Annotated in this window: 47 protein-coding genes (1 of these 47 only partly in view); 25 read left to right on the forward strand and 22 right to left on the reverse strand. The window is 36.2% G+C overall.

The features are described 5' to 3' along the window. From ACZIX2_RS01810 to uvrC, 9 genes are all read right to left on the reverse strand, one after another. Positions 1–2196, reverse strand: the 5' portion of a protein-coding gene (locus ACZIX2_RS01810; RefSeq protein WP_463338363.1) for a TonB-dependent receptor. The gene continues 594 nt to the left of window position 1, outside the view; 2196 of the gene's 2790 nt are visible here — the first part of the coding sequence; the start codon lies at positions 2194–2196; the stop codon falls past the left edge of the window. A 400-nt stretch (positions 2197–2596) separates the two neighbouring features. Then, the gene (gene pgi / locus ACZIX2_RS01815; RefSeq protein WP_463338364.1) at positions 2597–4246 is read right to left on the reverse strand and encodes a glucose-6-phosphate isomerase; all 1650 of its coding nucleotides are present in this window, start codon (positions 4244–4246) and stop codon (positions 2597–2599) included. 122 nt (positions 4247–4368) lie between these two features. Continuing rightward, a complete protein-coding gene (locus ACZIX2_RS01820; RefSeq protein WP_463338365.1) occupies positions 4369–5589 on the reverse strand; it encodes a peptidoglycan DD-metalloendopeptidase family protein in 1221 nt (406 codons plus the stop codon). A 21-nt stretch (positions 5590–5610) separates the two neighbouring features. Next, positions 5611–6546 (reverse strand): tryptophan 2,3-dioxygenase family protein, encoded by a 936-nt coding sequence (locus ACZIX2_RS01825; protein WP_463338366.1) that lies wholly within the window; start codon positions 6544–6546, stop codon positions 5611–5613. A 3-nt stretch (positions 6547–6549) separates the two neighbouring features. Further along, the gene (locus ACZIX2_RS01830) at positions 6550–7317 is read right to left on the reverse strand and encodes a DUF3108 domain-containing protein (RefSeq protein WP_463338367.1); all 768 of its coding nucleotides are present in this window, start codon (positions 7315–7317) and stop codon (positions 6550–6552) included. A 295-nt stretch (positions 7318–7612) separates the two neighbouring features. Continuing rightward, positions 7613–8773, reverse strand: a complete 1161-nt coding sequence (gene hppD / locus ACZIX2_RS01835; RefSeq protein ID WP_463338368.1) for a 4-hydroxyphenylpyruvate dioxygenase — start codon at positions 8771–8773, stop codon at positions 7613–7615. A gap of 115 nt (positions 8774–8888) precedes the next feature. Then, entirely contained in the window at positions 8889–10052 is a 1164-nt protein-coding gene (locus ACZIX2_RS01840) for a homogentisate 1,2-dioxygenase (protein WP_463338369.1), read from the reverse strand. Positions 10053–10209: 157 nt separating this feature from the next. Continuing rightward, positions 10210–12417, reverse strand: a complete 2208-nt coding sequence (locus tag ACZIX2_RS01845) for a patatin-like phospholipase family protein (RefSeq protein ID WP_463338370.1) — start codon at positions 12415–12417, stop codon at positions 10210–10212. 21 nt (positions 12418–12438) lie between these two features. Further along, a complete protein-coding gene (gene uvrC, locus ACZIX2_RS01850) occupies positions 12439–14229 on the reverse strand; it encodes an excinuclease ABC subunit UvrC (RefSeq protein ID WP_463338371.1) in 1791 nt (596 codons plus the stop codon). Between the two features lie 228 nt (positions 14230–14457). Between uvrC and ACZIX2_RS01855 the strand changes: the two genes are divergently transcribed. From ACZIX2_RS01855 to ACZIX2_RS01875, 5 genes are all read left to right on the forward strand, one after another. Next, a complete protein-coding gene (locus ACZIX2_RS01855; RefSeq protein ID WP_463338372.1) occupies positions 14458–15714 on the forward strand; it encodes a pyridoxal-dependent decarboxylase in 1257 nt (418 codons plus the stop codon). Next, the gene (locus tag ACZIX2_RS01860; protein WP_463338373.1) at positions 15689–16264 is read left to right on the forward strand and encodes a 5-formyltetrahydrofolate cyclo-ligase; all 576 of its coding nucleotides are present in this window, start codon (positions 15689–15691) and stop codon (positions 16262–16264) included. The genes ACZIX2_RS01855 and ACZIX2_RS01860 overlap by 26 nt, the downstream gene beginning before the upstream one ends. 103 nt (positions 16265–16367) lie before the next feature. Beyond that, entirely contained in the window at positions 16368–16568 is a 201-nt protein-coding gene (locus ACZIX2_RS01865) for a dodecin family protein (RefSeq protein ID WP_463338374.1), read from the forward strand. A gap of 146 nt (positions 16569–16714) precedes the next feature. Beyond that, entirely contained in the window at positions 16715–18685 is a 1971-nt protein-coding gene (locus ACZIX2_RS01870; RefSeq protein ID WP_463338375.1) for a transglycosylase domain-containing protein, read from the forward strand. Positions 18686–18747: 62 nt separating this feature from the next. Further along, positions 18748–19287, forward strand: coding sequence for a DMP19 family protein (locus ACZIX2_RS01875; RefSeq protein ID WP_463338376.1), 540 nt, complete (start codon positions 18748–18750; stop codon positions 19285–19287). Positions 19288–19357: 70 nt separating this feature from the next. Here ACZIX2_RS01875 and ACZIX2_RS01880 read toward each other — a convergent pair whose 3' ends face one another. Then, positions 19358–19861, reverse strand: a complete 504-nt coding sequence (locus ACZIX2_RS01880) for an outer membrane beta-barrel protein (protein ID WP_463338377.1) — start codon at positions 19859–19861, stop codon at positions 19358–19360. A gap of 308 nt (positions 19862–20169) precedes the next feature. Between ACZIX2_RS01880 and ACZIX2_RS01885 the strand changes: the two genes are divergently transcribed. The 7 genes from ACZIX2_RS01885 to proC all read left to right on the forward strand — a co-directional run bounded on the left by ACZIX2_RS01885 (position 20170) and on the right by proC (position 28202). After that, positions 20170–21294 (forward strand): DinB family protein, encoded by a 1125-nt coding sequence (locus ACZIX2_RS01885; protein ID WP_463338378.1) that lies wholly within the window; start codon positions 20170–20172, stop codon positions 21292–21294. Between the two features lie 170 nt (positions 21295–21464). Beyond that, positions 21465–22736, forward strand: coding sequence for a serine--tRNA ligase (serS, locus tag ACZIX2_RS01890; RefSeq protein WP_463338379.1), 1272 nt, complete (start codon positions 21465–21467; stop codon positions 22734–22736). Between the two features lie 145 nt (positions 22737–22881). Then, a complete protein-coding gene (locus ACZIX2_RS01895; RefSeq protein ID WP_463338380.1) occupies positions 22882–24663 on the forward strand; it encodes a tetratricopeptide repeat protein in 1782 nt (593 codons plus the stop codon). A gap of 139 nt (positions 24664–24802) precedes the next feature. Then, positions 24803–25114 carry a DUF4286 family protein gene (locus ACZIX2_RS01900; RefSeq protein ID WP_463338381.1) on the forward strand — a complete coding sequence of 104 codons (312 nt, stop codon included), beginning with the start codon at positions 24803–24805 and terminating at the stop codon, positions 25112–25114. 143 nt (positions 25115–25257) lie between these two features. Continuing rightward, entirely contained in the window at positions 25258–26037 is a 780-nt protein-coding gene (gene rsmA / locus ACZIX2_RS01905; protein WP_463338382.1) for a 16S rRNA (adenine(1518)-N(6)/adenine(1519)-N(6))-dimethyltransferase RsmA, read from the forward strand. Beyond that, positions 26027–27379, forward strand: coding sequence for a magnesium transporter (gene mgtE / locus ACZIX2_RS01910; protein WP_463338383.1), 1353 nt, complete (start codon positions 26027–26029; stop codon positions 27377–27379). The genes rsmA and mgtE overlap by 11 nt, the downstream gene beginning before the upstream one ends. A gap of 46 nt (positions 27380–27425) precedes the next feature. Then, the gene (gene proC, locus ACZIX2_RS01915; protein ID WP_438061311.1) at positions 27426–28202 is read left to right on the forward strand and encodes a pyrroline-5-carboxylate reductase; all 777 of its coding nucleotides are present in this window, start codon (positions 27426–27428) and stop codon (positions 28200–28202) included. Between the two features lie 142 nt (positions 28203–28344). Here proC and ACZIX2_RS01920 read toward each other — a convergent pair whose 3' ends face one another. The 4 genes from ACZIX2_RS01920 to ACZIX2_RS01935 all read right to left on the reverse strand — a co-directional run bounded on the left by ACZIX2_RS01920 (position 28345) and on the right by ACZIX2_RS01935 (position 32088). Beyond that, the gene (locus tag ACZIX2_RS01920) at positions 28345–29121 is read right to left on the reverse strand and encodes a DUF4349 domain-containing protein (RefSeq protein WP_463338384.1); all 777 of its coding nucleotides are present in this window, start codon (positions 29119–29121) and stop codon (positions 28345–28347) included. A gap of 148 nt (positions 29122–29269) precedes the next feature. Beyond that, on the reverse strand, positions 29270–30424 hold the full coding sequence (gene nhaA, locus ACZIX2_RS01925) for a Na+/H+ antiporter NhaA (protein WP_463338385.1): 1155 nt from the start codon (positions 30422–30424) through the stop codon (positions 29270–29272). Between the two features lie 206 nt (positions 30425–30630). Beyond that, positions 30631–31176 carry a hypothetical protein gene (locus ACZIX2_RS01930; protein ID WP_463338386.1) on the reverse strand — a complete coding sequence of 182 codons (546 nt, stop codon included), beginning with the start codon at positions 31174–31176 and terminating at the stop codon, positions 30631–30633. Positions 31177–31194: 18 nt separating this feature from the next. Further along, a complete protein-coding gene (locus ACZIX2_RS01935; RefSeq protein ID WP_463338387.1) occupies positions 31195–32088 on the reverse strand; it encodes an OmpA family protein in 894 nt (297 codons plus the stop codon). A 247-nt stretch (positions 32089–32335) separates the two neighbouring features. On the opposite strand from ACZIX2_RS01935, the gene ACZIX2_RS01940 reads away from it, so the two are divergent. Together ACZIX2_RS01940 and ACZIX2_RS01945 are read left to right on the forward strand one after the other, a co-directional pair. After that, positions 32336–33283 (forward strand): 2-hydroxyacid dehydrogenase, encoded by a 948-nt coding sequence (locus ACZIX2_RS01940; RefSeq protein WP_463338388.1) that lies wholly within the window; start codon positions 32336–32338, stop codon positions 33281–33283. A 69-nt stretch (positions 33284–33352) separates the two neighbouring features. Further along, complete coding sequence (locus ACZIX2_RS01945; RefSeq protein ID WP_463338389.1) at positions 33353–33634, forward strand: TM2 domain-containing protein; 282 nt, start codon at positions 33353–33355, stop codon at positions 33632–33634. Positions 33635–33701: 67 nt separating this feature from the next. Here ACZIX2_RS01945 and ACZIX2_RS01950 read toward each other — a convergent pair whose 3' ends face one another. Both ACZIX2_RS01950 and ACZIX2_RS01955 read right to left on the reverse strand, forming a co-directional pair. Beyond that, positions 33702–34310, reverse strand: a complete 609-nt coding sequence (locus ACZIX2_RS01950; RefSeq protein WP_463338390.1) for a superoxide dismutase — start codon at positions 34308–34310, stop codon at positions 33702–33704. A gap of 243 nt (positions 34311–34553) precedes the next feature. Beyond that, complete coding sequence (locus ACZIX2_RS01955) at positions 34554–35237, reverse strand: ComF family protein (RefSeq protein WP_463338391.1); 684 nt, start codon at positions 35235–35237, stop codon at positions 34554–34556. A 97-nt stretch (positions 35238–35334) separates the two neighbouring features. Between ACZIX2_RS01955 and ACZIX2_RS01960 the strand changes: the two genes are divergently transcribed. Beyond that, entirely contained in the window at positions 35335–36876 is a 1542-nt protein-coding gene (locus ACZIX2_RS01960) for a glycine--tRNA ligase (protein WP_463338392.1), read from the forward strand. Positions 36877–36936: 60 nt separating this feature from the next. On the opposite strand, the gene ACZIX2_RS01965 is transcribed toward ACZIX2_RS01960, so the two are convergent. Together ACZIX2_RS01965 and ACZIX2_RS01970 are read right to left on the reverse strand one after the other, a co-directional pair. Then, complete coding sequence (locus ACZIX2_RS01965) at positions 36937–37470, reverse strand: DUF3575 domain-containing protein (protein ID WP_463338393.1); 534 nt, start codon at positions 37468–37470, stop codon at positions 36937–36939. Between the two features lie 78 nt (positions 37471–37548). Further along, positions 37549–39351: a GNAT family N-acyltransferase gene (locus ACZIX2_RS01970; protein ID WP_463338394.1), complete on the reverse strand. Its 1803-nt coding sequence runs from the start codon at positions 39349–39351 to the stop codon at positions 37549–37551. 316 nt (positions 39352–39667) lie between these two features. On the opposite strand from ACZIX2_RS01970, the gene ACZIX2_RS01975 reads away from it, so the two are divergent. The 5 genes from ACZIX2_RS01975 (at position 39668) to ACZIX2_RS01995 (ending at position 45419) form a co-directional block, all read left to right on the forward strand. Continuing rightward, entirely contained in the window at positions 39668–40429 is a 762-nt protein-coding gene (locus tag ACZIX2_RS01975) for an exodeoxyribonuclease III (protein ID WP_463338395.1), read from the forward strand. A gap of 164 nt (positions 40430–40593) precedes the next feature. After that, a complete protein-coding gene (locus ACZIX2_RS01980) occupies positions 40594–41532 on the forward strand; it encodes an OmpA family protein (protein WP_463338396.1) in 939 nt (312 codons plus the stop codon). Between the two features lie 152 nt (positions 41533–41684). After that, positions 41685–42722 carry an NADP(H)-dependent aldo-keto reductase gene (locus tag ACZIX2_RS01985; RefSeq protein WP_463338397.1) on the forward strand — a complete coding sequence of 346 codons (1038 nt, stop codon included), beginning with the start codon at positions 41685–41687 and terminating at the stop codon, positions 42720–42722. Between the two features lie 101 nt (positions 42723–42823). Continuing rightward, positions 42824–44911, forward strand: coding sequence for a methionine--tRNA ligase (gene metG / locus ACZIX2_RS01990; RefSeq protein WP_463338398.1), 2088 nt, complete (start codon positions 42824–42826; stop codon positions 44909–44911). 97 nt (positions 44912–45008) lie between these two features. Beyond that, the gene (locus ACZIX2_RS01995; RefSeq protein ID WP_463338399.1) at positions 45009–45419 is read left to right on the forward strand and encodes a BrxA/BrxB family bacilliredoxin; all 411 of its coding nucleotides are present in this window, start codon (positions 45009–45011) and stop codon (positions 45417–45419) included. 67 nt (positions 45420–45486) lie between these two features. Here ACZIX2_RS01995 and ACZIX2_RS02000 read toward each other — a convergent pair whose 3' ends face one another. Genes ACZIX2_RS02000 through ACZIX2_RS02010 form a run of 3 tightly spaced genes read right to left on the reverse strand, consistent with a single transcriptional unit; the run spans position 45487 to position 51147 of the window. Beyond that, a complete protein-coding gene (locus tag ACZIX2_RS02000) occupies positions 45487–46860 on the reverse strand; it encodes a TolC family protein (RefSeq protein ID WP_463338400.1) in 1374 nt (457 codons plus the stop codon). Further along, complete coding sequence (locus ACZIX2_RS02005; RefSeq protein ID WP_463338401.1) at positions 46850–50008, reverse strand: efflux RND transporter permease subunit; 3159 nt, start codon at positions 50006–50008, stop codon at positions 46850–46852. The genes ACZIX2_RS02000 and ACZIX2_RS02005 overlap by 11 nt, the downstream gene beginning before the upstream one ends. Positions 50009–50010: 2 nt before the next feature. Then, on the reverse strand, positions 50011–51147 hold the full coding sequence (locus tag ACZIX2_RS02010) for an efflux RND transporter periplasmic adaptor subunit (RefSeq protein ID WP_463338402.1): 1137 nt from the start codon (positions 51145–51147) through the stop codon (positions 50011–50013). A gap of 502 nt (positions 51148–51649) precedes the next feature. On the opposite strand from ACZIX2_RS02010, the gene trhO reads away from it, so the two are divergent. The 5 genes from trhO (at position 51650) to ACZIX2_RS02035 (ending at position 56850) form a co-directional block, all read left to right on the forward strand. Continuing rightward, positions 51650–53008: an oxygen-dependent tRNA uridine(34) hydroxylase TrhO gene (trhO, locus tag ACZIX2_RS02015; RefSeq protein ID WP_463338403.1), complete on the forward strand. Its 1359-nt coding sequence runs from the start codon at positions 51650–51652 to the stop codon at positions 53006–53008. A 143-nt stretch (positions 53009–53151) separates the two neighbouring features. Continuing rightward, positions 53152–54393 (forward strand): U32 family peptidase, encoded by a 1242-nt coding sequence (locus ACZIX2_RS02020; RefSeq protein ID WP_463338404.1) that lies wholly within the window; start codon positions 53152–53154, stop codon positions 54391–54393. Then, the gene (locus tag ACZIX2_RS02025; RefSeq protein ID WP_024980634.1) at positions 54393–54623 is read left to right on the forward strand and encodes a ferredoxin; all 231 of its coding nucleotides are present in this window, start codon (positions 54393–54395) and stop codon (positions 54621–54623) included. The genes ACZIX2_RS02020 and ACZIX2_RS02025 overlap by 1 nt, the downstream gene beginning before the upstream one ends. 335 nt (positions 54624–54958) lie before the next feature. Then, entirely contained in the window at positions 54959–55441 is a 483-nt protein-coding gene (locus ACZIX2_RS02030; RefSeq protein WP_463338405.1) for an RDD family protein, read from the forward strand. Between the two features lie 275 nt (positions 55442–55716). Beyond that, positions 55717–56850 carry an ATP-binding protein gene (locus ACZIX2_RS02035; protein WP_463338406.1) on the forward strand — a complete coding sequence of 378 codons (1134 nt, stop codon included), beginning with the start codon at positions 55717–55719 and terminating at the stop codon, positions 56848–56850. A 127-nt stretch (positions 56851–56977) separates the two neighbouring features. Here the strand turns inward: ACZIX2_RS02035 and ACZIX2_RS02040 are convergent, their stop codons facing one another. Next, positions 56978–57313, reverse strand: coding sequence for an FmdB family zinc ribbon protein (locus ACZIX2_RS02040; RefSeq protein WP_463338407.1), 336 nt, complete (start codon positions 57311–57313; stop codon positions 56978–56980). Between the last annotated feature and the right edge of the window lie 358 nt (positions 57314–57671).

The following is a 57671-nucleotide window of genomic DNA, read 5'->3' on the forward strand; positions in this document are numbered from 1 at the left end:
CTCTAATTCAAACCCAGTGTGGATTTGAGTAATTCCAGAAAAATCATAATATCCTCCAGGATTATCCACTGCTTGATCTGAGGCTCTTTGATATCTATCTTTCCATGAAGTACGATACACGTTTACATTGGCATTAAAGTATTGCGAACGGAAACCATACCCAGCTTCTAAACCTAGAATTTTTTCGTTGGTCAAGTTATCATTCACTAAAGAGGCATTATTTGGATATACCGCATTAAAGAAAGGTTGTTTCGAGTAATAACCTGCATTGACAAACACATTATGCTTTTCGTTAATATTATAGTTGGCTCCCCCTTTGATGTTTCCACCTAAAATATTTTTATAATCGGTTGATGCCAAATTATCCGTTGAAGCATATTTGAAGAAATCGTCTCTTCTAAACCCTTGTTGAGACACTGCTCCTTGAACAAAAGCGGTTAAATTATCTTTACTATATTCTAATTGTGTAAAGGCACCATACCATCGTACCAAGCCATCATTGTTGTAGGTGATTCTAGGCTGTTCATTAGCGCTATAAAAAGGATTCCAGTTGGGTCTTGCTGCAGTAGTATTCGAGATTAAATTTGGTACTTTTACCCCAGAAGCATTTACATTATTAACATTAGAACCATCAGAATAACGATCTGACCCCATTAAATCTATCAAAGTCTGATAATGCATTCCTCGATAAGCTCTAGCATCTATTCCAAAATCAAAGGTGAAGTTTTGGTTTAATTTTTTGTTCAAATTCATTACCCCACCGTACCAATCATGAGAATTTACTGAGGCAATTTGGCTAATACCATTTGTAGTATTGTTAGCCGAAGAAGACGTACTTTCAAAAGCTCCGTTTACTTGTGTTCTTGTGTAAGTTTTTCCACCTATAGTAACTGGCTGACCTGAATTGTAGGCACGAATCAAATCAACATCAATCAAACCATCAGCAGTTCTAAGTGCATCTGAGAAAAATCTGTTACCAGCAATAGCACCCGTACCATTAGCTCCTCCTCCACGACCCCAAGAGCCATAAATAACTGTAGATAATTTAGTCGTTTCATTTATATCGTACTCCCAGTTTACAGACATAATAGGTTTGTGGTAATAATTTGTTCTGAATCCAAATTCTTCCCCATTCGCATATCCCCAATCCGAATTGTATTTGATATTAGGTTCTCCATTTGAACCATACTTTAAATAACTGCTAATCGTTGGTGCATTACTTCTTTGGTTGTGCCATTGCGGTGCACCAGTAAATGTAAATTGAAAATTATGTTTTTTATTTTTCGTTTGATAACCTAAACCAACAAAATAGTTGTACCCTTCAAACTTAGTTCCGTCTACATATCCGTCTCCTGTAGTACGACTAAAAAGTACAGAAGCAGATAGCCCATTATCTAACACACCGGTTGAATAAGTAGCTAAGGTTTTTAAATAACTGTCATTTCCAAAACCTGTAAATACAGAACCTCCTTCTTTCATATCTGACGTTCTAGTCACTACATTTATAGTACCTCCTACCGATGAAATGGCTAATTTGGAAGATCCTAAACCTCTTTGCACTTGCATGGCCGATGTCACATCAGACAATCCCGCCCAGTTACTCCAATATACTGCACCATTTTCCATATCGTTAATTGGCATTCCGTTTACCATTACGGCAATATTTTTTTGATCAAAACCACGAATGTTGATTCTAGAATCACCAAATCCACCCCCTGATTTTGTAGCATACACCGAAGGAGTGTTGGCCAAAATTTCTGGAAACTCTTGAGATCCTAACTTTTCTTGAATTTCAGCAGCTTTAATGGTCGATACTGCAACTGGTGTTTTTCGGTCTTTGGCCACATCAATTACCGTACTTTTAATAACAATTTCTTTTAATTCATTAGAATTAGAACTCAATACAATTGTTCCAATATTTTTTGTAGTACCATTGGCCACAGTAAACCGCACCGTTTTTGTTTCAAATCCAAGAAAAGATATTACCAATTCTCCAGAATTTGTAGTTGTGGTTAAAGTAAAATTTCCATCAAAATCAGTTGTAGTTCCAATTGAAGATCCTTTTATCACAATGTTTGCACCTGGTAATGATCCTTCGTTATCACTAATTTTCCCTGTAATTTTTCCTTGTGAAAATGCTGTAGAAAAAGCAAAAAACATCATGCAGAAAAGCACCCAATTCTTAATTTTCTTCATTTTTTTTGTGTTGTTTTTGTTTAAAAATTAATTTTTTGCAAAATTCAACCATTAAAAAAGGTTCGGTGTTAATTTAATATTAAGTAGAGTTAACGCTATCTTAAAACAGAAACTATTAGTAAATTGCTAGTGATTTAAGTTAATTTAACAACTTGAGTGGAATAAATTTAAGAGTATATTACATCCATTGCTTTTTATCAATACTGATTTTGTGCATTGTAAAAAAAGATAGCTACCCCTTTCTTAATTATTACTTAATTTCAAACGATGTAACAAAAAATATTGTTAAAACCAATGTTGAGTCAAAAAAAAATAAAACTAACACAGAATCAGTTTTGTTCCAAAAAAAAAGCCTCGAATAGAAAGACCATTCGAGACTTTTAAGTAGTTTATTTATAGATTACTTTTTCTTATTTTTAAGAAAATGTTGTAACAATAAGGTAGTCGAACTGTCGTGTGTTTTTACAGTCTCAGTTTCAATTTCGTCTAAAATAGAATTAGCTAATTGTTTTCCTAATTCCACTCCCCACTGATCAAAACTGAAAATATTCCAAATAACACCTTGCACAAAAATTTTGTGCTCATACATGGCAATTAAAGCCCCTAAAGAAGCAGGTGTTAATTTTTGGATTAAAAGGGTATTGGTTGGTTTGTTACCAGTAAACACTTTAAAAGGCAACAAATAAGCTGCTTTTTCAGCAGAAAGCCCTTGTTTATCAAACTCTGCTTGTACTTGTGCTGCTGTTTTCCCGTTCAACAAAGCCTCCGTTTGCGCGAAGAAATTAGACATTAACTTATCGTGGTGATTCCAATCGCCATACAAAGGTTCTACAAAACCAATAAAATCCGTAGGGATTAACTTGGTTCCTTGATGCATCAATTGAAAAAAGGCATGTTGTGCATTGGTTCCTGGTTCTCCCCAGATTATAGTGCCCGTTTGATAATCCACTGCTTTCCCATCACGACCTATGCTTTTTCCATTACTTTCCATCGTTCCTTGTTGTAAATAAGGAGCCAATTTTTGTAAATATTGAGTATATGGAATGAGCGCTTCGCTTTCGGCCCCATAGAAGTTATTGTACCAAACGCTTAGCATTGCTAAAATTACAGGGATATTATTTTCAAAAGAAGTGTTTTTAAAATGTTCGTCCATTTCATTGGCTCCCCCTAACAACGCTTCGTAATTGTCATAGCCAACAGCCAAACTTATGGATAAACCTACGGCACTCCAAAGAGAGAAACGACCTCCTACCCAGTCCCACATTGGGAAAACATTATCTGGATTAATCCCAAACTCAGTCACTTTTTGAAGATTGGTTGATACGGCCACAAAATGTTTCGCAACATCTTCTTGACTAGCCGATTGTAAAAACCATTTTCTTATGGTCTCGGAATTGGTCAAGGTTTCTTGTGTAGTAAAAGTCTTAGAAACTATTACGAATAAAGTAGTTTCGGGATTTAATTTTTTGATGATTTCATTGGCATGGTCTCCATCTACATTGGAAACAAAATGAACATTCAAATGATTTTTATAAAATTGTAACGCTTCAACCGCCATTACTGGACCTAAATCTGAACCTCCAATTCCAATGTTTACAATGTCTGTAAATGCTTTTCCGGTATATCCTTTACGTGTACCAGCTACTACCTCTTCAGTAAAAGCTTTGATTTTTGCTTTCACTTCATATACTTCAGGAATTACGTTGACACCTTCTACATTTATAACCGCATCTGCTTTGGCTCTTAAGGCTGTATGCAAAACTGCGCGGTTTTCGGTTTGATTAATCAATTCTCCTTGAAAATAGCTAGCAATAGCAGATTCCAAACCACATTCTTTGGCTAATTCAATTAAAAGCTGTACCGTTTCTTGATTGATGTTGTTTTTTGAAAAATCAACTAAAAAATCATTCCAGTTAATAGAAAATTGAGCCGCTCGATGGGTCTCTTTTTCAAACAATTCTTGTAAGGTAACCGATTGAATAGTAGAGAAGTGAGCTTGTAATTTTTTCCACGCTGCAGTTTGCGTCGGATTGATAGTATGTAAGGCCATATGCTTAAGTTTTGTATGTTTATATAAGGAATACAAAATTAAGCAATTAACTTCTAAATGCTAAAAAAGCCAGGCTAAAACCACTAAAAAATCTACGAAAACGATAGATATTTAACAATTCTTTAAAGATTAGCTACACTATCCAATTCCCATTTCAACGGTTTGATTTGCTTAAAATAACGCTCTTTAGTGGCGCCTGTGAGCGGTTCGCCATTGGGCAATTTCAAACGTAGCGGATCAACTTGCACTCCATTTTTCCAAAAACGATAACACACATGTGGTCCAGTAGCCAGACCGGTACTCCCAACCAAACCAATAGGTTGTCCTTGTGTTACACGCTGTCCTCGTCTCACTAATATCCTAGACATATGCAAGTATTGGGTTGCATAAGTCCCGTTATGCTTTACTTTCACAAAATTACCATTTCCTGCTGTGTAGCCCGTTTGTTCAACCACCCCCGAAGCCGTGGTTGTGATAGGTGTACCATGTGGCGCAGCGTAATCCGTTCCTTTATGTGCTTTCCATCGTTGTTGCACGGGATGAAAACGATTCGCAGAAAATCGAGAGGTTAAGCGACTAAACTTAATGGGGGTTTTCAGAAAAAAGTTTTTCAATCCTTTTCCTTCTTCGTTATAATATTCAATCTTGTTTGACTTGGAATTGGCTACAAAAGGAAAGGCATAAATAATTTTCCCTTTGTACTCAAAAAAAGAAGCCTGCAAACTATCCACACCATCATAGATAGAATCATTAATATAGCGTTCGGTGAAAGACAATGCAAAACGATCGCCTCTTTTTAGTTTGAAAAAATCGATAGACCAGGCATAGATTTTAGCAATTTTGCTAGCCAAACCGGGATCAATATTTTCACTTTCTAGCGTTTCCGAGAGCGAACTTTTGAGTACCCCTCCAATGGTTCTTTTTCGAATCGTGATGGGTTTGGTACGCATATAAGCTTTTGCCACTGTATCGCGCAAATCCACAACATAATATCGAAGCGCATCGGGTTGGTAGATAAAAACTTGAAGTGCTTTAGTTTTATTTTTAGATCGAAGTAAAGTATAAGGTTTATTATTGCGGATGCTTCTTACATTAAACGAATCTTTAATTTGAGCTACTAACTCAAAAACTTTTCTGTCCCCAATGTTTTGGTGTTGAAGAATGGTTCCAAAAGTATCTCCACTTTGTATGGTATCATGAACCACATTAAACTCAGCATACGTAAAGCCAAATTCTTTCTTTTTTGAAATGGGTTTTGTTTTGATTTCACTCCATACTTCTTCTTTTTTCGTGCACGAAAAACCAAAAATCACAACAATAACTAGAATAACAAAACGTTTCAAGGTAATAAACAATTTAATCGATTAATTTTCAACTCCCCAATTGGCCAACTCTTCTTCACTCCATAATTCTGGAAAAAAAATACGTCTTTGGTACATTGGATGCATGTACTTTTTCCAATCACTTCCACCAGTTGCTGCTCCATCACCAATTCCACTGCCCTCTATATATTTTTTGGCTGTATTTAAATGTTGCATTACCCAAGTAATATTAACGGTGTAATCATACTCCCGCATCGCATTTCTTAGTTCAGGATTTTTTTGATCTTCTTCGGGTAATTGTTTGAACTTCTGCCAAAGATTGATGGTATTGTATTCCTTCATCTGAGCAATAAAAAGAGACTTGTATTTTCGTTCAAATTCTAACAAGAGATACGATTTCTCACCAGTTGCATGATCTTTGCCCGCAGCTTGCCAATACAAATGTTCAAAAGCATGCTCATATGGGGTGTTGCGATCTATAGTCGCTCTAAATCTTGCATCGATCAAATTGATTAAATCTGTTGAAGCAAATTCAATAAGCCGATACTGTGCACTTTGAAATCCACTGGCTGGGGTCAGGGTATTTCTAAACTTCATGTACTGTTCCACTTCCATGCCTTCGCCCATAATATCAAATGAGGTAGTTAGCATGGTGAAATACCGACTAATTCTCATGAGACGTTCGGTAAAAAAAGCGGTTTCAATAGGAGTAGTATGAGAAATTTGCTGCATTTCCCATAAAATCATTTTAAACAATAATTCATTGACTTGGTGGTACATAATAAATACCATTTCGTCGGGCAATGTCGTACGTTGTGTTTGTAAATTCAATAACGCATCGGTTTGAATATAATCCCAATAAGTAATAGGTTTAGCCCAAAGCAACCCTTCTAAATGAGTCGCTGTTTTTTGATTTATGGATTGATATTTTTGGTCAATCTCTTCTAAAATGGAAGTTATATTTTCTGAAAAAATCATTTGTTATTTTACTTTTAAAGGGTATTTAATTCCTTTGTAGGCCTCCAAATCTGCCTTTATGGCTCCTACAACCAAATCTGCTTGAATACGTAATGGAACTTTATTTTGGTCATTAGAAATCCAAACGGTCATGCTTTCTTTTTCCTTAAAAACACGTCCGGATTGCACAATAGGTCGAAAAATCATGGCCGATACTTTGCCAAATTTAGTTGTAATATTCTCAATGCCGAGGAATTTTAACTTAAACTTTGTAGTTTCATTATCAAAGAACATGTCTATCGCTACAGATTCTCCAATTTTCATTTTATCAATCGTGGGGTAATTACGGAGGTAATAAAAAGTTGAAACAATGTCTTGCGTTCCTTTGGGAAAGGTAAAAGTGCTTTCTTTTTTGTGTTTGTAGTCTTTCACAAGCACTTTGAGTGTGGATTGATTGAAAAATCCTTCTTGATTTTTGGTGTAGCCCCCTTCATCAATTTTTCTTACGAATTGATAGGGATAACCCGTGATTTTATCAAAATAGCTCTCATATAAGTCATCGACTTTAAAAAAAAATCGCGACATCCCAGTGGTATAGCCCCTTCCTACAACATGGTATACCGGTTTTTGATTCATGACGGTTTCTTTTACTTCTAGGGTAGCAAAACCGGCAGTTACAAAACCATAATGTATTCTAAATTTAAACCACTCCCCATTTTCAAAAGCCCCTTGGTCTTGAGAACCAAAACTAACGGTGACTAGAAATAAGAACAGTATTATTAGTTTTCTCATCGGTTGAACGGACTCTCTATAATCGATCTGACAAAGTAAAAAACCCCAAATGTATTAAAACAAAAAAACCCAGTCAAATTAATGACCGGGTTTTTATGCTATTAACTAACCAAAAAACTATAAATTATGAAATTTATAATACTCATGAAAGGAAACCACCCCTTTCATTTGCGAGTACAAAGATAGAGCAAAAATCCATTTTATCCAGCAACAAAAACAGAGTTTAACACATCGTTTGCAAATTTTTAGTATTTGATTTGATTATTATTTTTGATTATGCAATAAAAACTTAAAATTATAACGTACCTCGCAATTGCTGCTCTCTTTCTATCGATTCAAATAAAGCTTTGAAGTTTCCTGCTCCAAAACCTTTGGCTCCCATTCGTTGAATAATCTCAAAAAACAAGGTAGGACGGTCTTCAACTGGCTTGGTAAAGATTTGTAATAAATACCCATCTTCATCAGCATCCACCATAATGGCTAACTTTTCGATAACGGCTAAATCCTCTTTCATCATATTCATGTGCTCGCCCAAACGCTCAGGAATGGCTTCGTAATACGCATGAGGCGGTGGTGATAAGAACTCTACACCACGAGCTCTAAGCTCAGTTACTGTAGTAATAATATCATCAGTAGCAATGGCAATGTGCTGCACGCCTGCTCCTTCATAAAAATCTAAATACTCTTCAATTTGTGAACGCTTGTTTCCTTTGGCGGGTTCGTTGATTGGGAATTTAATTCGTCCGTTACCATTACTCATTACTTTACTCATCAAAGCAGAATACTCGGTATGGATTTGTTTGTCATCAAAAGAAAGGAAATTCACAAATCCCATCACGTCTTCGTACCATTTTACCCAAACGTTCATTTGGTTCCAACCCACATTTCCTACCATGTGGTCGATGTATTTTAGTCCAACAGGAGTAGGATTATAATCCGATTTCCATTCTACAAAACCTGGAAGAAAAGGACCTGTGTAGTTTTTACGCTCTACAAACATATGTACGGTTTCGCCATAAGTATAAATTCCAGCGCGAACTACTTCTCCAAATTCGTCTTTTTCTACGGTAGGTTCCATGTATACTTTTGCGCCACGTTTGGTAGTTTCTTCAAAAGATTTACGAGCGTCTTCTACCCAAAGCGCCACGATTTTTACGCCATCGCCGTGTTTTTTTACGTGCTCTCCAATTGGAGATTCACTAGTAAGAGCGGTAGTCAATACCAAACGGATTTTGTCTTGTTTTAGCACATAAGAAACTTTGTCTCTTGAGCCTGTTTCTAAACCGCAATACGCGTGCGATTGAAATCCGAAAGCGGTTTTATAAAAATGAGCGGCTTGTTTAGCGTTACCCACATAAAATTCTACGTAGTCGGTTCCCATTAATGGAAGGAAATCTTGTGCTCCTTCAAATATTTTCTCTAATCCGTATTCTACTGATTGTACTTCTTTTGCCATAATTAAGCCCCCTAACCCCCAAAGGGGGAATTCCTATTAGGGGTAAATAGGATTTATAGTTAAATTGATTTAAAAATTTTATTTTGGAATAATTGATATTATTCCCCTTTGGGGGCTAGGGGGCTTCCACCCAAGATTTGTAGTACTGTCCGTCATCAAGCCCCATCGCTTCTTCGGTAACCATTAAAGGACGAAACGTATCGACCATTACGGCTAATTCTTGTGTGATGGTTTGACCAATGCTTCGTTCCATAGCTCCTGGTGCTGGCCCGTGAGGAATTCCTTTTGGATGTAAAGTGATGTGACCTTGTTCGATATTATTACGACTCATAAAATCACCATCTACATAATACAATACCTCATCGCTATCAATATTGCTATGATTGTATGGTGCAGGAATCGCTTTTGGATGATAATCGTACAAACGAGGCACGAAAGAACATACTACAAAAGTAGATGTTTCAAAGGTTTGGTGTACTGGTGGTGGTTGGTGCACGCGACCAGTTATAGGCTCGAAGTTGTGGATGCTAAAGCCATAAGGAAAGTTATAACCATCCCAACCCACAACATCAAAAGGATGCGTGGCATAGACCACCTCGTGCATCATCCCTTCTTTTTTTATTTTGATTAAGAAATCCCCTTTTTCGTCATGCGTTTCTAACGCTGTTGGCAATTTGAAATCGCGTTCGCAAAAAGGAGCGTGCTCTAAATGCTGACCTGATTCGTTTTTGTATCGTTTTGGAGTATAGAAAGGCGCGAAAGATTCTACATAAAACAAGCGATTTTCTGTAGTATCAAAATCGATTTGATAAATCATTCCGCGAGGGATTATAAGATAATCTCCATATTCAAAAGGAATATTACCCATCATTGTTCTTAGCGTTCCGCTTCCTTTGTGGATGAAAATCATTTCATCGGCATCGGCATTTTTATAAAAAAAAGAGCGCAAGGATGCTGTTGGAGCAGCTAAACCAATGGTGCAATCTTTATTGACCAACATAGGTTTGCGGCTTTCTAAGAAATCGATTTCGGGTTGTAGTTCAAATCCTTTTAACAATAGCGATTTGATATTCTTACCGATAGCAATTTTGGGTTCTACCGAATAAGACTTTAATATTTCTTTGACCTGAGTCGGTCGGTGTACATGATATAATAGTGACGAATGGCCATGAAAACCCTCGGTCCCGAATAATTGTTCGTAATACAATCCCCCATCAGGTTTCTCGAATTGTACGTGGCGTTTTTGAGGAAAATCTCCTAGTTTATGATATATTGGCATTTTTTAAAAAATTTAGATTCAACCTAATTGTATTCCTTAAAAAATAGTATACTCATTCTGGATTCCTTTTAATCAGAAATTGCAGATAATCTAATAAACCTGGCCATTTTGTTTTCATGAAAGCAAATATCGTAATTTATTTTGATATTTTTTAAGATTAAAACACATAACCTAAACAAAACCACAAATACCCTTTCGATTGTTCTGGAGACCAGGAATATTTGAGCTCTATAGGACCGAAAACGGTTTCTAATCCGTAGCCAAAAGCATATCCAGAATAAGTAGGCCATTGAACCCAACTTTCTAATGAATTAAAAATTCGATCGCCTAAATTGGCATAATTAGCTGCAAAATTGATATGATTTTTCTTGTAAAACTCATAATCAATGGCAACGGAACTTTTAATATAACTATCGCCCCCGATGTTTAAAAAATCATACCCATAAAAAGGTCTAAAATTAGCGATAGGATTAAAACCATAGCCTCCTAATAAAAAATGTAAAAACGGCACACTTGGTTTGCCAACACTAAGTCCTGCATCGGTTTGAAATTTTAAAGTAAACTTAGGCAAGAGCGTCGCAGCAATGGTAAAGTCCGCTTTAAAAATGGAAAATCGATTAAATGTTTTTGAATAATCCGAGGAGTTTAGATACGAATGTACATCGCCCATAAATGCCCAACCTTTGCTGGGAAAATATTTTCGATTTAAAGCATCAAACTTCAGGTAACCAAAAGCGCTTAAATAACTACTGTTGTCATAGTTTAAGGCATTGATAGCGGTTGTAACAGGTATAATTTTAAGATGTTTGTATTCAAATCCGCCTCCAATTAGATATTTTTGTACAAAAACAGATTGAAAATATATTTGATTATTCCATTCATTATATTCGAGATTCACCAAAGGTAATTCTCCATTCTTAGTGCTTGCGCCAGTGATTGCGTCGGCAATCCTTCGGTTGAATTGATTAAAATTGGATTTGATTCCAAGACTAATGTTGAAACCGTTGTCTACATAATAATCTAGATTGTACCTCAAATTATCTCCCACAATAACATCTAGCGAGGTAACATCATTCTTGAAAAACAGCTTGCGTTGTGTAATGTTGGCCAAAACGGCACTTTTGTATAATCCATCATAATGAAGTCCAAATTTCAACAAGGTCTTGGTTTCGTTTTCTTTGACCTCTAATGCTAAGGTTTCGCCATAACCATTGGGTTTTAAAGAATAGGTTATTGTATTGAAATTTTCGGTAGCACTCAAAGAATTTATACCACTATGCAGTTTATCATAAGTAATTACGGTACCGGGTTTGAAAAGCAATTTCCCTTTCACATAAGCTGGAGTGTAATTTTTTAATTCATTAACTTCTACTTCTGTTACAAAAATACTATCCGAGATAATCTTGAGTTTGGGTTTTCGGTAAAAGGTTTCGGGAGTGACTAATTTTTTTAATTCTTCAAAGACCACAAAAGCGGCTTCTTCCCCTTTGTTGATGATTTCTTTGCCTTTATCAAAAGAGATTACCCCATAATCGCGTATATCGGGTTTGATATAAACAGTAGTGTTTTTGACATTTTCTTTCATCTTTTCGATCATGCTCAAATTGCTAATCTGCACTAAGATTTTGGTAGCATCCCGAAGCACTGTTCGATCTTTGAGTCCTTCTTGCACATCTATTCCAATGATAATATCGGCACCTAAGGCTTTTACTTCATTCAAAGGGTAATTGTTGAGTACCCCACCATCAATAAGTAATTTTCCGTCAATTTCTACTGGAGCGAATAAAGAGGGAAATGCGGCACTAGCTAACATGGCCTTGGCCAAATCTCCTTTATTTAGTACCACTTGTTCTCCTTTTTCGATATCAGTACCAATACACAAAAAAGGAGTAGGTAACTCATTAAAATCTTTGATGTCTTTTACATTTCTTGTAAGTCTACTCATCAAATTAAAACTATAAATCCCTTTGGATAAGGCCTCGGGAATCATAATTTTGAAATTGGTAAAAGGCAAAACGAAGGCATACCATTCGTCATTGTGTTTTTCATTGAAGTTTTTATACCTTCTCGGTACATAATCATTGATTAACTCATCAAAATTGGTATTGTGAAAAACCGAATCAATTTGAGCCGCATTGTATCCCGAAGCATACAATCCTCCAACAACTGCTCCCATGCTTGTCCCTCCTATGTAATCAATTTTAATACCCGCTTCCTCAATTACTTTTAAGGCTCCAATATGTGCAAATCCTTTGGCCCCTCCTCCACTTAATACTAAACCAATTTTTGGGCGCTTTACGGGTTCCTGCGCCCATAATGAATGTAGACTAACAACTAATAACAATAAATAGGTTAGTTTATTCATAACGTGTATTTTAGTAGGACTTTATTTCTTGTAAAAGTCGTAAATTTTTTTGGCTTTTGAAACCCCAATTACCTCAGAAATTTCTTTTTCGGTAGCCAATTGCAATCTTTTAACACTTTTAAAGTGCTGAATAAGAGTTGTCATCGTTTTTTCGCCTATTCCTGGAATGCTTTCTATGGAAGAATTCAAGGCTGCTTTGCTTCGTTTGTCACGATGATGCGTGATCCCAAATCGATGAGCTTCGTTGCGCAATTGCTGAATCACCTTTAGTGTTTCTGATTTTTTATCCAAATACAAAGGAATGGAATCCCCAGGAAAAAAGAGTTCCTCTAATCGTTTGGCAATGCCAATAATGGTAATTTTTCCTCTCAATCCTAGCTCATCAATGCTTTTCAAGGCAGCAGATAATTGTCCTTTTCCTCCATCAATGATTATCAATTGTGGTAAAGGTTCGTTTTCTTCCAATAATCGTTTGTATCGGCGGTACACAACCTCCATCATCGAAGCAAAATCATCGGGTCCTTCGACGGTCTTGATATTAAAATGACGGTAATCTTTCTTGCTGGGTTTCCCATCTTTAAAAACCACACAAGCCGAAACCGGATTTGTACCTTGAATATTCGAATTATCAAAACATTCTATATGTCTTGGCTCGACAGGCATTCGCAAGTCTTTTTGCATTTGCGCCATTATGCGATTGGTGTGGCGATCTGGGTCAACAATCTGCAATTGCTTGAGTTGCTCTATGCGATAAAACTTGGCATTACGAATAGACAAATCCAATATCTGTTTCTTGTCGCCCAATTGTGGCACTGTAACTTTGATGCGCTCACCCAAATCAATAGCAAATGGTACAATCACTTCTCTAGACAACAAGTGGAATCGTTCTCTAAGTTCTACAATAGCTAATTCCAACAACTCTTCGTCGGTTTCTTCCAATTTTTTCTTGATTTCCATAGTATGCGAACGAATAATCGAACCGTGAGAAATTTGCAAGAAATTCACAAAAGCAGCGCTTTCATCCGAAACAATCGAAAACACATCCACATTAGTAATCTTTGGATTGATAATAGTAGAACGGGATTGATAATTTTCTAAAACTTCAATTTTTTCTTTTATTTTTTGTGCTTCTTCAAACCGCATTTCGCTGGCCAATTCCATCATCATTCGTTTAAAGTCTTTTAAACTTTCTTTGAAATTCCCTTTAAGGATTTCGCGAATCGCATCTACTTGCTTTTGATAATGTTCCAAGCTTTCGAAGCCTTCGCACGGACCTTTGCAATTGCCAATATGGTATTCTAAACACACTTTAAATTTACCGCTATTGATGTTGTTTTGGCTCAAATCGAAATTACAAGTCCGGAGCGGATACAACTCTTTGATTAATTCCAAAATCGTATTTACGGTCTTGAAACTCGTATAAGGGCCAAAATATTCCGATCCATCTTTGATCATTCTTCGAGTAGAAAAAATACGCGAAAAAGGTTCTTTTTTGATGCACAACCAAGGGTAACTTTTGTCATCGCGAAGCAAGACATTATAACGAGGCTGAAGTGTTTTGATTAAGTTATTTTCTAACAACAACGCATCGGATTCTGTAGGAACCACAATGTGCTTTATAGTCACAATTTTTTTGACCAGCACATTGGTTTTGGCCGTGTCATGCACTTTATTAAAATAGGAAGACACCCTTTTTTTTAAGTTTTTGGCTTTGCCTACATACAAAATTTTACCTTCTTTATCATAATATTGGTATACCCCTGGATTATCCGGAAGCGTTTGTATTTGTAGTGCAATAGAAGGAGACGTCATGTTGATGGGAAAATAGTTTTTTTCAAAACAAATTTACTAATTAGGAATTGGAATCGAAAAGAAAGAAGCTTGAATTCCTTTCAATCGCTGGAACGAAAACCAAGAGCTAATCAACTTTTTTGTTGCATCCTAAAACAAAACTCAACCACAAGCACTTAATCCTCTAAAACCTAACAAAAATCATTTTATGAAACCCTCATGGCCTTTACCTTTGTAACAAAAAAGAATATGCAATTCTGGAAAAAACTTGATCAAAAAGAACGCAAAACACGTATTCAACAAGCCTTAGATGAAAATGTAAATTTTGCCAAAGACATTTCCTTAGGTTATCCAGCCTCTAAACTCGATGGAAAAGTATTTTATGACGACGCCCCGTTTTTAAAAGAGGCTCCTACCTTGCAAACCTATGTGGCCAACCCAAACCACATTGGATGTCACACGCTTGGAACTTCAGAAAAAGCATTTAAAGGCACTCAAGAAATTGAAAGAGAGGTTTTAAATGTCATTGCAGTAGACATATTTAAAGCAACTCCTAATGACTTTGACGGTTATATTTCTCCAGGTGGAACCGAAGCTAATATTCAGGCTATCTGGATGTACCGCAATTTTTTTATGTATCAAAAAGGAGCCCAATTGCACGAAATTGCCATTGTAGCCTCAGAGGATACACATTACTCCATTGCTAAAGGATCCAATGTTTTAATGTTAGATTGGATTAAAGTTCCCGTTTCTTTTCATCAAAGAGAAATTGACACAACTGCTTTAGAACAAAGCATTGTTGAGGCCAAAAACAAAGGCAAAAAATATTTTATTGCGGTTTCCAATATGGGTACTACTATGTTTGGATCAGTAGATAATCCAGAAGTATATTGTTCCGTTTTTGAAAAATATGGTTTAGAATACAAACTGCACGTTGATGGCGCCTACGGCGGATTTGTATATCCGTTTAGCAATCCAAACTCAACGCTTAACTTTAGCAATCCAAAAATTAGTTCTATTACTATCGATGCGCATAAAATGCTGCAATCGCCTTATGGAACTGGAATTTTCATTAGTCGAAAAGGACTGATAGAAAACGTTTTGACCAAAGAAGCTGAATATGTTGAAGGTATGGACCTGACGCTTTGCGGAAGCCGTTCTGGTTCAAATGCTGTAGCGGTTTGGATGATTTTGTTTGCTTATGGCCCTCATGGATGGTTCGAAAAAATTAGTATTCTGCAAATGCGTACTCAATTTTTATGTCAACAGTTGGATGCACTCAATATTTCTTACTTCCGTGAACCACATATGAATATTGTAACACTCGAAGCACAAAACATCGATCCAAAATTGGCTGAAAAATATGATTTGGTCCCTCAGCAACATCAAGGAGACAACCATTGGTATAAAATTGTACTTATGGACCACGTAGAAGTGGATCATTTGAGTACTTTTATTGCCGAATTAAAAGTGTCATTGCATGCAGAAAAAAGAGTTACGGCTTAAATACAAAACACTCCGTCAAGAATTGACTGAAGATGCTATTGAGCAAATGAGTTTGGCCATTGCCAATAGTTCCCTAAAGTTGCCCATTTGGAACAAAACGTATTTTCATGTTTTTTTACCCATAGCCTCTCAAAAAGAGGTCAATACCGAGTATTTGTTGCATATTTTGGCCGGAAAAGACAAAGAAGTATTGATTTCAAAATCGGATTTCGATACCCGAAAAATGACGCATTTTTTGTTGACTGAAAACACGAAAATCGTAAAAAACGCTTATGGCATTCCAGAACCAATCTCTGGAATAGAAGTGCAATCCAAACAAATCGAAGTGGTTTTTATACCGTTATTAGCTTATGACATAATGGGCAATCGTGTAGGATACGGCAAAGGGTTTTACGATCAATTCCTTGCCGAATGCAGCCCAGAAACCTTAAAAATTGGACTTTCCTTTTTTGAAGCCGAAGATTCAATAGACGACATTCATCCCAATGATATTCAACTCGATTATTGTATTACGCCAAAAAAAATTTGGGAATTTAGCACCCCACAATAAAATCGTAACTATTTGATTTTTTGATTATTAAAACAAAAAAAATTTGTAATTTTAGGTTGAAATTTATTTTTCCAATCCAGTTTCTAATTTTAAATTCAAAATCATGGCAGTTTTAAAAGTAATCGAAGTCCTTTCTGGTTCAGAGAAAAGCTGGGAAGATGCAACAAAAAAAGCGGTTGAAAAAGCTTCAAAAACGGTAAAAAACATTCGTTCAGTGTATGTACAAGACCAAAGCGCAACAGTAAAAGATGGAAGTGTTTCTGAATTTAGAGTTAATCTGAAAATTACTTTTGAGTTAGACTAATAACCTATCATCTTGTTAAAATTTAGCCAGTGAAAAAATCACTGGTTTTTTTATGACTTCATTTTCAGGCACAACACCATAATTTTTAAATTTAACTTAACATAAAAAAAAGGTAATTTTGCACCTCAAAATTGAACCCTTTTCAAATGCATTTTAATAAAAAGAAACTTCTTTTAGTTACCAAAATAGTTGCTACTTGTATTATCCTATTGATTGCAGGTTTTATAGTTTTCCGAGACACTTTACTAGACCAAGCTTTAGATAAGGCGTCCACCACTATGGCACAACAATACAACAGCACCTTTAGCATCAAAAAAGCTGCTTTTGACGGATTAAATGGTGTAGAATTAGATCAAGTAATCCTAGCTCCAAAAGATGCGGATACCCTTCTAAAAATCAAAAAATTAAAAACCCACATTAGTTTTTTTAATTTATTTATAGGAAACATTCAATTGGAATCATTAGAGATTCAAGATGGCTATCTTCAACTCACCAAAAAAGGAAAGAAAAGAAATTTTGACGCCTTTTTAAAAAAGGAAGAAGAAATTAATCTTGAAAATTCAGACCGTAAAACCGATTATGCAGCTACAACCTATCGAATGATTAATCGTTTGCTCAATTTAGTACCTACAACCATGAAGGTTGATAAAATTGCGCTTAAAATTGATGACAATGGCAAAAAAACAACGCTAAATTTTGATAAGCTTTCCCTAAACCAGCAACAACTCAACGCCGCTATTGAGGTTAAAACAGGAACGTTTAATCAAAATCTATTGATAAAAGGTATAGCAAATCCAAGGCAAAAAACTACCGATTTCAGAATTTTTAACAAAGATACTGGCGCGATCCGTTTGCCATATGTAGACGAAAGATATAACCTAAAATCAAGTTTCGACTCTATTCGAATCAATGTACAAAACATAGACAAATCTATGGGTGAGCTCCATTTAGATGGTTTTGCAACTATAACCAATTTAAACGTAAATCATCCTAAAATTGCTAATAAAGATGTAGTGATTGAAAATGCTAGATTTGATTACCGATTTCTATTGGGAGCCGATTTTATCTCAATTGATAAGAGCTCAACGCTCCAATTGAACAAAATCAAACTGCATCCTTACTTAGCCTACGAAACGGAATCGGATACGATATACAAAATGCAGTTATCCATTCCAAAAATGAAAGCTCAGGACTTTATTGTATCGTTACCCGAAGGTCTTTTTACTAATTTCAAAGGAATGGAGGCTAAAGGGAAATTTGATTTTACATTGGATTTTAAATTCAACAAAAACAAACCCAACCAATTGGTATTCAATACAAAACTCAATAAAGAAAATTTCCAAATTACTAAATACGGCAAAGCGAATTTGACCAAACTCAACGGCGAATTTGTGTACCGAGCCATTATTAAAAATGTACTACAACGTCCTATATTGGTGGGTGCCGAAAATCCTGATTATACCCCATTGGATCAAATTTCGCCTTATTTGAAAAATAGCGTATTGACAACCGAAGACCCATCCTTTTTCTCACACCGAGGTTTTATCAATGAGGCGTTTAAACAATCAATCATTAAAAATATTCGCACCAAGAAATTTGCCAGAGGTGCTAGTACTATTAGTATGCAATTGGTAAAAAATGCGTTTTTAACCCGTGAAAAAACCTTATCACGAAAATTAGAAGAAATTTTGTTGGTGTACATTTTAGAAAACAATCGCATTGTTAGCAAAGAGAGAATGCTCGAAGTGTATTTCAACATCATCGAATGGGGACCCGATGTGTACGGTATTGGCGAAGCAAGTCGTTTTTATTTTCAAAAAACACCCGCCGAATTAGATTTGGTGGAAAGTTTATTTTTGGCTCGAATCATCCCAAGTCCAAAAAAATTCATGTATCAATTTGATGATCAAGGATTACTCAAAACTTTTGCTTTAAAACAACATTCTTATCTTACCAATTTAATGAACAAAAGAGGCCTTTTGAACCCTGAAGACTCTATATATAAATCCAAAGTATTGTTATTATCAGGCCCAGCCAAATCTTTACTAAAATTAAAAGCTCCAGATAGTACTCAAATTCCAATAGATTCACTCAATATCGACGATCTATTTAATTAAAACCTTTTCATCAAATCCAAAAATTGGGTTTGACCTAACGCAATTTACAAAACACATACCCTATGGAATTCGGAAAAATATTGATTTCAAATACAGCTTTCAATAGTGAAAATCTACAAGATTGTATTCACTCTAATATATCGGTTATCAATTTGATGCGAGAAGAAGGAATTGATGACGAATACATTCATGAAGATGCCATTACCAGTTACTACTTGGATTATTATTACACTCAATATTTGACAGGTAATTTTGCGCAATTCGTACATCATTCGGGATGGAATAAAGAATTGAACGAATGCATTGAAGAAGGCTTATCCTTAATTGGGGCTGAAAAACATTTGGAATTGTTTCAAAAACTATCCAAAAAAGTACAATTGATGAGCAGTGTCAAACTACAGAAGTTTCTAAAAAACAAAATTGAAGGTGTAAACCCTATTCGCGATTTGCTTATTGATGATACGTTTTTCGAAATCGATGAAAATCTCGTAACCTTAAACGCAAACTTTCTAAAATCACATCCTGATTGTGAGGTGCTTTCTGTAGAAGAAATGTTTACCAAACTTGAAGCTTATTTAGGTCATGAAATAAAAAGACAATAATACTTAGTATCCTAAAAAATAAAAGCCGTTTGACATATCAAACGGCTTTTCTGTTTTGAATAGTTACATACTAAAATTTATAAGTAATGCCAATTTTCATTCCACTAACGGTATTTCCACCACCAGCTTCGATATTAATACCAAAATTATTATTGAAGAAATATCTTCCTCCAATTTGCGCTCCTAAATCTATATCAGAATCTTGGCTACCATAATATTTACCATTTTTGTAATTCCAAGTGTAATAGTTTAATCCTAAACCTGCATAAAAATCCCACTCTCTAGCAATTCCTAGAATTTCATTAAAATGATAATTCACATTAGCGCCAATTCCTGTTACCGAATAATCATAATCATTCCCGTCAAAACGCTCATCATCGTTACGATAAGACAATTCACCACCCAATGTAAAGTTATTACCAAGACCATAATCAAGACCCACATAAACAGGGGTTCCCCAACCCGAAGTTCCTAATCCTGCATTCAATTGCAAGCCACCTTTCTCTAAGGGCGCTTGACCAAAAACACTAACTGCTGATAGACATAAAAAGGCTAAAAAAAAATTTTTTTTCATTGTAATGGTTTAAAAAGTTTGGGACAAAAATAGACTAAGTCAAGCTATTTTCTTAACATATTTATTGTTTTGACTTTTGGCAAACGATAACACATTTACTACTAGTGGTTTAAGTTTGTCAAAAAAAGACATGATATCCTTTAAAGTTTACATTAGGCAAAATTGAACTAAAAGTGCATTTTAACCAAAATTTCTACTTGTTTATACATACAAATTTGGAGTTATTGAAAATAGTTTTAAATTTAGGATTTAAACAAAACAAAACAGCAATCTATTGATTTTCAGTTTTATATAATAAATTTAGAGGAATGAAAAAATTAACAACCCTAGTCTTTTGTTTTATTGTCGGTTTTATATATGCTCAAAACGCTATCTCTAATGATTGGGTGGCATTCCGTCAGACCATTGATATTCAAAACAAAGTAAAAAAGAAATTCAAAGTAGTCGCATCTGTAAAAGTCGAAAGTAGCGAACCGAAAGCTTGGGCTGGAATTTGGTCAAGAGTTGATAACAAAAATGACGAATTGGGGTTCTTTGATAATATGGGAGATAGACCTATCAAATCTAATAGTTGGCAATCTTGCACGATAGAAGGAACCATTGACGAGAATTCAAAAGCGTTGAATTTTGGAGGCTTGTGTTCGTACAACGGTAAATTCTATTTTGACAAATTCGAACTTTTCATAGAAAATGCTAAAGGCGTATTAGAGCCCTATGCTATAATGAATGCTAGTTTTGAATTGCCTCTTAAAAATGGAGAAATTCAAAAATGGGAATTTGGCACTCGAAAAGGTAAGATTACAAAAGTCAAAGAATATAGTGTTAAACTAGATAAAAGTGCTGTTGCTGGCAATACAAGTTTACTGCTGGAAGGTACAGGAATTGTAGTTAAAGAAACTGGTAAAATAGGAAATATTGAAGGCGCTTCACCTCAAATTGGAGCAATGATTTCGATGCTTGAAGATTTAAAAGATAGGGTAGAGCGTACAGTGAAAAACATGAGTCTATACGAAATTGACTATTTGCATGACGAAAAAGCCAATAGAATCGGTTCACTAATTATGCATTTGGCTGCTGCCGAAAAATATTATCAAGTACTAACATTCGAGAATAGAGATTTTACTCCCGAAGAGCAAGCAAAATGGGGCACTGCTCTAGAACTCGACAAAGGGGGACGAGATGAATGGAAAGGACATGAAATTCAATACTATTTAAACATCTATAATGAGGTACGGAATAAAACCATTGAAGAACTAAAGAAAAGAGATGATGCTTGGTTTAATCAACAAGTGATGAAAGAAGAAGTAACCAATCATTTCTGCTGGTTTCATGTAATGGAGCACCAATCCAGTCATTTGGGACAAATCTTGTTCCTGAAAAAACGAATCCCACCTCAAAAAGAAGTGATTTTAGAACAGAAGATTAAAAATTAATCCCTGTCAATTTTGAAAAAAGTAAACCTTCTTTGCAGATAAATCGAAGAAGGTTTTTTTTGATTCAAAATCGGGAAACCTTTTCCCAAAACTTTGTCTAGTACTTCCCTAACTTTTGCTTAAATTTGTGGACGCAAATTGCATTAAATACACGAGTTAAAAACGAAACTATGTTACAAATCGCATTTATTAGAGAAAATCAAGAAAAAGTAATCAACGCTTTAGCCAAAAGAAACATCGATGCTACAAGCCTTGTAAATGAAGTGGTACAATTGGACGAACAACGCAGAGCTACTCAAGTAGCGCTAGACAACACCTTGTCCGAATCTAATAAATTGTCCAAAGAAATAGGCGAACTCATGAAAAGTGGACAAAAAGAACAAGCCACTTCGCTAAAAGAAAAAACCGCCGTTTTGAAAGAGAAAAGCAAAGAACTTGCTGAAAAAGCCGATGCATTTGCCGAAGAACTCACTCAAAAACTATATACCTTACCCAATCTTCCTGCTGATATTGTTCCAAACGGGAAATCAGCTGATGATAATCTTAATGTATTTCAAGAAGGTGATATTCCGGCCTTATTTGAAGGAGCCCTACCGCATTGGGAATTGGTTAAAAAATATGACATTATCGATTTTGAATTGGGGGTAAAAATCACCGGTGCGGGATTCCCGGTTTATAAAGGAAAAGGAGCTCGTTTACAACGTGCTTTGATCAATTACTTCTTAGATAAAAACACAGCTGCTGGTTACAAAGAGATGCAAGTACCTCATTTGGTAAACGAAGCTTCAGGATACGGAACTGGACAATTGCCGGATAAAGAAGGCCAAATGTATCACGCAACGGTTGATGATTTATACTTAATTCCAACTGCTGAAGTGCCAGTAACCAACTTGTTTAGAGATGTTATTGTAAGCGAAAACGAATTGCCAATTTTATGCACGGCGTACACCCCTTGTTTCCGTCGTGAAGCAGGTTCTTATGGGGCACACGTACGTGGATTGAACCGTTTGCACCAATTTGATAAAGTAGAAATTGTACGTATCGAACATCCAGAAAAATCATACGAAGCTTTGGATGGTATGGTAGAACATGTGAAATCAATATTACAAGAATTAAAGTTACCATATAGAATTTTGCGTTTATGCGGAGGAGATATGGGATTCACTTCGGCATTGACCTATGATTTTGAAGTGTTTTCAACTGCACAAGACCGTTGGTTAGAGATTTCATCCGTATCCAATTTTGAAACTTTCCAAGCCAACCGTTTGAAATTACGTTTCAAAGACAAAGACGGAAAAAATCAATTGGCGCATACCTTGAACGGAAGTTCTTTGGCATTACCAAGAGTGTTGGCCGGAATATTAGAAAACTACCAAACTCCAGACGGAATCGTAATTCCAGAAGTGTTACGTCCGTATTGTGGTTTTGATATAATTGACTAAAATAAATTACCCTATAAGGCATCTAAGGTCATTTCAGTTGGCTGATTTCAATGATTTAATTTTTAACAAAAAAGCTAAGTTTTAGTACCAACTTGATTCTCAAATGTTCTTACATGCCTTATATGGTTAAATAATTTTGTAACCCATGAAAAAACTCTTTCTACATATCGCACTGTTTTTTTCATGGATTTGTTTTTCTCAAAACGAGCAATTGGCCCAATATTATTATGAAAAAGGAGATTTTGAAAAGGCCAAATTAGGGTATGAAGAGTTGCTAAAAAGTAGCCCGCAAAACTCACAATTTTTTCAAAGAGCCGTAGACTGTTATCAGCAATTACAACAATACGATTTGGCTGAAAAAACCATACAAACACGGTATTCTAAATACAAACAAAGTTTCTTATTGGTCGATTTGGGATACAATCATCAATTGCAAAAAAACGATTCGAAAGCCAAAAATTATTACGATCAAGCACTCGAAAGCATTTCATCAAATCCCAATGAAGTATATGGTGTTGCCAATTCCTTTGAAAAAAAAGTACTCTTAGACTACGCAGTAAAAGCTTATCAATTAGCGGCACAAATGGAGCCTACTTTTAATTTCAATTATCAATTGGCTCTACTCTATGGTCAACTAGGCAAAACCGATTTGATGATAACAACGTTTTTAGACGAGGCCTTCATCAACCCTCAAAACTCCAATTTGATTCAGCATCAGTTGTCTCGTTATATGTCTGACGAAGCCGATCTTACCTTTGCCGAAGCTTTAAAAAAAGCTTTGATTTTACGTACCCAGAAAAATCAAGATATTTTCTGGAATCAATATTTAAGTTGGTTTTATGTACAACAAAAAGAGTTTGGCAAAGCCTTTATTCAAGAAAAGGCCATTTACAAACGCCAACCGGAATCGTTAAATGATATTGTGAATCTTGGTCAGATGGCTATTGAAGAGAATCAAACCGAGTCAGCAACAGAAATACTGACTTACGTTTTAGAAAACACTATGGACTTAGACCTCCAAATTAAAGCCAATACCTATTTGATCGAAATGCAATTGGCCAAAGCCCAACCCGCAGATTACCCAAACATAGCAACGAAGTTACACAACCTATTACAACAATTTGAAATCAATCCATTCACTTTAAAATTACAATTGATTCAAGCCCATTTTACCGCTTTTTACCTCAAAAAGCCTACAGAAGCTAGGGCAATTATTGATCAAGCTATGCAGCTTCCCATCAATGAGCTTCAAAAAGCAGAAGCCAAAATGGAATTGGCCGATATTTTCTTATTTGAAGAAAAATACAACCAAGCCCTGCTCTATTACTCTCAAATTGAATTGGATTTAAAAAATGACGTTTTGGCGCATGAAGCCAGTTTTAAAGCAGCCAAAACCAGTTATTTCAAAACCGATTTTGAATGGGCACTCAAGCAATTTAAAACCTTAAAATCTGCCAATACACAATTGATTGCCAATGATGCTTTAGAATATTTTTTATTGATTAATGACAATACCGTTGCCGATTCTACTCAGACCGCTTTGAAGCAATTTGCCAAAGGAGACTACTTGATGTACCAAAAACGCAACGATGAGGCTATTGCACATTTCCAAAAAATGCTTCAGCAGTTCAAGGGACAAGAAATTGAAGCGGTAACCCTTTTACGATTGGGTAAACTATATGAGACAACAGGCAATTATACTCAAGCCATACAGCAATATCAAGCAATTATTACCCAACATAGTGATGGCATTTATATAGACGAGGCCTTGTTTTTTGCGGCAGAACTGTATGTGAAATACCTAAACGACCCCGAAAAAGCAAAACCGCTTTATGAAAAAATGATTTTTAACCATCAAGACAGTATTTACTTTGTTGAAGCAAGGAAAAAATTCAGACAATTACGAGGCGATATATTAGCGCCCTAAAAGCCCCCCACCCCCAAAAGGGGAGTAAGCGAAACCATAAGAGTTTGAACTAAATTGAATAATAAAGAATAAAAAAGAGTGAAATTTTAACCCTACTTTCCCCTAGTAGGATTCCCCTTCGGGGGTTAGGGGGCTTATCATGATAATATACAATGTAACGATCAATATACACGAAAGTGTACACGACAAATGGATGATTTGGATGCAGCACAAGCATATTCCAGAAATGTTGGCCACCGGCAAATTTTCGAATGCTAGATTGGTTCGCGTTTTGGTCGAAGAAGAGATGGGAGGAGTAACCTATTCGGTGCAATACACCACTGATAGTAGAGCAACCTTGCAAAAATATTACCAAGAAGACGCGCCCGCTTTGCGAGAAGAAGGGCTCAAACTATTCGGCGATAAAATGCTAGCATTTAGAACCGAATTAGAAGTGATTTCGGAACATTAAATAAAAAGTTCCTTAGGAACAAATGATGTTGTAGCCCCGATGTTTCTGGGGATTTCAATTCGTTAACACAAGTCATAAAAAAAGAATTTTAGTACGTACAAACACCCTAACGCCTTCTTGCCTTTGCGGTTAAAAAAATAATTATGGAAAAAGTAAAAGCCAAAAAACATCTCGGACAACACTTTTTGAAAGACGAAAGCATTGCCAAAGCCATTGCCGATACCTTAAGCCTAGAAGGCTACAACGAAGTCCTAGAAATTGGTCCTGGTATGGGGGTGTTGACCAAATATTTGTTAGAAAAACCTATCAACACCTACGTTATAGAAATCGATACAGAGTCTGTAGCATATTTGGATGCGAATTACCCAAAACTAAAAGATAAAATTATTTCAGAAGATTTCCTTAAATACAACATCAATAGTGTTTTCGAAGGCAAACAATTTGCCATAATTGGAAATTTTCCTTACAACATTTCTACTCAAATTGTATTTAGAGTACTTGAATTTCGGGATCAAATCCCCGAATTCTCAGGTATGTTTCAAAAAGAAGTTGCCGAACGCATTTGCGAGAAAAAAGGAAGTAAAACCTATGGCATACTCTCGGTTTTGGCCCAGGCTTTCTATGATACCGAGTATTTGTTTACGGTAGATGAAAATGTATTCAACCCTCCTCCAAAAGTAAAATCAGGGGTGATGCGCATGCGTCGCAAAGAAAATTATACCCTTCCGTGCAACGAAAAACTCTTGTTTACCGTGGTGAAAACGGCCTTTCAACAACGTAGAAAAACCTTGCGCAACAGTTTAAAAACCTTAAATTTGTCCGATAATTTAAGAGAAGATCCCATTTTTGACATTCGTCCTGAGCAATTAAGCGTTGAAGAATTTATTGCCTTGACCCAAAAAATAGAAGCCGATGGAGTTTAAAATCAGCAAAGAACTTATAGCAGAGTTAGAGCAACTCATTCAGAGCAAGAACGACAAAAAACTAGAATTGCTTCTGAATGACATGCACCATGCCGATATTGCAGAAGTTCTTGATGAGCTTGATTTTGAAGAAGCTACTTATATTTTCAAGGTTCTTGATAGCGAAAAAACCGCCGAAATCCTTCTTGAATTAGAAGACGACCTGAGAGAAAATATCTTGAGCCGTCTTTCCCCTAAAGAAATCGCTGAAGAGCTTGATGAATTAGAAACCAATGATGCGGCCGATATTATTGCCGAATTATCTCAAGATATCAAAGCCGAGGTAATCTCAGAATTACAAGACGTTGAGCACGCCAAAGACATCGTCGAATTGTTGCGCTACGACGAAGATACCGCCGGTGGTATCATGCACAAAGAGTTAGTAAAAGTTAACGAAAACTGGAACGTACTTACTTGTGTTAAGCAAATGCGTATCCAAGCCGAAAATATTTCCAGAGTGCATTCCATCTATGTGGTGGATGATGAAGGGCGTTTGAAAGGACGTTTGTCGCTCAAAGACCTCCTTACTACCTCAACACGAATGCCCATAAGCGATGTATATATTCGCAAACTCAACTTTGTTAACGTAGATACCGAAGATGTAGAAGTAGCCCGTATCATGCAAAAATACGACTTAGAGGCCATTCCGGTAGTCGATGAATTAGGGCGATTAGTAGGACGCATCACCATCGATGATATCGTAGACGTAATCAAGGACGAGGCCGACAAAGATTACCAATTAGCTGCCGGTATCTCGCAAGACGTTGAAGCCGATGACAGCATCATGGATTTGACCAAAGCGCGATTACCTTGGTTGGTACTAGCTCTATTGGGTGGTTTTATCACTGTTCGTGTCCTTGGATTGTTTGAAGGCGCGATGGCCGAACACGGAAAACTCTTTTTCTTCACCCCGTTAATTGCTGCGATGGCTGGAAATGTTGGCGTGCAATCTTCCGCAATTATTGTACAAGGTTTGGCTAATAATACCCTAAGTGGTTCTCTTTTTAGCCGATTGCTCAAAGAAATATCCTTAAGTCTTTTGAACGGTTTGATATTGGCCAGCATCTTATTCATTGGCAGTCATTTATTTCTCAATGTCGAGGTCGTCATTGGAGTAATTGTCACCATTGCTTTAGTCTCTGTAATTATCATTGCCTCGCTTATTGGCACTTTTATTCCGTTATTGTTGGATAAATTTGGCATTGACCCTGCCTTAGCCACCGGCCCATTCATCACCACTAGCAATGATATTTGCGGTATTTTAATCTATTTTTCCATTGCCAAATTAGTCTTAGGATTTTAACCCAGCACCCACTATTAACCCTTATTAACCAACCAAAATACCAACCATGAAAGTACACATTATTGGAGGCGGAAACCTTGGCGTTTCTATTGCCTTAGGTTTAGCCAAGTTTTCACAAGGACATCAAATCACCATCACACGACGTAACACGGCTAGCATTTTATATTTACAAGAACTCGGAATAACAGTAACTACAGACAATACCTTAGCTATTCAGGAAGCCGACTTGATTATCTTAACCATCAAACCTTATCAAGTAGATACAGTATTGACCGAAATCCTTCCAGTAATTACGAACAAAACCATTGCCTCAGCCGTTAGTGGTTTATCAATCGAAAATTTACAAAACAAAATAGGCCCTTCTCACAGCGCCATCCGAATTATGCCCAATATCGCAGCCCAATTTGGAGCATCAGCCACTTGTATCGCTTTTAACGAAAAAAACAAAGAAGCCGCTCAACCCGTAGTTCAATTGTTTCAAGACTTAGGAACAGCCCCAATTATCGACGAAAAATTAATGGATGCAGCTACCGTTTTGGCCGCCAGCGGAACGGCTTTTGCCCTGCGTTACATCCGAGCGTCTATGCAAGCGGGCATCGAAATTGGATTCGATTGGCAAACGGCTTTGGCTATTTCAGCACAAACCGTAAAAGGTGCCGCCGAAATGCTCCTTGAAGAAAAAGGCCATCCCGAACAATTAATCGACCGCGTAACTACACCGCAAGGCTGTACCATCGCCGGACTCAACGAAATGGAAATGCACGGTTTTAGTTCCTCACTCATTCGAGGCATCAAAACGTCCTTAAAACAAATCAAAGGATAAATTATTTGGGCGTGCCACCCTAACGCAAAGGGGCCAACTCATGCTAGTCTTGAGTCGGCCCCTTTGCTTTAGGCTGTCGGGCTATCCGCGCTACTTCGGTAGCTAGCTCCTATCCCTCACGCAGGAAAAAACAGCGTAAAAACTAAAAATTATTCTTGTTATATGCTCTTCTTTTTAACCATTTTCTAGTCCAATATATAGCCGTTATCAGCACAATAAGGAAAGGCCAAACGCTAATTAAACTAATCAAGAAATCAGAAAATGAATTGAAACCAGATATGATTCCATTCCAAATTTTAGAACCATAAGAAATAGTAGCCCCATCATTTTCGACAACACTTTTGTAAAATTCAATACTAAGTGTACTCATCGAAATCTGATTTTGTAAATACAACAATTGCCCTTGTTTCGATTCTATCTCTTCACGAATAATAGAAAGTTGTTTTTCTATTTCTAAGATCTCAGAAATTTTTGTCGCCTTTGCTAACAAATCAAGATAACGACTTTCAAGTTTTTTTTTGGTGGTCAGTCGAGCTTCAATATCAATATACTGCTCTGTTACATCTTCTGCAGAAACTTCTTTGGAATCAAAAAAACTAACTCCTTTAGACATTTCATTCAAAAACAAATCAAAGCTTTGACTAGGCACACGAACAGTCATTCGCTTAGTTAATGAACCATAATCTTTTGACTCGTTATCATTTTGTATGATACCTTTGTATTTTTTTACTGAAAGAATTACTTGTTCATATGTTTTCTCTAAATCATTGGTCTCGAAACGAACAGAACCTGTTTTAATGATTTTTTGCTCAACAGCTACTTGTTTATTAACCCCACTTGCTTGAGCATTTGATTCTTCTGGTTTAACAAATTTTACTTTGTCAACTTTTGCTGGAAGTTCAATAGCTTTTATACTCATATCTTCCGAAAAGTTTTCCGCCTTTTTACAAGCTAAAAACAACAGAAAACAAATCACAAAGAAGAACCTGTTTATCAATGTCATATAATTTTATTTAAATAATTAAAGTGGGAATTTAACTATTTTTAAAATTACTAACAACACTAAACTATTTTTTAATTTGTTTCAACTTAAAATTAATCTTCAGCCAAATAAATCCAAGTGTTCCCGCCATAAACGATGCAATTAAAATGGCAATTTTAGAATAATTGATGACCTCTTCACCATCATTTTTAAAGGCCAAAAGCGTAATGAAAATGGACATGGTAAATCCAATACCACCTAACATACCCGCTCCCAAAATATCTCTCCAACGCAACTCTTTCGGTAACGTACAGATACCAAAAGTAACCGCCAGAAAGGAAAACAACCATATCCCTAATGGTTTTCCAATAACCAAACCTGAAATAATTCCTATTGAGTTAGCATGAGATAATCCCTCATGCCAATCGCCAGTAATTGGAATGCCCGTATTGGCTATGGCAAACAAAGGCAAAATGATAAACGCCACTGGTTTGTGTAAAAAGTGCTGCAAACGATAAGATGAAGTTTGCGGGCTACCATCCCCAAAAGGGATGACAAATGCCAATATCACTCCTGTTATTGTAGCATGAATCCCAGAATTGAGCATAAAATACCACATCCCAACACCTCCTAATAAGTATGGAATTAAATTATGAACTTTTTTTCGGTTCAATATGAACAAGAATCCCCATATTGCCAACGCATACAACAAATTCATGAAGTGTAACGAATCGGTATAAAAAATGGCAATTACTAATATGGCACCTAAGTCATCAATAACCGCCAAAGCCGTCAAAAATATTTTTAAAGAAGCCGGTACTCTTTTGCCCAAAAGTGATAAAATACCAATGGCAAATGCAATATCAGTAGCCATGGGGATACCAGCTCCATTTTGTGTAATTGTTCCATAATTAAGGGCCAAAAAAATACCCGCAGGTACAATCATTCCACCTAAAGCTCCAAATATTGGCAAGGCTGCATTTTTAACATCGGCTAACTCACCATCATAAATTTCGCGTTCTAACTCCAAACCAATCATCAAAAAAAAGATGGCCATTAATCCATCATTGATCCAATCAGTTATGGTGTGATGTCCTATAGGAGTTTTCCAAAAAGAAATATAGTCGATTTGATATGAAGAATTAGCTAAAAATAACGAAAGTACAGTGGCAAATAATAGTAATAAACCACCAGCTTTTTCACTTTCAAAAAAAGCTTTGAATGTTTTTGTTAATCTCATTTAGTGTAATTAAATGGTTGTTGACTCATTTTGGGCAAATTTACGAAATTTTAAAATAACTCAAGTTTTGGCACAATACCCTTATTTTTCATTAACTGTTTTAACAAAATTTTTAGAATATCTACACACTAGTACTTATAAAAAAGGACAAGAGGCAGTAATATCCCCTTGTCCATTTAAAGACCAAAAAATAGAAATTTTTTAAACTATTTTCCTCCTTTTAAGCTTACTTGCCAATCCTTTAATTCTTGCCATTTTCCTAAATAGGCCATTTCGGCTTGTTTAGGCCATGTAGTTGGTGAATGTACTACAAATCGTTCGCCTGCTGCATCTAGAATACTTTGACATTTTTCAACACTAGTTTCTCCTAATGCTTTCCATGTTTTGATATCCGCTTGATGAAACAATTCCTCTATCTTAGGCCCTATCCCTTCCACTATTTTCAAATCATTTTCTATTATTTTTTTACCAAAAACACCAAAAGCGAAGTTCGCATCAAATGGAATTGAAGCCGGTGTACTAGCAAAATTTTGTGTGTTTGAAGTTTTCGCACGCATATTTTTGAGTCCTTCTTCTAGTTCGCTAATCTTTGCTTGTAATTTTGAAGATTTATGTTGACAAGCATCCAAATCAGCCTGTAAATCAGCATTCGCATCCAAAGTCCTATTGCCTGATATTCTTCCTAACAAATAGCCTAAAATTCCACTTATCAACCCAACAAGTGCAGGAATTAAAAAACAAGGTATAGTCATAATAATATATTTTAATGTTTAGTTAATGGTAATTACGGTTCGTCTGTTTTTGGTTCTACCTTCCGCCGTTGCATTATCCGCAATTGGTTCAGTTTGGCCTTTTGAATAGCTATTAATTTGAGTTTCTTTTATGCCATTTTCAATCAAATAGCTTTTTATAAAATCGGCTCTTTGTTGTCCTAAAACCATATTTTGTCTTTTAATTCCAACATTATCTGTATGTCCTACCACCGAAACTTTGGCCTCAGGAACGTTTTCTAGATAGCGCTGTATGGCACTAATTTTTGCTTTTTCTTGATCGGTTAATTGAATATTCCTTTGGTTTGTATTAAAATAAAGAACAAGTGGATCGGCATTGATTGAATCTCTTAGCGCACTCCATTGCTCTGTTGTTGCAGGAGTGTCAATAGTCAAAAATGTGTATGCTGCAGGTCCTATTAATGTATCGGCACTCATTCTCCACGTGTCTATGATTTTGCCATCAGTAGAGAATTTTTCTTTTGGAATACCCATAGAAACAAAGTAGTTTTTTACGCTTTCGGCTCGTGCTAGCCCAAGATTTTCAAAATTGGTCGTGTTTTTCTCATCCGATGTAGCATAGCCCGTAATTTGAACTTTCTGATTCGGTTGTTGTCCTAAAAAATCTTTTAGCTTAGAAATGCCAAAATTTATCGAATCACTCACAGGATTCAATAAAATAGCTTCGTTCTTAAGAAATTTTAAATTCTGATTGGTTTTGTATGCAAAACCATTTCCCTGCAATTGAAACGCGTTGGTAGCTGCTACCGAATCAGAAACTTTACTATCGGTTGCTTGCGCTTCTTCACTAGCACAACACTCTTTTGGATACATCCAAGTACCCAGAAGCATGGCCAAGAGTATACCTAGTAGGTACAAAAATTTTTTTGACATAGGATTGTTATTTGAAGTTCTATCAAATTTAAGAAATACTTATCAATTTAACAGTAACTATCTGTTTTTTAATTAATTACAACGATAGATTTAATTTTTATTTAACATATTAATCTATTATAAATACCTGTACTTGGTCAATCGCCAACCGAGAAAAAGGCTGCTAGAAGTACGCGGTCCATCCAATGGTTTGTAATCCACGTTACAGCGATTTTTTCATTAATTTTGTCTTTCAAAACAATGCTATATGTCTATCAAAATTCTTCATCTCGACAGCAATAATTCGTTGCTCTGGAATCAATTACAAGCCGCAGGATTTGAAAACGAAGCCGATTTTACCTCATCCAAAGAAGAAATTGAACAAAAGATTGCTCAATATCAAGGAATTGTGATTCGGAGTCGATTTAAAATTGACCAAAAATTCATCGATAAAGCCACTCAATTACAATTTATTGCTCGCGTTGGGGCTGGATTGGAAAGTATTGATTGTGACTATGCGTCTTCCAAAAAAATTGCTCTTATTGCGGCGCCCGAAGGCAATAGAAACGCCGTGGGAGAACACGCTTTAGGTATGATTCTATCTCTTTTTAATCACTTGAATCAAGCCGATAACGAAATTAGAAACGGGCATTGGAACAGAGAAAGCAATCGGGGACATGAATTGGACGGAAAAACCGTGGGTATCATTGGCTATGGCAACATGGGTAAAGCATTCGCTAAAAAATTGCGCGGATTTGACGTCGAGGTACTTTGCCATGACATTTTACCCAACGTTGGCGATGCCAATGCCCAACAAGTTGCTTTGAAAGAACTGCAAGAAAGAGCAGATGTACTGAGTCTACATATTCCTTGGACGCCTGAAACGGATAAAATGGTGAATACTGATTTTATCGCATCGTTTGCTAAACCTTTTTGGTTGATTAATACTTCTAGAGGTAAAAATGTCGTAACGGCTGATTTGGTCAAAGCATTGGAATCTGGAAAAATATTAGGGGCAGGATTAGATGTTTTAGAATACGAAAAGCTTTCATTTGAAACCTTATTCCAAGACAAAAACACCCCCGAGGCTTTTGACTATTTGCTAAAAAGCAAAAAAGTGTTGCTCACACCGCATATTGCTGGCTGGACCTTTGAAAGTCATCAAAAACTTGCACAAGTGATCGTGGATAAAATTAAAGCGTTATATAACAAATAGAAAATAAGTTCCTGATTTGCAACATTTTATTTGTTTTTAACACTAACTCTTAACTAAAATAAATAAACTATGGAAACGAATAAACAGGAAGCTTGGAATACTCCTTACCCAAAAGCGCAACCCGAGAACAAAAAAATTATTGCAGGTGTTCTAGCCCTGTTATTTGGAACATTAGGAGTTCACAAATTTGTATTAGGGTATACGCAAGAAGGAATAATTCAATTAGTAATTGGAATTTTGACTTGTGGCCTTGCAGGTCTTATCGGATTTATTGAAGGTATCATTTACCTTACCAAAACTGATGAAGAGTTTTACTTTACCTATCAAGTAAATAAGAAAGGTTGGTTCTAAAAATACAATAAAAAAAAGCTGCCAACTAAATCTTGACAGCCTTCATATTTATCGAGTAATTTAATTACTATTTTTCAGATACGAATCTTCTTGTAACTTCCGTCCAATTGATCACATTGAAAAAAGCTTCAATATAATCTGGTCTTCTGTTTTGGTAATGCAAGTAGTAAGCATGCTCCCAAACGTCCATTCCTAAGATTGGAGTTCCTCCACAACCTACACCTGGCATTAATGGATTGTCTTGATTTGGTGTACCACAAACTTCTAATTTACCGCCTTTTTGCACGCACAACCAAGCCCATCCAGAACCAAATTGTGTTGCACCAGCTTTGGCAAACTTAGCTTTGAATTCTTCAAATGTACCGAAAGAAGCTTCGATAGCATCCAATAATTCACCTGTTGGTTGTCCTCCTCCATTTGGAGACATTACCGTCCAAAACAAATTATGATTATAAAATCCACCACCATTATTTCGAACAGCGGCATTAGTCATATCTAAATTAATCAATATATTCTCGATAGTTTTGCCTTCCATATCGGTCCCAGCAATGGCTGCATTCAGGTTCGTTGTATAGGCATTATGATGTTTAGAATGGTGAATTTCCATTGTTCTTGCATCAATATGAGGTTCTAATGCATCGTATGCATAAGGTAATTTTGGTAATTCAAATGCCATGATAATGTAATTTATAAATTGATAAAAAAATTAATTCAAATTTAGACAATTAACTTTATACTAAAAAAATATTTGTCATTATTTAATCAATTCGTAATTTTTCTTCACAATTTACTACTAATGAATAAGTTACAAAATCACTATTACATTAAACTGAAACAAACCCATACATAACTGTTTCTTTCGCTTACAAACTTACATTGAGACCGAATGGAAAAGGCAAAATGACAAAAACATAAAAAATTAAGAATGGGCCATAGCCATACATACAATGCTAACTTTAGCATCGGGTATTTGTAACAAGGCTCGAGAACAAGCTTCAAGAGTAGCGCCAGTGGTCAACACATCATCTAATAACAAAAAATGTTTGCCGTGATCGGCTAATGAAAAACGAATGTCAAAAACATAATTCAGTCCTTCCATCCTATTCAAAAGATTTTTCTTAGCTTGTGTTTTGGTATCCTTTTGTCGAATTAATAATTTTTTTTGCAACGGAATAGACAGTACCTCCGAAAGAGCCAAAGCAAAAGTATCTACTTGATTGTACCCTCTTTTATGTCGGCGTTTTTTATGAATAGGAACCGGCACAATAACATCTACCGCTTCCAGCACACCACTTTTCTGCAACTCCTCGGCATACCAATGACCAAGTTGGGTGCCTATTTCTTGCTGTCCGCGATATTTTAAATTATGAATCAATTCTTGTACGATTCCTTTTTTATGAAAATACAAAAATGCCGAAGCGTGTTCTATCGGAATTCGACCATAAAACTTTTGATAGGCTTCATTTTCGACCATCAAATGGTGATGCGTTTGTGGCAAATTGTGTCGGCATTGCGTGCATATTACTTTTTCATTAGTCCACAACATCGAATGACAACCCGAACAAACAGGAGGAAAAAAAAGTTGAAATAAGGCTTTGAACATCTAATCAAGGTTTTAATGCTAAAAATAAGTAAAATGATGATTCAAACTTGTTGATTTTTGTTTTTTTTAAAAGCACTTTTTATATTTTTGCAACACTATGGCAAAACAAGAAGATATATTTAAGAATGTAGTTTCGCACGCAAAAGAGTACGGGTTTATTTTTCCGTCTAGCGAAATATACGATGGTTTAAGTGCAGTATATGATTATGCACAAAACGGTGTTGAATTAAAAAAGAACATACGCGAATATTGGTGGAAATCGATGGTACAAATGAACGAGAACATTGTAGGTCTCGACGCTGCCATTTTGATGCATCCAACCACATGGAAGGCTTCAGGTCACGTAGACGCATTTAACGATCCATTGATTGACAACAAAGATTCCAAAAGAAGATACCGTGCCGATGTTTTGATTGAAGATTATGCTGAAAAACTCAACATCAAAGCAAAAAAAGAAATTGAAAAAGCAAAAGTTCGTTTTGGAGATGCTTTCAATGAGCAAGAATTTATTACAACCAATCCAAGAGTAGTAGAATATTTAGCCAAAGAAAGAGAAATTCTAGAAAGAATGGGGCGCTCTTTGGGTAATGGTGATTTAGAGGATGTAAAAGCTTTGATCGAAGAATTAGAAATAGCTTGTCCAGAATCAGGTTCACGCAATTGGACCGAAGTGCGTCAGTTCAACTTGATGTTTGGTACCAAATTAGGAGCTTCAGCTGATACGGCAATGGACTTGTACTTACGTCCTGAAACGGCTCAAGGAATTTTTGTGAATTTCTTGAATGTGCAAAAATCAGGTAGAATGAAAGTTCCTTTTGGAATTGCCCAAACAGGAAAAGCGTTCAGAAACGAAATTGTAGCCAGACAATTCATTTTCCGTATGCGTGAATTTGAACAAATGGAAATGCAATTTTTTGTGCGTCCAGGCGAAGAAATGCAATGGTACGAACACTGGAAAGCTACTCGTTTGAAATGGCATTTATCGCTTGGTTTAGGCCAAGAAAAATACCGTTTTCACGATCACGAAAAATTAGCGCATTATGCCAATGCCGCTGCCGATATCGAATTTGAATTCCCATTTGGTTTCAAAGAATTAGAAGGAATTCACTCAAGAACCGATTTCGACTTAAAAGCACATGAGCAATATTCAGGTAGAAAATTACAATATTTTGATGCCGAATTGAATCAAAATTATGTGCCTTATGTTGTAGAAACTTCAGTTGGTTTGGACAGAATGTTCTTGGCGGTTTTTGCTACTTCACTAAAAGAAGAAACTTTAGAAGATGGCTCAACTAGAACGGTATTAAAATTACCAGCGGTTTTAGCACCAACTAAAGCGGCTATTTTACCTTTAGTGAAAAAAGACGGTTTACCAGAAATTGCTAAGCAAATCATTGAAGATTTACGTTGGGATTTCAATGTGTCTTACGATGAGAAAGATGCAGTAGGAAGACGTTATAGAAGACAAGATGCTTTAGGAACACCTTTCTGTATCACAGTAGACCATCAAACGGCAGAAGACCAAACGGTAACCATTCGTCATAGAGACACTATGAAACAAGACCGTGTAGCTATTGCCGATTTAAAAGCCATCATCGAAAATGAAGTATCGATGAAAAATTGGTTGATGAAGATGTAGTAAAATATTTATTATATAAAGAAAGGCTTCTCGATTTGTGAGAAGCCTTTTCTTTTATTTTTAGAATCTATACCCTAAAGTAATTCCACCGCGACCAACTATTTCAGGGCTATTGTTACTGAATAAATTTCGGCCTATCCCTGCATTGATTTCGAATATATATCCTTTTTTATGAACCCATTTGGATCCAATTCCAAATCCGAGTGCCAGATCCGTGTATTTTTCACCTTCTACTATATAAGAGGAATCCGTAGTAGGATCATATTCTGAATAAGTTCCATTTTTTCCTGTGCTAATCGAACTAAATCCTTCTACAAAAAAACCAGAAGCTCGTTTTTTACCAAAATAAGCACGATAATAAGGCGACAAACTAAAAGTGGTATCAAAATCCTCCTCTTTTGCAATAAAAAAAAGCGATACCCCAACACCAGAATCATCATTCAGAATTTGTTCATAGGTTACTTCAAATGCTCCTAAAACCAAAAACAAGGCGTTCCCTTTTAATTCATTTTTTTTAAACGAAACGGTTTCGTTTTCTTGGCTTAAACCATTTAGGCTTAGAATCAAGGTTAAAAATAACAGTATTTTTTTCATAATTAGTTTTCTTCAAATGTAGGAAAAACTATTAAAAAAATACTATAAAAAAAGAGATCGGTACCGATCTCTTTTTTTTTATTCCTCTTTGTCATGCATTTTCCTTTCCAACTCCGCTTGATATTCTTCCATAACTGGTTTCATAGTACTCTCGGGGATGTCTGCAATGCGTATGTAAATTAATCCATCAATAGCATTATTAAACAACGGATCGACATTAAAGGCCACTAATTTGGCATTTTGCTTGATGTATTTTTTGATTAAAACTGGCAAACGCAACACACCTGGTTCTAATTCATCAATTATTTTGTCAAATTTATTTAGGTCGGCATCGGTCTCATTAAATACAAAATCCTTATCAGCATCTTTTAATCTCACTTTAAACTCCTTTTTAGGATGCACATATTGAGCAATGTAAGGATCATAATAATGCGATTTCATGAATTCAATCATCAAAGACTTTGAAAAATCTGAAAATTGATTGCTAATACTTACTCCTCCTAATAAATATTTATGTTCTGGATAATGCAGAGTCGTCAAAATGATACCTCTCCATAACAAAAATAGCGGCATGGGTTTTTGTTGATATTCTTTTACAATGAAAGCCCTTCCCATTTCGATAGACTTGTGCAACATATCGTCTAACTCGGGTTCATATCGAAACAAATCATTGGTATAAAATCCCTCTTTGCCATATTTAGGATAAATTTCACTTCCTAATCCCATTCGATAGGCTCCGGCGATTTGTTTGGTTTCATCATCCCATAAAAACAAGTGGCGATAATAATGATCAAATTTATCTAAATCAATAGACTCATTTGTTCCCTCTCCCACCTCTCGAAAGGTAATTTCTCGCAATCTTCCAATTTCATGAAGGATAGTAGGGATGTCTTTCGCTTTGGCAAAAAAGACCTCATAATTTTTACTTTGCAACAAACGAAGATCCTTTGCACGTAAATTTTCCACCTCACTAATCATAGATTCGGTACTTGCCGGCCTGACGATTTTTTTAGGGCTCTTGTTTCCTTTTAGAGGATTATTGGATAAAAATGTATTTTCTTTCTCAAAAGGATTTGCTAACATGTACGTTTTCTTGCGCAAGAAATCCGTGTATTCTTCTAAGGTTTCATACTCATTTTGTTCGGCTACAGAAATGGGTTTCCCAATTCGAACTTTGATTACTCTTCGTTTTTGTGTTAACAATTCCGAAGGCAATTTGGCCGTTCTCAAGGTGTCACTAATTTTAGAAAGCGCATAAAACAGTGTACTATTCTTGGCGTGAAAATAAATAGGAACCACTGGTACTTGGGCTTTACGAATAACCTTCATCGCTCCTTCTTCCCAAGGTTTATCCACCATCAGTTTACCATCTTTGTATGTAGACACTTCACCTGCGGGGAAAATCCCTAACGGTTTTCCTTCTTTTAAGTGCCGTAAAGTCTCTTTTATTCCAACAACACTAGATTTGGCATCTTTATGGTTTTCGAATGGATTAACCGGCATAATATACGGTTTCATAGGATCTATTCGATGCAATAAAAAATTGGCAATTATCTTAAAATTGGGCTCTTTTTCTAACATTAATTTCAACAGCAAAATGCCATCTATTCCGCCCAGAGGGTGGTTAGAAATAGTGATATAAGGACCTTCTTTAGGTAATCTTTTAAAATCTTCTTTTGGAATTTCGAACTTAATTTGAAATTCGTCCAATATAGCATTTAGAAATTCTACTTCACTTAAATGCTTATTTCTATCATAGATTTTGTTTAACGTAGATATTTTTAAAATTTTCATCAGCAACCATCCTGAAAAAGTACCAAAAACACCGTACTTATCCGTATTTATTGCCTTTGCAACTTCTTTTGCGGTAACTAAACCCATTTTTTTTTATTATTTAAACAAGCTACAAATATAACAAATAAGCCCAATTTATTTGACTTTAAACGTAACAACTTCTAGTTTTTTACTATTTTTGAATCGCTCAAAATAGTGCTTTTACTTGGAAAAATAAAGATAACCCCCTTATTTTCATTCTCTTTATAATGGCATCCCACACCATCATAGGAAGACAAACACTTCGTTTGGATGGTGACAAACTTAGCCCAAGATCACAATTGTACTATTAAATAAAAAACAATAAATTTTTAATTTTTTACAAAGCCCATCAAGTCAACTGTTTTTAAACACAATAACAAAAATGAAAATAATTTCTTATAACGTCAACGGAATTCGTGCTGCTATCACTAAAGGTTTTTTAGAATGGTTACAACAAGCTAATCCTGATGTAATTTGTCTTCAAGAAATCAAAGCTACCGAGGATCAAATTCCAGTGTCGGAAATTGAAAAAGCAGGCTATCCATTTCAATACTATTACCCCGCCAACAAAAAAGGATACTCTGGAGTAGCCATATTATCCAAAATCAAACCCAATGCCGTTACCTACGGAACGGGGATTGAGCACATGGATATCGAGGGACGAAATCTTAGAGCCGATTTTGACCAATGTTCTATCATGAGTTTGTATTTACCTTCAGGCACCAACATCGAACGCTTGGATCACAAATTCAAATACATGGACGATTTTCAAAACTACATCGATACCCTAAAAAAGGAAATCCCAAACTTGATTATTTGTGGCGATTACAACATTTGCCATAAACCTATTGATATCCATGACCCCGTGCGAAACAAAAATGTTTCGGGCTTTTTACCCGAAGAACGCGCATGGCTAGATAAATTCATCAATTCAGGATTTATAGACAGTTTCAGATACTTCAATCAAGAACCTCATCAATATTCGTGGTGGAGCTACCGTGCAGGTGCACGTGGTAAAAACAAAGGTTGGCGTATCGACTATAACTTAGTGAGTGACTCCCTAGAAAAACAACTCAAAAGGGCTGTTATCCTTCCTGATGCTATGCACTCTGATCACTGTCCTATTTTAGTAGAACTTGAATAATTTTAGGAGCTAATCCTGCTGTCCACTATATCTTGCAGGACCTCCCGCCCCCGAACCTTCGGGACGGGATTGCCCAACAAGGATGCCGTTCCCATCAGGGCTAGGGCAAAGGACAACAAACAACCATAGAACATAAAAAATAAAAATTGTCTAAATACAACCCCATGATCAAAAAAACCTTCCTTGGACTTTCTGTATTACTTTTAGCTAGTTCTTGCGTGTCCAAAAAAATCTACAACGAACTAGAAAACAAATTAGCAAATCTTCAAAAAGAACACGCTACTTTGACCGATGAAAATGGAATGCTACAAAACGCTAAAGCACAATTAGAAACAGAAAAAAATCAACTTACAACCGAACTTAATGCTACCAAATCGGAACTAGAAAAACTCAAAGCCGATTATGCAGCCGCTCAGAACAAATTCAAAGTACTACAAGATGCCTATGTAGCTTTAGAAAAAAACAGCGCCGAGGCCCTACAAACTAATTTGAAAAAAAATCAAGCCTTATTGGCCGAATTAGATGCTAAAAGCAAAGCATTAGCCATCGAAAAAGAGCGTCTTAGCAAAAACACTCAAAGACTACAAGAATTAGAAGAATTGATTGCTGCAAAAGAAGCAACAATGAATAAACTTAAAGAAACTTTATCCAAAGCCTTAAATGGTTTTGAAGGTAAAGGTTTGACTGTAGAACAAAAAAACGGCAAAGTTTACGTGTCTATGGAAAATAAATTATTGTTCAACTCCGGCAGTTGGGCAGTTGGTGCAGAAGGTAAAAAAGCAGTGGTAGAAGTGGCCAAAATTTTGGGAGACAATCCTGATATTGCCGTTTTAATTGAAGGTCATACTGATAACGACGAATATAATGGCTCTGGACCTATTGCCAACAATTGGGACCTATCCACCAAAAGAGCCACCGCTATTGTGGCCATCCTAAGCGAAAACAAAAAAGTAAACCCACAAAACTTAACCGCCGCTGGACGCAGTGAATATGCCCCATTAATGAGTAACGCCACTGCCGAAGGGAAAGCCAAAAACCGTAGAATCGAAATCATATTGACCCCAAGATTAGATGAAATTTCTAAAATGTTAAACGATTTTTAAAACTCAAATCGATAGAGTGATTTTAACAAAAAGGTTCGCAGTTTTGCGAACCTTTTGTGTTAAAATTAACAAACGTCGAATTACAGACCTTCAACTAATTTTTACCTTTGTCTTCTCAAATTAGATTTATTCCATTTTAAAAAAACATTGCTATGAAATACACCACGCTCCCTAATACCGATATTCAAATCAGCAAAATTTGTCTCGGCACCATGACATTTGGTCAGCAAAACACCGAAGCCGAAGGGCATGCACAAATGGATTATGCTTTGGATAATGGTGTAAACTTTTTCGATACTGCCGAAATGTATTCCATCCCACCAAGCAAAGAAACCTATGGCAACACCGAACGCATTTTGGGTACCTGGTTTAAAAAAACTGGTCATAGAGACAAAATTGTTTTGGCTACCAAAATCGCAGGTCCTAATCCCAATTTTACTTACATGAGAGATAAAGTCGACTTTTCTCCAGCTAGTATTCAATACGCCCTAGACCAGAGCTTGCTTCGTTTACAAACGGACTATGTCGACTTGTATCAATTGCATTGGCCTGAGAGAAAAACCAATTATTTTGGACAACGTGGTTTTAAACAACAAAACGATAGTTGGGAAGACAACATACATCAGGTTTTAGAAACCTTACAACAATTTGTAAAACAAGGCAAAATAAAACATATTGGACTTTCTAACGAAACGCCTTGGGGAATCATGCGTTTTTTAGAAGAAAGTAAGAAATATAATTTACCAAGAATTGCCACGGTTCAAAATCCATATTCTTTGCTTAACAGATTATATGAAAATGGCAATGCCGAAATAAGTATCAGAGAAAATGTAGGCTTATTAGCGTATTCTCCTATGGCTTTTGGAGTCTTATCTGGTAAATATTTATCTGGCGAGGCCCTTCCAAATGCAAGAATCAATTTGTTTCCGCAATACAAAAGATACAGCAGCGAACAAGCTACTGCAGCAACACGTTTGTATCAAGAAATTGCCATTAAACACGGGCTAACGTTAACTCAACTATCTTTAGCATTTATTGCACAACAACCGTTTGTAAGCAGTAGCATCATTGGAGCCACCACTTTAGAGCAATTAAAAGAAAATATCGATACCATTTCGATAACGCTATCAGAAGAAATCCTTCAAGAAATCGATGCCGTGCAAGCGATAATTCCAGATCCTGCTCCATAGAAACACTATTACTTACAGTTATATATCATAAAACGGACAAGGTGTAACTTGTCCGTTTATTTTGAAAAAAAGCGTATTTTTGCAACAAATTTTACAGAACTATGTCACAGCATGCTACACCAGGCACCGTCGATTCAAATGGAGCCAAAAGATACACCATTACAGCGGCTTTACCCTATACCAACGGCCCAATACACATTGGTCATTTAGCCGGAGTATATGTCCCCGCAGATATTTATTCTCGATACTTACGATTACAAAACAGAGACACTTTGTTTGTATGTGGTAGCGATGAACACGGTGTGGCCATTTCGATGAAAGCTAAAAAAGAAGGAATTACACCTCAAGAAGTTATAGATAAATACGATGGAATTATCAGAAAATCATTTGCTGATTTCGGAATTTCATTTGATAACTACTCTAGAACTTCGGCAGAAATACATCACAAAACAGCTTCTGAGTTTTTCAAAAAACTGTATGACAACGGCGATTTTATTGAAGAAGTTACCGAACAGTTATACGATGCCAAAGCCAATCAATTCTTAGCCGACCGCTTTGTTACTGGAACTTGTCCAAAATGTAGTAACGAAGAAGCCTATGGCGATCAATGCGAAAAATGTGGTTCTACATTAAATGCTACCGACTTAATCAATCCAAAATCGACCATTACGGGAGAAACACCTATTTTGAAATCGACCAAACATTGGTTCTTGCCTTTAGATCGTTATGATGCGTTTTTGAGAGAATGGATTTTGGAAGGTCATAAAAACGATTGGAAACCTAACGTATACGGTCAAGTAAAATCTTGGATTGACGGCGGATTAGAACCACGTGCCGTTACTCGTGACCTTGATTGGGGAATTGACGTTCCTGTAGCAGGTGCCGAAGGAAAAAAATTATACGTATGGTTTGATGCGCCAATTGGTTACATCTCTTCGACCAAAGAATGGGCCGCTAGAGAAGGGAAAGATTGGGAACCCTACTGGAAAGACAAAGACACCAAGTTGGTGCATTTCATCGGAAAAGACAATATTGTTTTTCACTGTGTGATATTCCCTGCAATGTTGAAAGCGGAAGGTAGTTATATCTTGCCTGATAATGTTCCCGCAAACGAGTTCCTTAATTTGGAAGGCAATAAATTATCGACTTCAAAAAACTGGGCCGTTTGGTTGCACGAATACCTGGAAGAATTCCCAAATCAGCAAGATGTATTGCGTTATGCCTTGACATCGAATGCGCCAGAAACCAAAGACAACGACTTTACTTGGAAAGATTTTCAAGCGAGAAACAATAACGAATTGGTGGCTATTTTTGGAAACTTCATCAACCGTGTGGTGGTGTTAACCAATAAATATTACAACGGAATTGTTCCAACGCCAAATGAATTGTCTGAAGTAGACGAGCAAACTTTAGAAGAATTGAAAGCTTATCCAGCAGTAATTTCGAGTTCTATTGAAAGATACCGATTTAGAGAAGCCTTGGGTGAAATGATGAATGTAGCCAGATTAGGTAATAAGTATTTGGCAGACGAAGAGCCTTGGAAAATGATCAAAACCGATCCAGAGCGTACCAAAACTCAAATGTATGTAGCCTTGCAAATCGCAGCTGCTTTGAGTTCGCTTTGTGAGCCGTTCTTACCGTTTACTTCTAAAAAATTATTGTCGATGTTAAAGATATCAACGAATAATTGGAATTTGGATTTTGAAGACTGGAGTTTATTACCTGCAGGCCACCAAATTGGAGAAGCCGAATTGCTTTTCTCTAAAATAGAAGATGAAGCCATTCAAAAACAAATCGACAAACTAGAAGCTACGAAAACGGCTAATAGTGCTGAAAATAAAAAAGCTGAACCACAGAAAGAGTTGATTCAGTTTGAAGATTTTGCCAAAATGGATCTTCGCGTAGGAACCATTTTGGAAGCCGAAAAAATGCCAAAAGCCAATAAGTTATTGGTATTAAAAGTAGACACAGGAATCGATGTTCGCACCATCGTTTCAGGAATAGCTGAAAGTTTTAAACCTGAAGACATTATTGGCAAAAGAGTAACTGTTTTGGTTAATCTTGCTCCAAGAGCGCTTAGAGGGGTAGAAAGTCAAGGTATGATTTTGATGACTACCAATGCCGAAGGAAAATTGGTTTTTGTCAATCCTGACGCAGAAGGCGTTACTAATGGCCAGACGATAAATTAATAAAAAACAACTATAACAAAACTTTATAATTTGTTTCCATAACTGTTTCGCAAACTTTGTAAATTTGCATTCAATTTTTAACTAAAAAAATAAAACTATGTATCCACAAGATATGGTATTACCGATGCAAGCAGAATTAACTGATGCAGGTTTCCAAGACTTACATAATGCCGATGCTGTTAATCAAGCTATAACTTCAGAAGGAACTACTTTTGTGGTTATTAATTCCGTTTGTGGTTGTGCTGCAAGAAATGCACGTCCAGGAGCTATCATGAGTTTATCTGGTGCCAAAAAGCCTGACCAACTAATCACTGTTTTTGCTGGTGTTGACAAAGAAGCCGTAGATGCTGCTAGACAACACATGTTCCCGTTTCCTCCATCATCGCCTTCTATGGCTTTGTTCAAAAATGGCGAATTGGTACATGTTTTAGAGCGTCACCATATTGAAGGGCGACCAGCTGAAACCATTGCTGAAAACCTTAAAGAGGCGTTTAACGAAAACTGTTAATCCTAATTCAAAAAAATAAAAAAACATCCGTTGTTACGGATGTTTTTTTATGTTCAAATGTTTCATTTTATTCATTCCATCCACCACCCAATGCTTTGTATAACTGCACCATAGCGGTTAATTGACGTTGTGACAATTGGGACAAGCTAATTTCTGCATCGAACAAAGAACGTTGTACATCCAATACTTCTAAATAAGAAACATATCCATTGTAATAACGCGCATAAGAAAGTTCATAGTTTTTCTTAGCTGCGGCAACTTGTCGGCTTCTTGCTTCAAATTCTTCTTTGTACGTAGTAGCGTTTTGAATAGCATTTTCAACCTCAGCAATAGCTACTAAATAGGTTTTTTGATAGTTTAATTTAGATTGCTCAGCTAATTGACGGTTAATTTCAACACGTCTTCTATTTTTCCCAAATTGAAAAATAGGTCCCGTTATTCCAACAGAAGCATTATCTCTGTAGGAGCCATCATTAAATAAATCGCCGATTTTAGGAGTAGCAAATCCAGCAATCGCTGCGATGTTAAATGATGGGAAACGCATAGCTTGAGCTACTCCAATTCTTTCGTGAGCAGCTATGTATTGCAATTCGGCTCTTTTTACATCGGGTCTATTTTGCAACAAAGAAGAGGGAATAGATAATGGCAAATTAGTTACCATCAATTGCTCTTTATTGGTTTTTCCTCTTTCAATAACTCCAGGTGTTTGACCAATCAAAATGGAAATCGTGTTTTCTAAAGCGGTGATTTGTCGTTTGATATTTGGAATAGCAGCTTCGGCAATAGCCACTTGCTGTTCTATTTGTACTTTATCCAACTCTGAAGTATACCCACTTTTAAAACGATCGGTAATGATTACATAGGAATCTTGACGCGTTTTGAGCGTTTGTTTCGTAATCTCCAATTGATTGTCTAAATCTCTCAACTGAAAATAAGCAGTAGCAATATCACTAACAATGCCTGCCATCACCGTCTTTCTTGCCTCTTCGGTAGCCAATAATTCATTTTGAACGGCTCTGTTTTCGTGTCTAAGTTTTCCCCAAAAATCAATCTCCCAAGACATATTTCCAATTAGTGATGAATTTTGAATGAAGTTTTCAGCCGTATTGGCACCCGCGCTGTATTGAAAGGATGGCAATATATTGGCTTTGGTAAATCCTAAATTGGCTTTGGCTTGCTCTAGGCGAGAAATGGCTATTTTTAAATCAAAATTGTTCTCGATGCCTTTGTTTATTAAGCCTTTTAACACTTCATCATTAAAAATATCAAACCATTTTACATTCAAAATCGTTTTGGTGGTATCAGAATTGGGAGAAAATCGATACTTAACAGCCGAATTTTCTTTAAACTCTGGGTCTTTATATTTAGGTCCAACCAAACAACTCACTGGCAAAAAAGCAACTATTACCAGTAGCAACACTTTAATACATTTATTCCTCATGGCTAATAGATTTAGTAGATTCAACGCTGTTTTCTAAATGTTTCTTTTTACCAAATCTTTCTACAAACACGAACAAGACTGGTATAAAACAAACACCCATTACTGTAGCCACTAACATTCCGCTAAACACGGTCATACCCATTACTTTTCGGGCTTGAGCTCCAGCTCCAGAGGCTGTCAATAAAGGCACAACACCTAAAATAAAAGCAAAAGCAGTCATCAATATTGGTCGCAAACGCAATTTAGCAGCGTTTAAAGAAGCTTCAACAAGAGGAACTCCTTTTTCGTATTCGGCTTTGGCAAACTCTACAATAAGGATGGCATTTTTGGCTGCCAAACCTATAAGCATTACTAAACCGATCTGAGCGAAGACATTGTTTACATAATCTGGACTGAATAATTTACACAAATACAATCCTAAGAAGGCTCCAAAAACCGCAAAAGGTGTTCCTAATAATACACTGAATGGTAACTTCCAACTTTCGTATTGTGCCGCCAAAATGAGGAAAACAAATACAATCGCCATAATAAACACCATAGCTCCTTTACCCTCGGCTTGTTTCTCCTGATAACTCATGGCCGACCATTCGTAACCCATATCCGAAGGAAGTGTTTTGAGGGCAGTTTCTTCAAGTGCTTGTCGAGCTTCCGAAGACGTATAGCCTGGCGCAGGAGATCCACCAATTTCGGCAGCACGGTATAAGTTAAAACGAGTGGTAAACTCAGGACCCGTTTCTTTTTTAATTTTTGCTATACTTGAAATTGGAATCATGATATTATCACGATTACGAACAAATATTTTATTGATGTCTTCGGGATTCAACGTAAAACTAGGTGCCGCCTGTATCAATACAATATATTGTCTACCAAACCTGTTGAACTCATTAACGTATTGTCCTCCCAAACTGGCTCCAATGGCCATATTCACATCAGAAAGCGATAAATTCAATTCGGTTACTTTATCACGATCAATATCCAAACTAATTTGAGGCACATAAGGATTGAAAGTAGTTCTAATACTACCAATTTCAGGGCGTTTTCTGGCTTCGGCCATGAAGCGTTGTGCATTATCAAATAAATACTGAGGCGATTTTCCAGCTCTATCTTGCAACATCAAAGAGAAACCTGCCGAGTTACCAACACCACTGATAGGTGGAGGTCCAAAAGCAAAAGCAGTGGCTTCTGGTACGGCATAAACCAATTTACCATTTATTTCTTGAATAATTTGGAACACATCCTTATCACGCTTTTTCCATTCTTTTAAAGCAATGAAGAAAAACCCATTGTTGGTCGCCATAGAGTTTTTTAACAAACTATATCCAGAAACCGTGGTATAGAACTCAACACCCTCTATGGATCCCAGAATACCTTCGATTTTTTTACAAACGGCATCGGTTCTGTGTAAAGAAGAAGCTCCTGGCAACTCCACATTCACAAACAAATACCCTTGATCTTCTTCTGGAACGAATCCTCCAGGAATTTTAGTTCCTAATAAAATGATAGCTACTATGATGATACCAATGAAGATAAAACTACGAATCATTTTTTTAATCAAGAACGCAGTGAATCCAGTATATCGATTGGTGAAGGCATCAAATTTTTGATTGAATCCTTTGAAGAATCTCCCTAACCATCCTTTGGCCTCTTGGTTGGGTTTCAACATAATTGAACACAAAGCTGGACTTAAAGTTAGCGCACTGATTGCAGAGAAGATAACCGAGATTGCAATAGTAATCGCAAATTGTTGATACAAACGACCTGTAATACCTGGTGTCATTGCCACTGGAATAAATACTGCCGTCAAAACAATCGCAATAGCGATAACAGGACCAGAAACTTCTTTCATCGCCTTGTTTGTCGCTTCTCGTGGTGATAATCCGTGCTCAATATGATGCATTACGGCCTCGACCACTACAATCGCATCATCCACCACTATACCAATCGCCAATACCAATCCCAAAAGTGAAAGCACGTTCACAGAGAATCCTAACAAAGGAAACAACATGAAAACAGCAACCAACGAAACGGGTACCGTAATTAATGGGATGATGGTAGCTCTCCAATTCTGCAAGAACAAAAACACCACTACAATTACCAAGATGATGGCTTCAAAAAGTGTATGCATGATTTCATTAATCCCCTCGGTAATAGCTAAAGTAGTATCTAATGAAACATCATATTTTAAATCTTGAGGAAACTTTTTACTCAAATCGGCCATTACTTTTTTACAAGCATCAGCAACTTCCAAAGCATTGGATCCTGGCATTTGTTTGATACCAATAGTACCTGCAGGTTTGCCGTTTAATGCCCCTTTCGAAGCATAACTTTCGGTTCCTAGAGCAACAGTTGCCACGTCTTTTAAACGTACTTGTTGGTTGCCAATGTTGGATTTCAAAATAATGTTTTCAAAATCTTTTATGTCTACCAAACGATCTTTAAGGGTGACGTTATAGGTAAATTCATTCCCGTCCTCTGCTGGCGGAGCTCCAAATTTACCTCCTGGCGCGATAGAGTTTTGATCTTTGATCGCGCTCATTACATCTGGGATGGTCAATTTGTATTTTGCCAAGATATCGGGTTTTACCCAAATACGCATCGCGTAGTTACTTCCACCAAAAATTACAACTTCTCCAACTCCTTTTATCCTTGACAAAGCATCTACTATGTTGATGTTGGCGTAATTGGTTAAAAAGTCAGAGCTATACGTGTTATTTGGAGAAGAAAGCGAAAACAATAGCAACGGCATCGAGAGCGATTTCTTTGTCGTTACACCGGTATTCTTCACATCGACAGGTAAAGTTGATGTTGCTGAAGCCACACGGTTTTGCGTTAACATGGTAGCATTATCCAAATCGGTTCCCATATCAAAGGTTACAGACAAAGACATACTTCCATCACCCGTATTAGTAGATTGCATATACAGCATGTTTTCTACCCCATTTACTTTTTGCTCGATTGGAGTAGCTACCGCTTGCTCTACGTTTAATGCATTGGCTCCACGATAACTGGTTGAAACTTGAACAACTGGAGGTGCAATTTCAGGATATTGAGAAATTGGAGTTTCTAAAACAGATAACCCTCCGATAATCACCATAAAAATGGCCAAAACTATGGCAACTATGGGCCTTCTTACAAAAAAATTATCCATAATTATTTCGCTTTATTTTCTGCAGAAGCATACGGAACAGGTTGTACAACTGACCCTGGCTGAATGAACATGCTACCAGTTATTGCTACTCTATCTCCAACACTTAAGCCTTTTTTGATTACCCAATCTTCACCTACTTTATCTCCAACATCAACAATTTTTACTTGAATTTTATTGTCTTTGTCAACAACCAATACTTGGTAAATACCTTGCATTTCAGTCACTGCTTTTTGGGGTATAGCAATAGCCTGAATTAGATTTTCTGTCAAAGCTCTTACTTTAGAAAACTGTCCTGAACGCAAGTTGTTTTCTGGATTAGGGAAGGATGTTTCGATAGTCATAGTACCAGTAGTAGGATCAATCTTAGCATCAGAGAAATTCAACTTCCCTTTATAAGGATGTACACTACCATCTGAAAGTAACAACTCAATATCATTACTGCTATTTGTGCTTAATGCATTTTTTCGTCTATACTCTAAGAATTCGGCTTCGCTGATGGTAAATCGCACTCTTACTTTATCTAGTCGAGAAACGGTATTCAATTTGGAAGAACTTCCCATTCTTGAAATATAATCGCCTACTCTAGCATTGCTAATACCGATGATGCCATCAATAGGAGAAACTATATTACAATAACTTCTTTCTAACTGTTGGTTTTTAAGTGCCGCTCGAGTGCTCTCAAAATTAGAACGAGCCGCTTTGGCTTTGGCTACTGCCGCATCATATTCTCTTTGGCTTACTGCATTCATTTCTGCCAAAGGTTTGATTCGCTTTAGTTCTTCCTCAGCATTGGCCAAATTACTTTGTGAAGTGGCTACTTGTCCTTTGACTTGTTCTACTTTGGTATCATACTCTAACGGGTCGATGGTGTAAAGTAATTGCCCTTTCTTCACTTTTTGACCTTCAATAAAATGAATTCCTGTAAGTATTCCATCTACTCTTGCCGTCAAAACGATGTCCAAATCACCAAACGTTTGAGCTGCAAATTCTTTATACAGCGGGACATCTTTTGCAACAACGGTTATAAATGGTGCTGGAATTGGAGGGGGTACTTGATTCTCTTTTTTGTTACAAGAAATAAGAAAAACAAATGCAATAAAAAGTACTATACTCTTTTTGTAATCCATAGCTAAAATCATTTTTGCGTTATTTTATGTTGATAATAAATTACAACTCACTCAAATTTAACAAAATAAAGTTTAACATAATTGAAACAGCTGTTAATTTTAGAAAAAATTGATACTAATTACATTAAAATTATGAATCCCTTTTAAGTCCTTTGTTTGGTTAAATTCAAACTAAATAAAGGCTAATTCATAATACTAAGGCAGTTAGTTTTGACTGAATCCTTTTAATTTAACAGGTGTGATTTTTCAATTTCAAAAAGGGATTCACAGTTGTAATAGGTTTTTTTATGAGTATTTTGTGAATAAAATATTTGCTTAACTCTCATTTAATAAGTACCATTTCAAAGTTTATCAAAAAAATTATTTAAATAAAACCAATACCATTGCGCTGTGGAAACCAAACAAACATTTGAAAGTGCCAAAAGCATTGAAAACTCATAAAAAATGATTACTTTTGCGCCCGAATTCTTCCAATTAGAATTCGTTACATCATTCTCACTTAAACGTTTATAGCATGCAACTGTATAACACCTTAAGCGCAGAAGAAAGAGCCGAGCTTATTGACCAAGCCGGAAAACAACGCCTCACGTTGTCTTTTTATGCGTATGCCAAAATTGAAGATCCCAAAAAATTTCGCGACGATTTATTTATCGAATGGAATAAATTAGATGCACTAGGTAGAACCTATGTTGCCAAAGAAGGCATCAACGCGCAAATGTCTGTCCCTGCCGAAAATTTAGAAGCCTTTCGCGAAACGCTAGAAGCTTATGAATTTATGCGCAACATTCGTTTGAATGTAGCCGTTGAGCACGATGATCATTCGTTTTTAAAACTTACTGTGAAAGTGCGCGACAAAATTGTGGCCGACGGGTTAAACGACGAAACCTTTGATGTAACCAATATTGGAGTACACCTCAAAGCCAAAGAATTCAACGAAATATTAGAAGATCCCAACACGATTGTAGTTGATTTTAGAAACCATTACGAAAGTGAAATTGGTCATTTTAAAGGCGCTATTACTCCTGACGTAGAAACCTTCCGTGAATCCTTGCCTATCATCAACGAACAATTACAAGAATTTAAAGAAGACAAAAATCTAGTGATGTATTGCACGGGTGGAATTCGTTGCGAAAAGGCCTCGGCTTACTTCAAACACCAAGGTTTTAAAAATGTTTTCCAATTAGAAGGAGGCATCATCAATTACGCCAAGCAAATCAAAGAAGAGAATCTAGAAAGTAAATTTATCGGAAAGAATTTCGTTTTTGACCATCGTTTGGGTGAGCGCATCACAGACGACATCGTTTCGCAATGCCACCAATGCGGAAAACCTTGCGACAATCATACCAACTGCGAAAATGTAGGCTGTCATTTATTGTTCATTCAATGTGATGAATGCAAAGAAGCGATGCAAAATTGTTGTTCTACCGAATGTTTAGACATCATCAACTTGCCACTAGTGGAGCAAGTAAAATTGAGAAAAGGTAAACAAGTAGGCAACAAAGTCTTCCGAAAAGGAAAATCAGACAAATTACCCTTCAAACATTCTGGCGACCTTCCCGACGCACCTTTAGCTGTGGCTACTACTCCAACTAAAATTCGTCAAAGAATCAAAATCAAAAAAACACTTCTTGGAAACGCTCAACACTATTTTGTAAAAGCGCAAGTAGCCCTTTTTGTTATTGAGAATAACGAACTACAAGTAGGAGACACCATTTTAATTTCGGGCCCGACTACAGGAAACGAACAACTTGTACTCGAAAAAATGTTAGTCAACGGCAGCGAAAACACTGTCGCAAAACCTGGCGACAAAGTAACATTTGAAGTGCCTTTCAGAGTCCGTTTATCTGATAAATTGTTTAAAATTTTAAACTAGTTTTCCAAACTTTCATCCATCTCCTTTGTCAAAGTTCAAATCGTTGACAAAGATTCATTAAGATAAATTAGACACAGATTTCACAAATTCACACAGATTAATTTGTGCTAATTTGTGAAATCTGTTTCAAAACAATACATACAATGACCACAAACAACAAAATAGAATTAATGGCACCTGCCGGGAATTTCGAATCCTTGCAAGCCGCTTTAGATAACGGATGTGATTCCGTATATTTTGGAGTAGAACAACTCAATATGCGTGCCCGCGCCTCGGTAAACTTCACTATGGATGATTTGGCCGAAATCGCCAAACGCTGCGAAGCCAAAAACGTACGCAGTTACTTGACCTTAAACACCATCATTTATGACCACGACTTATCTGTGGTTAAAACCTTAATCAATAAAGCCAAAGAAGCCAACATCACTGCGGTGATTGCTTCGGATCAAGCCGTAATTGCCATGGCTCGAAGCGTGGGGATGGAAGTTCACATTTCTACACAATTGAATGTGACCAATATCGAAACCATCAAATTCTACAGCCTTTTTGCGGATACTATGGTGTTGAGTCGCGAATTGAGTTTACGCCAAGTAAAAAAAATCACCGAGCAAATCGAAAAAGAACAAATCAAAGGGCCTAATGGGAATTTGATCGAGATTGAAATCTTTGGTCACGGAGCGTTATGTATGGCCGTTTCGGGTAAATGCTATTTGAGTCTGCATTCGCATAACTCCTCAGCCAACCGCGGTGCTTGCAAACAAAACTGTCGCAAAAAATATACCGTTATCGACCAAGAAACGGGTTTCGAAATCGAATTAGACAACGAATATATGATGTCGCCCAAAGATTTATGCACCCTAGATTTCCTAGACCAAGTTATCGATTCAGGCATTCAAGTCCTTAAAATCGAAGGTCGTGGCCGTGCTCCAGAATATGTGGCTACTGTAATAAAAACCTACCGCGAAGCGATTGATGCCTACTATGACGGCAAGTTCTCCAAAGACAAAATCGCCGTTTGGATGGAGGCTTTGAACACCGTGTACAACCGCGGATTCTGGTCAGGTTATTACTTAGGACAAGAATTGGGCGAATGGAGCGATGTTTCCGGTTCAGTGGCTACGCAAAAGAAAGTCTATGTGGGCAAAGGCACTCATTTCTTCCCCAAAGCCGAAATTGGTCAATTCAAAATCGAAGCCTACAACATCAAAGTGGGCGATAAAATTTTGGTAACGGGTCCAAGCACCGGCGCACAAGAAATGATTATCGAAGAAATGTATGTCAACGATACCTCGGCAGAGCGCGCTACCAAAGGAGACGATTGCACCCTCAAACTTCCGTTTAGAATCCGAATGTCCGACAAATTATACAAAATAGTAGAAGCCTAATGGTCATCATCACCTTACAAAGAGACAAATGCATCGGCTGCAATTACTGCGTAGAAATGGCGCCCGTACAGTTTCAAATGTCCAAAAAAGACGGTAAATCGGTACTCATCAAAAGTGTCAATGCCAAAGGTTTTTACACCCTAAAATCACCCGATCACACCATCGTAGAAAGTTGCGAACTTGCCGCCAAAGCCTGTCCCGTAAAAATTATTTCGGTCAAAGAAACCTAATACTTGCTTGTTTTTTAGGAGCAGAAAAAATAGGCATTTTTAGGAAGCAATGGTCCCGCTATCCGTTTCACCCGAGCGAAGCGAACTGACGAAGTAATCTTTGCGGGCTGAACCCCAGCCCACAAAGGATTTCCACTACACCCGAGCGATAGCGAACTGGCGAAGCAATCGGGGCTAAAGAGCCACAATTCGCTTCTTTAGGAACAATCTGATAATGAAAAAAACTAAACCATCACAATTCCTTTTGTGGTGGTGTTCTATTTTTATTAATAAGAAAAAAGCACTATATTCGTATGATCCTTATATTTTTCTAAATAACTCAAAAAACAATAGTTATGCCAATAGAAAATAACCTTGCGAATCACGGCAAACGATTCTCATCCTTTGTTATTGATTTACTCCCTATTCAAATAACAGTATTTCTTATTTTCTATTTTTTTATAGATTATAATACCCTATTAGTCCATTATTTCCCTCAAGAAACTACAGCAACTCCAAGAATACATTTTTTAAAAGAAAAGAACATGATTGGCTATATTTCTTTTATACTCTGGGTTTTATACTGTACCTTTATGGAATGTTCAAAATATCAAGGAACTTTCGGGAAAATAGCAATGAATATCAAAGTTGTTGATAGTACTGGCAATCGACTAAGTTTTTCAAAATCACTAAAAAGAAACCTAAGTAAAATAATTTCAAATTTATGTATTGGATTCGGTTTCTTTTGGATATTATTTGACAAACAAAATCAAGGTTGGCATGACAAACTCAACAACACTTTTGTGGTTGATAAATATTCTAAATTTAAAAATATTTAGAATTCATAACTAAACCGGAACACTCTTAGATACAGCCACAATCTACTTCTTTATAATCCATCATAAATAAAATCATACAAACCATTACAACACTTTTTGTGGTCGTTTTTATTTTTACCTCATACTTATATATCTTCAAAACCTCAAAAACATAATCATTTTGGAATCAATTCCAAAATAAACATAATCATTTTGGAATTGATTCCAAAATAAACATAATTATTTTGGAATTACAATCAAAAAAATTACATTTGCTTCCTTAAAACCAATGCTTTATGGTCACAAGAGCACAAACTACTTATGCAAAAGCCCGTTTATTCAAAGGGAAAGCTTTACTTATATTTGGCCCAAGACAAGTGGGGAAAACAACTTTCGTCCAACATTTAATAAACGATTTAAATAAAAAAACACTTTTCTTAAACGGAGACGAATCGGATGTGCTTACTTTATTCGAAAATCCTAACGTAACCAAACTCAAAAATATAATTGGTGATCACGAAATTTTAGTAATTGACGAAGCACAACGAGTGACAAACATTGGTATTGTTCTCAAAATAATCGTAGATCAAATCAAATCCGTACAAGTCATTGCTACGGGCTCCTCGAGTTTTGAATTGGCTAACAAACTCAACGAACCCCTAACAGGTAGAAAATATGAAATGTATTTGTTTCCAATTGCCTTCTCGGAAATGGTTACCCACACAGGGCTCTTAGAAGAAAAAAGAAATATAGAACAACGACTAATCTACGGCAATTACCCAGAAATAATAAGCAACCCAATTGATGCTAAAGAACACATCAAACTCATCGCCAATAGTTATTTGTATAAGGATTTATTTCTATTGGATCAAATAGCAAAACCTGTTGTACTTCAGAAAATAGTAAAAGCATTAGCCCTACAAGTAGGAAGCGAAGTGAATTACAATGAATTGAGCAAACTCCTACAAATAGACAATAAAACCGTTGAAAAATACATTGACCTATTAGAAAAAGCTTTTGTGATATTCAAACTACCGGCTTTGGCTAACAATGTCAGAAATGAAATTAAAAAAGGAAAGAAAATATATTTTTATGACAATGGCATTATCAATGCGGTTACAGGTAATTTCAATGGGATAAACCAAAGAAACGACACAGGAAACTTATGGGAAAACTTCATCATTAGCGAGCGAATGAAATATTTAAATATCCAACAAGAAGAAGCCGATTGTCATTTTTGGAGAACTACGCAACAGCAAGAAATTGATTATATCGAAAAAAGAAATAACCAACTTTTAGCTTGTGAAATCAAATGGAATAGTGCAGCGAAATATAAAATTCCCTCAACATTTTTAGACAATTATAGCAATGTAACGACAACAATGGTTACTCCGATCAATTACGAGGAGTTCTTGCTCTCCAATTTATAACATATAACTATGGTTTTCGTTCCAAAAGAGTCTAACAACATTTCTACCAAATCTTACGCAAATCAGATATGATTTCTTGAAAACAAATAAAAGGATCCTAGGAATTTGAGGGTATTACAAAGTCGAATTATATAATGTTTTCATGATCACATTGTGGACATTTATACAGGGCAAGTGATTGCTCAAATTCTTTTTGAAATTCACATTTTTCACAACTGTATATATAAATTCTATTTTTAAACAACATTGTAACAATTAGAATAAAATAGGATAAAGCACAAATTGAAGCCCCTAATAATCCAGCTCCTAAAGCTCCTGGGATGAAAATAAAAATTAGAATTAAAAGCCGCATCCAATATTTTAACTTTCTAAAAAAAGGCAGCCACATTAAAATAACAACTATCGATGTAATAACCAATTGAACAAATGACATCGAATTGCTTTCAAAAAAATCTATTTCCATAGTAAATGATTTAACGCGTTAATATTTAATTACTCATAGCCACTCCCTTGAATATAATTAAAAACGCTACAGTTAAAGAGCGTAGCAATACATATTGTACCGAAACGAATAGGCCGCTTAAACAAATCTAATAAATTAATTATAATTCTTACATTATCAATCGTGGTTTCTTACCTAAAACACAAAATAATCCGGTGATATTGTTGATATTACACTTTTTTACACTATAGAATAAGCTATATCTGGCTCTTGAGATATGCCCTTTTTGTTCAAGAAACAAAGATTAAATCAAAACAATATAATCTCAAAAGTTTAAATATTTTAGTATAATTTTAAGAAATACTGCGTTTTTTTACTT

Source organism: Flavobacterium riviphilum (assembly GCF_055231795.1).

What these genes read in the sequence shown, in the direction of transcription:
- ACZIX2_RS01980 (WP_463338396.1), top strand. Translation starts at nt 40,594, where the DNA reads ATGATCAAAAAAACCTTCCTTGGACTTTCTGTATTACTTTTAGCTAGT.
- ACZIX2_RS02025 (WP_024980634.1), top strand. Translation starts at nt 54,393, where the DNA reads ATGGTCATCATCACCTTACAAAGAGACAAATGCATCGGCTGCAATTAC.
- ACZIX2_RS01975 (WP_463338395.1), top strand. Translation starts at nt 39,668, where the DNA reads ATGAAAATAATTTCTTATAACGTCAACGGAATTCGTGCTGCTATCACT.
- ACZIX2_RS02020 (WP_463338404.1), top strand. Translation starts at nt 53,152, where the DNA reads ATGACCACAAACAACAAAATAGAATTAATGGCACCTGCCGGGAATTTC.
- serS (WP_463338379.1), top strand. Translation starts at nt 21,465, where the DNA reads ATGTTACAAATCGCATTTATTAGAGAAAATCAAGAAAAAGTAATCAAC.
- ACZIX2_RS02010 (WP_463338402.1), bottom strand. Translation starts at nt 51,147, where the DNA reads ATGATTTTAGCTATGGATTACAAAAAGAGTATAGTACTTTTTATTGCA.
- ACZIX2_RS02040 (WP_463338407.1), bottom strand. Translation starts at nt 57,313, where the DNA reads ATGGAAATAGATTTTTTTGAAAGCAATTCGATGTCATTTGTTCAATTG.
- nhaA (WP_463338385.1), bottom strand. Translation starts at nt 30,424, where the DNA reads ATGAGATTAACAAAAACATTCAAAGCTTTTTTTGAAAGTGAAAAAGCT.
- ACZIX2_RS01920 (WP_463338384.1), bottom strand. Translation starts at nt 29,121, where the DNA reads ATGAGTATAAAAGCTATTGAACTTCCAGCAAAAGTTGACAAAGTAAAA.
- mgtE (WP_463338383.1), top strand. Translation starts at nt 26,027, where the DNA reads ATGGAGTTTAAAATCAGCAAAGAACTTATAGCAGAGTTAGAGCAACTC.
- ACZIX2_RS01840 (WP_463338369.1), bottom strand. Translation starts at nt 10,052, where the DNA reads ATGCCAATATATCATAAACTAGGAGATTTTCCTCAAAAACGCCACGTA.
- pgi (WP_463338364.1), bottom strand. Translation starts at nt 4,246, where the DNA reads ATGGCCTTACATACTATCAATCCGACGCAAACTGCAGCGTGGAAAAAA.
- ACZIX2_RS01875 (WP_463338376.1), top strand. Translation starts at nt 18,748, where the DNA reads ATGGAATTCGGAAAAATATTGATTTCAAATACAGCTTTCAATAGTGAA.
- ACZIX2_RS01900 (WP_463338381.1), top strand. Translation starts at nt 24,803, where the DNA reads ATGATAATATACAATGTAACGATCAATATACACGAAAGTGTACACGAC.
- ACZIX2_RS01895 (WP_463338380.1), top strand. Translation starts at nt 22,882, where the DNA reads ATGAAAAAACTCTTTCTACATATCGCACTGTTTTTTTCATGGATTTGT.
- ACZIX2_RS01855 (WP_463338372.1), top strand. Translation starts at nt 14,458, where the DNA reads ATGCAATTCTGGAAAAAACTTGATCAAAAAGAACGCAAAACACGTATT.
- ACZIX2_RS01935 (WP_463338387.1), bottom strand. Translation starts at nt 32,088, where the DNA reads ATGTCAAAAAAATTTTTGTACCTACTAGGTATACTCTTGGCCATGCTT.
- ACZIX2_RS01995 (WP_463338399.1), top strand. Translation starts at nt 45,009, where the DNA reads ATGTATCCACAAGATATGGTATTACCGATGCAAGCAGAATTAACTGAT.
- ACZIX2_RS02030 (WP_463338405.1), top strand. Translation starts at nt 54,959, where the DNA reads ATGCCAATAGAAAATAACCTTGCGAATCACGGCAAACGATTCTCATCC.
- ACZIX2_RS01885 (WP_463338378.1), top strand. Translation starts at nt 20,170, where the DNA reads ATGAAAAAATTAACAACCCTAGTCTTTTGTTTTATTGTCGGTTTTATA.
- ACZIX2_RS01950 (WP_463338390.1), bottom strand. Translation starts at nt 34,310, where the DNA reads ATGGCATTTGAATTACCAAAATTACCTTATGCATACGATGCATTAGAA.
- ACZIX2_RS01965 (WP_463338393.1), bottom strand. Translation starts at nt 37,470, where the DNA reads ATGAAAAAAATACTGTTATTTTTAACCTTGATTCTAAGCCTAAATGGT.
- ACZIX2_RS01940 (WP_463338388.1), top strand. Translation starts at nt 32,336, where the DNA reads ATGTCTATCAAAATTCTTCATCTCGACAGCAATAATTCGTTGCTCTGG.
- ACZIX2_RS01880 (WP_463338377.1), bottom strand. Translation starts at nt 19,861, where the DNA reads ATGAAAAAAAATTTTTTTTTAGCCTTTTTATGTCTATCAGCAGTTAGT.
- ACZIX2_RS02035 (WP_463338406.1), top strand. Translation starts at nt 55,717, where the DNA reads ATGGTCACAAGAGCACAAACTACTTATGCAAAAGCCCGTTTATTCAAA.
- rsmA (WP_463338382.1), top strand. Translation starts at nt 25,258, where the DNA reads ATGGAAAAAGTAAAAGCCAAAAAACATCTCGGACAACACTTTTTGAAA.
- ACZIX2_RS01865 (WP_463338374.1), top strand. Translation starts at nt 16,368, where the DNA reads ATGGCAGTTTTAAAAGTAATCGAAGTCCTTTCTGGTTCAGAGAAAAGC.
- ACZIX2_RS01870 (WP_463338375.1), top strand. Translation starts at nt 16,715, where the DNA reads ATGCATTTTAATAAAAAGAAACTTCTTTTAGTTACCAAAATAGTTGCT.
- ACZIX2_RS01830 (WP_463338367.1), bottom strand. Translation starts at nt 7,317, where the DNA reads ATGAGAAAACTAATAATACTGTTCTTATTTCTAGTCACCGTTAGTTTT.
- ACZIX2_RS01985 (WP_463338397.1), top strand. Translation starts at nt 41,685, where the DNA reads ATGAAATACACCACGCTCCCTAATACCGATATTCAAATCAGCAAAATT.
- ACZIX2_RS02000 (WP_463338400.1), bottom strand. Translation starts at nt 46,860, where the DNA reads ATGAGGAATAAATGTATTAAAGTGTTGCTACTGGTAATAGTTGCTTTT.
- ACZIX2_RS01955 (WP_463338391.1), bottom strand. Translation starts at nt 35,237, where the DNA reads ATGTTCAAAGCCTTATTTCAACTTTTTTTTCCTCCTGTTTGTTCGGGT.
- metG (WP_463338398.1), top strand. Translation starts at nt 42,824, where the DNA reads ATGTCACAGCATGCTACACCAGGCACCGTCGATTCAAATGGAGCCAAA.
- ACZIX2_RS02005 (WP_463338401.1), bottom strand. Translation starts at nt 50,008, where the DNA reads ATGGATAATTTTTTTGTAAGAAGGCCCATAGTTGCCATAGTTTTGGCC.
- ACZIX2_RS01970 (WP_463338394.1), bottom strand. Translation starts at nt 39,351, where the DNA reads ATGGGTTTAGTTACCGCAAAAGAAGTTGCAAAGGCAATAAATACGGAT.
- ACZIX2_RS01930 (WP_463338386.1), bottom strand. Translation starts at nt 31,176, where the DNA reads ATGACTATACCTTGTTTTTTAATTCCTGCACTTGTTGGGTTGATAAGT.
- uvrC (WP_463338371.1), bottom strand. Translation starts at nt 14,229, where the DNA reads ATGACGTCTCCTTCTATTGCACTACAAATACAAACGCTTCCGGATAAT.
- proC (WP_438061311.1), top strand. Translation starts at nt 27,426, where the DNA reads ATGAAAGTACACATTATTGGAGGCGGAAACCTTGGCGTTTCTATTGCC.
- ACZIX2_RS01845 (WP_463338370.1), bottom strand. Translation starts at nt 12,417, where the DNA reads ATGAATAAACTAACCTATTTATTGTTATTAGTTGTTAGTCTACATTCA.
- hppD (WP_463338368.1), bottom strand. Translation starts at nt 8,773, where the DNA reads ATGGCAAAAGAAGTACAATCAGTAGAATACGGATTAGAGAAAATATTT.
- ACZIX2_RS01825 (WP_463338366.1), bottom strand. Translation starts at nt 6,546, where the DNA reads ATGATTTTTTCAGAAAATATAACTTCCATTTTAGAAGAGATTGACCAA.
- trhO (WP_463338403.1), top strand. Translation starts at nt 51,650, where the DNA reads ATGCAACTGTATAACACCTTAAGCGCAGAAGAAAGAGCCGAGCTTATT.
- ACZIX2_RS01960 (WP_463338392.1), top strand. Translation starts at nt 35,335, where the DNA reads ATGGCAAAACAAGAAGATATATTTAAGAATGTAGTTTCGCACGCAAAA.
- ACZIX2_RS01860 (WP_463338373.1), top strand. Translation starts at nt 15,689, where the DNA reads ATGCAGAAAAAAGAGTTACGGCTTAAATACAAAACACTCCGTCAAGAA.
- ACZIX2_RS01945 (WP_463338389.1), top strand. Translation starts at nt 33,353, where the DNA reads ATGGAAACGAATAAACAGGAAGCTTGGAATACTCCTTACCCAAAAGCG.